We start from the raw sequence: 56658 nt of genomic DNA on the forward strand, positions 1-56658 counted from the left end.
GAATGACCAGCAACAGAATCAGTACCAGCGGCCCCAGCCCGATCAGGGCGTGCAAGTCCAGACGCGCCGCCAGCAGAATGAACAGCCCGGAAATCAGCAGCACGCTGAGGTTTTCCTTGAAGTGCAGAATGTGCCGCACATCCACGCCCTTCATGTTGGCCAGCCACATGCCCATCAGCGTCACCGCCAGCAGGCCGGACTCGTGCATCACCTCGTTGGCAGCAATGAAAATCCCCAGCACCGCTGCCAGCGAGGCGAGGTTGTGCAGGTATTCCGGCAGCCATTGCCGACGTATCACCGTGCCAAGCAGCCAGCCACCGACAATGCCGAACAGCGCGCCGCACAGAATCACGCCGCCGAACGTAAACAGACTCTGCTTGAGTCCATGGCCTTCGGCGCTGGCGATAATGAAGCTGTAAACCACAACGGCGAGCAGAGCGCCGATCGGGTCAATGACGATGCCCTCCCAGCGCAAAATGTTGGCGATCGAAGCTTTTGGCCGCACCACGCGCAGCATTGGCACGATCACTGTCGGGCCGGTCACCAGCGTCAGGCTGCCGAAAAGAATGGCCAGCATCCAGTCGAAACCCAGTAGAAAGTGAGTCGCCACCGCGATGACAACCCAGGTCGAAATCGCACCGAGGGTCACCAAGCGATGGACGACGCTACCAATCTCCTTCCATTCAGACAGATGCAGGGTCAGGCTGCCCTCGAACAGAATCAACGCCACCGCCAGCGACACCAACGGCATCAGCAGCGGGCCGAACATTTCCTGCGGATCGAGCCAGCCCAGCACCGGGCCGGCGAGAATCCCGGTCAGCAGCAGAAATAGAATCGCCGGCAGCTTCAAACGCCACGCCAGCCATTGGCAACCCAGCGCAGCGACGCCAATCCCGCCAAATGCCAATAGAATTTGCTGCTCGTTCATTGATGCTCCCTGTTCCTTGAAATTGCGGGCTATGAAAGACTAGCGTCCATTCCTACAGTTCACTCTACATTTGCGCGCAGTCCCTGAGGCTGCGTGTCTTGAGCGCCCATGCCTGCCATCGACCATCCGCTGATTGATCAATTCCTCGACGCCCTGTGGCTGGAAAAAGGCCTGTCCGACAACACCCGCGGTGCCTACCGCAGCGACTTGGCGCTGTTCAACGGCTGGCTGCAGGAAAACAACCTGGAGCTGATCAATGCCGGTCGCGAGTTGATCCTCGATCATCTGGCCTGGCGCCTGGAGCAGAACTACAAGCCACGTTCCACCGCCCGATTTCTCTCCGGTGTGCGTGGCTTCTATCGTTATCTGCTGCGGGAAAAAATGATCAGTGTCGACCCGACGTTGCGCGTCGACATGCCGCAACTGGGGCGGCCGCTGCCCAAGTCTCTTTCGGAGGCCGACGTCGAGGCGCTGCTCAAGGCGCCGGACCTGAGCGAAGCCATCGGCCAGCGCGATCGCGCCATGCTTGAAGTTTTGTACGCCTGTGGCCTGCGGGTGACCGAACTGGTGAGCCTGACCCTGGAGCAGGTCAACCTGCGTCAGGGCGTGCTGCGGGTGATGGGCAAGGGCAGCAAGGAGCGGCTGGTGCCGATGGGCGAGGAAGCGATTGTCTGGGTCGAGCGCTACATGCGCGATGGCCGCAGCGAGCTGCTCGGTGGGCGTCCGAGCGATGTGCTGTTTCCCAGTCAGCGCGGCGAACAGATGACCCGCCAGACCTTCTGGCACCGCATCAAGCATCAGGCCAAGGTGGCCGGGATCGGCAAGTCGCTGTCGCCGCACACCCTGCGCCATGCGTTTGCCACGCACCTGCTCAACCATGGCGCCGACCTGCGCGTGGTGCAAATGCTGCTGGGGCACAGTGACCTCTCGACCACGCAGATCTACACCCACGTCGCCCGCGCCCGCCTGCAAGAGCTGCACGCCAGACACCACCCCAGAGGCTGATGAAAAACCTGTGGGAGCGGGCTTGCTCGCGAAGAGGCCCTCACAGGCGAAGCATTTGTTGCCTGCCAGGACGCCTCCGCGAGCAAGCCCGTTCCCACAAGGGTTGTATCGCCCACGATCTCTGGCGACAGGCGCATTCGGCCCTGCGGGCCTTATGTGTTAGGCTTTGCCGGTTTGCACGATGGACGGTTATGACCCGGTGTTCCGGCACGGGCGTTCTGACCGTTTCATTTGTCCGCCTTCAGGAGTTCTCATGCGTCTGACCCAGATTTTCGCCGCCGCAGCCATTGCGTTGGTCAGCACCTTTGCCGTCGCCGATGACGCGGCCGACAAAGCCATTCGTCAAAGCCTGGAAAAACTCGAACTCGAGGTTCCGGTAGAAAGCATCAGCGCCAGCCCGTTGCCGGGCATGTATGAAGTCAAGCTCAAGGGCAGCCGCGTGCTGTACGCCAGCGCCGACGGCCAGTACATCGTTCAGGGCTACCTGTTCCAGCTCAAGGACGGTAAACCGGTCAACCTGACCGAGAAGACCGAACGCCTGGGCATTTCCAAACTGATCAACGCCATTCCGGTGGCCGAAACCGTGGTGTACCCGGCCGTGGGCGAGACCAAATCGCACATCACCGTGTTCACCGACACCACCTGCCCGTACTGCCACAAGCTGCACGCCGAAGTGCCTGAGCTGAACAAGCGCGGCATCGAAGTACGTTATGTTGCGTTCCCGCGCCAGGGCCTGGGCTCGCCGGGTGACGAGCAACTGCAAGCCGTGTGGTGCTCGACCGACAAGAAAGCCGCCATGGACAAGATGGTCGATGGCAAGGAAATCAAGGCCGCCAAGTGCGCGAATCCGGTTTCCAAGCAGTTCGCCCTTGGTCAGTCGATCGGCGTGAATGGCACACCGGCCATCGTTTTGGCCGACGGACAAGTCATTCCGGGCTACCAGCCGGCGCCACAAGTCGCCAAACTGGCGCTGGGCGCCAAGTAATTCGCATCGTCACGGTCAGCCTTGACGATCATGGTCCGACGGTAACTCCGCCGGGCCATTAATAGAGAGCCGCGAGCACGCGGTTGTTTTCCGGCCGACCTTGCGTCGGCCGTTTCATGGGGAGTTCACAGTGAATCCGGTCAAAGTAGGCATCTGTGGGTTAGGGACCGTCGGTGGCGGTACCTTCAACGTACTTCAGCGCAACGCCGAGGAAATTGCTCGTCGTGCCGGGCGTGGGATCGAAGTGGCACAAATTGCCATGCGCACGCCAAAGCCTCAGTTCCAGACGACCGGTATTGCGATTACCAACGATGTCTTCGAAGTGGCCACGAACCCTGAGATCGACATCGTCATAGAGCTGATGGGCGGCTACACCGTTGCCCGAGAGCTGGTACTCAAGGCCATCGAGAATGGCAAGCATGTGGTCACCGCGAACAAGGCACTGATCGCCGTTCACGGTAATGAGATTTTCGCCAAGGCACGCGAGAAAGGCGTGATCGTGGCATTCGAAGCGGCTGTGGCCGGTGGCATCCCGGTGATCAAGGCGATCCGTGAAGGCCTGTCCGCCAACCGCATCAACTGGGTCGCCGGGATCATCAACGGTACCGGTAACTTCATCCTCACCGAAATGCGCGAGAAGGGTCGTACCTTCGAAGACGTGCTGGCTGAAGCGCAAGCGCTGGGCTACGCCGAAGCCGATCCGACCTTCGACGTCGAAGGCATCGACGCGGCGCACAAGCTGACGATCCTGGCTTCGATCGCGTTCGGCATTCCGCTGCAATTCGACAAGGCTTACACCGAAGGCATCACCAAGCTGACCACCGCTGACGTGAACTACGCCGAAGCGCTGGGCTATCGCATCAAGCATCTTGGTGTGGCTCGCAGCACCGCTGCCGGTATCGAGCTGCGCGTACACCCGACGCTGATCCCGGCTGATCGTCTGATCGCCAACGTCAACGGCGTGATGAACGCCGTGATGGTCAACGGTGACGCTGCCGGTTCGACCCTGTTCTACGGCGCCGGCGCCGGCATGGAGCCGACCGCTTCGTCGGTGATCGCCGACCTAGTGGACGTGGTTCGCGCGATGACGTCCGATCCGGAAAACCGCGTGCCGCACCTGGCCTTCCAGCCAGACTCGCTGTCGGCGCATCCGATCCTGCCGATCGAAGCCTGCGAAAGCGCCTACTACCTGCGCATTCAGGCCAAGGACCATCCTGGCGTACTGGCTCAGGTGGCGAGCATCCTCTCGGAGCGCGGCATCAACATCGAGTCGATCATGCAGAAGGAAGTCGAAGAGCACGACGGTCTGGTGCCGATGATCCTGCTGACCCATCGCGTGCTGGAACAGCACATGAACGATGCGATTGCCGCCCTGGAAGCGTTGGCCGGCGTCAACGGTCCGGTTGTGCGGATCCGCGTCGAACACCTTAACTAAGCAGCGGCAAGCTACGAGCGGCAAGCGGCAAGCTAGAGGCCAGTGACACTCAGCTTGCAGCTTGAAGCTTGAAGCTCGCAGCTCAAACCGAAGGTTTGAAAACATGCGTTATATCAGTACCCGCGGCCAGGCACCGGCCCTGAATTTCGAAGACGTCCTGCTGGCTGGTCTTGCGACCGACGGCGGTCTGTACGTCCCGGAAAACCTGCCACGTTTCACCCAGGAAGAAATCGCTTCCTGGGCCGGCCTGCCGTATCACGAGCTGGCTTTCCGCGTCATGCGCCCGTTTGTCACCGGCAGCATTCCTGACGCCGATTTCAAAAAGATCCTCGAAGAAACCTACGGTGTGTTCTCGCACAGCGCCGTTGCCCCGTTGCGTCAGCTCAACGGCAACGAATGGGTCATGGAGCTGTTCCACGGCCCGACCCTGGCGTTCAAGGACTTCGCGCTGCAACTGCTCGGTCGTCTGCTCGATTACGTGCTGGAAAAGCGCGGCGAGCGCGTGGTCATCGTCGGTGCCACCTCCGGTGACACCGGTTCGGCTGCCATCGAAGGCTGCAAGCACTGCGAAAACGTCGACATCTTCATCCTGCACCCACACAACCGTGTGTCCGAGGTGCAGCGTCGCCAAATGACCACGATTTTGGGTGAGAACATCCACAACATCGCCATCGAAGGTAACTTCGATGACTGCCAGGAAATGGTCAAGGCAAGCTTCGCTGATCAGAGCTTCCTCAAGGGCACGCGTCTGGTGGCGGTGAACTCGATCAACTGGGCGCGGATCATGGCCCAGATCGTCTACTACTTCCACGCAGCCCTGCAGTTGGGTGGGCCGGCGCGTTCGGTATCGTTCTCGGTGCCAACCGGCAACTTCGGCGACATCTTCGCCGGTTACCTGGCGCGCAACATGGGCCTGCCGATCAACCAGTTGATCGTCGCCACCAACCGCAACGACATCCTGCACCGCTTCATGAGCGGCAACCAGTACGTCAAGGAAACCCTGCACGCCACGCTGTCGCCGTCGATGGACATCATGGTCTCGTCGAACTTCGAACGCCTGCTGTTCGACCTGCACGGGCGCAACGGTGCGGCGATTGCCGGGCTGATGGACTCGTTCAAGCAGGGCGGTGGTTTCAGTGTCGAGCAAGAGCGCTGGACCGAAGCACGCAAACTGTTCGACTCGCTGGCCGTCGACGACGCGCAAACCTGCGAAACCATTGCCGAAGTCTACGAGCAGTGCGGCGAAGTGCTCGACCCGCACACCGCCATCGGTGTGCGCGCTGCCCGCGAATGCCGTCGCAGCCTGGACATCCCGATGGTGATCCTGGGCACGGCGCATCCGGTGAAATTCCCGGATGCCGTGGAGAAAGCCGGTGTAGGAAAAGCTCTCGAACTACCTGCACATCTTTCTGATTTGTTTGAGCGAAACGAGCGCTGCACCGTTCTGCCAAACGAGCTGAAAGCCGTACAGGCCTTTGTCAGCCAGCATGGCAACCGCGGCAAGCCGTTGTAAGCCGAAAAAGCTGTCACATTTTGAAGCCCGTCTCCTGACGGGCTTTTTTGTTTCTGCTGCCACACTGCTCGGGTTTTCGCCCATGAAGGACGGGTGAGTCGATCACGAAGGAAGTGGCAATGCTGTATGAACGCGCAATAAAACCGGCCCTGGGTTGGCTACTGTTGTTGTGCCTGAGTGGATTCGTCCGCGGCGGGATGGCGGCGCAAATGGTGCTGCACGAACAGGTGCAGGCACAGAAGATCGAGCAGATTGAGCTGGACGATCGGGAGCGGCGCTGGATACGTGACAACCCCCGCGTGACGGTCGCTTCGGTGCAGTACCCCTTGTACCTGTTTCAGGACGAACACGGGCACTGGGCTGGCTTGAACATCGATGTGCTCAAGCGCATCAGTGCCATGACCGGTTTGCAGTTTGTGCACGAGGAATCGTTTTCCACTGATCAGATGCTGGAGCGCCTGCAAACCGGGGTGGCGGATCTGAGTACCACCCTGGCCATGAACGATGAGCGCAAAACCTTCCTCGACTTCAGTCACGCCTTTGGCGGTGCAGGCTGGGTGTTCGTCGGTCGCAAGGACGAACCGGCCATCCAGTCGCTCGAACAACTGGTGAAGCGGGTGCTGGTATTGCCCGCCAGGCATGCGCTGGAGGAGGCTGTGCGGCGCCAATATCCGTCAATCGAGATTCTTTCGGTCAAGACGTATGCCGAAGCGCGGGCGCTGGTCGAAAGCGGTGAGGCCTACGCCACCATCGAAAATGAAATCGGTGCGCAGTTGTACCCTTCCGGGCTGCTCAAGGTCGGCGGGTTGGTGGACGGGCGCTGGGAGGCCGATCACCTGGCCATCCGCAAGGGCTTGCCCGAACTGGAGAGTATCCTCAACAAGGCGTTGGGCGCCTTTCCCGCCACAGAGTTGCGCGCCATCCGGGTGAAGTGGCTGGGCGGTGTATCGCCGCCGGCGCCGCTTACGCTGTGGGACGAGATTGTCGACTGGTGCTGCTGGGGCATGGGTGGGTTAGGGGGCTTCGGGCTGCTGTCATTGGTGTGGAATCGGCGGCTGGCGGCGGTCATCCGGCAACGCTGCGAAGCGGAAAAACACTTGGGTGACCAATTGGCCTTTCAGCATGCGTTGATCGATGCGATGCCCGATCCGGTCTTCGTTCGCGACCTGCAAGGCCGGCTGGTGATGTGCAATCGCAGCTATGAGGAGGCGCTTTCAATCCGGCTCGAGCAAGTGCAGGGCCGAATGCTGTTCGAAGTCGATGCGCTGCCCGACGCCACTGCCCGGATGCTGCACGACGAGTTCATGGTGCAGATGCACACGCGCAAGGCCCGTTTCAGCAAACGCCAATTGGCGTTCAAGAGTGGTCCCAAGGCGATTTATCAATGGACCGTGCCGTTTTACTGCGCCGACGGCCAATTGCGTGGCCTGCTCGGTGGCTGGACCGACATCAGCCAGCGCCGTACGGAATGCGGTTGCCGATGTCCGCACTGAAGATGGGAAATGTCCTATAGGACGCGGCGCCTTTTCCGATGGGATGCCGAGGACGGCTCCCCTAGAGTGAACGGACCCTGCGGCAAGAGTCCGCCACTGCTGTTTCCGAGGTCGCCGATGCGCTCGCTAAAAGTCCTGATTCTTGAACCCAATCCGTTCCAGCTGATGGCATTGCATCAGATGCTCAACGCCATCGGCATCTACGACGTGCTGACCGCGCCGACGCTGTCTTCAGCGTTGGTTTCCCTGGGCCATCGCGGCACCGTGGATATTGCGATCTGCGATCCGCAGCTCAAGGGCGGCGACGGCATGGCACTGATCCACCATCTGTCGGCACAACGTGAGGCACGTGGGTTGATTCTATTGGGACCGGTGGCGGCGGGTCTGCTCGCCGATCTCGAACGCCTGTTGCAGGCACGCGAGCCCATGCTGCTGGGGCGCCTGCATACGCCGGTCTCGGCGGTCCTGATGAGAGGCCAGCTGGACGCCTATCTGGCTGCCACACGTGCGCCGGTCAGCGCCTGAACAGCGCCGATATTTTTCTGTCATCTTCAGCGTGCATGCTCTGAAAGACCGGTAAACGCTCAGGGAGGAGCCCGGTATTCAGAACTTTCTTCTCGGGCCGGTGGTCATTTATTGTGAACACGCCCCAGGCACAATGTTTTCGGACTATTGAGTGGAGATCGAGATGGAAAGTATCAGTCTATTGCTCGGTGAGGCTCTGAGCCCGTATCAGGTGACGTTGACCCCTCGTGGTGCCCACGGCGAATGCCTGGTGACCTTGAGGAACAGCAACGGCGCCCTCGTGGTGGAGCGCGAATTCAATCAGGCACAGTTGACCGACAAACGCCTGCTGACAGATGTGGTCGACGGTTTGCATCGCGACGTCCTGATCGCCGAAGGGCGACTGGAACCCTGTGTCATCGCGGCCTTGCGCAATGCAGCGCTGGATAAGCGCGCGGCCCTGTAAAGATGAAATATTTTTTGTGGGAACCTTCCTGCATCCCCGTCAGTCAGACCCCATAACAGCAGGATCAAGCATTGTGCTCCGGTGCTTGTCGCTTGCTGCTACGGGTCTTTATGTAGACCACGTTTAACCCCGAGTCGTCTCCCCACTTCTCGGGGTTTCTTTTTGCCCGCAGGTTTTTACTGCGCGGTCTGTTGCTCGAAAAACATACGCGCCTGTTCGAGATAATCGCTGCGCATGCCCGGATCCAGCCAGTCGGCGTAGAGCTCGTTCAGGTGCTCGTGGGGCAGTGTGCGCAGCAGTTGATTGATTTCGGTGATGGCCTGCCGGCCCTGGGGCGTATCGGAGCAGCCGACATATCCCGAGAGGTATTTGCCCGTGCCCTGGATCGGATAGAACACCAGTTCATCCTCGGCAATTTGCGCCTGATGGGCCTGGTAGCGGATCTCCGGCCAATAACCCAATACCACTTGAAGGCGGCCCAGGCGCTGCATCGATAGCAGGCTGCCGAGTGCATCGTTGCCGTAATGGGGGGTTAGCGCACCGTCGGGTGCTTGTTTCAACAGAGCATCGAGAAACTCACCGTAACTGCGCTCGGCCACGACCCCGACCTTTTGTTCGGCTTTGGCCAAAAACGCCGCCAGATCGACTTCACCGTCGACCACATAAGGTTCCAGCACTTCCCGATCTTTCTGACGGACCACCAGGCCATTGCTGACGGCGCGAAATGCCGGAATGGAGAAAGCGATCCATTGGGTACGCTCCTTGCTCCAGATCAGCGACGGATCACAGGTGAAAGACGGCTCGTGCAGCATCTGCATGCCGCGGGCGCGGTTGACCCGCATCAGTGTGTGTTCGTATTGCGGCATGCCGGCGATCAGCATCGGCAGCAATTGATCGATCACGCCCTGACCCTTTTTCGGGCCTTCGAAGATGGTCAGGGGCGGCAGATCGCGCATTAACCAGATCAGTGTCGGTTTGGCCTGGGCCCAGGCGGGGAGGGCCAGCAGAAACAACAGGCCGAACAGCCGCCACGTCCACCAGTGGTGGGCGCGGTTGGCGTTCGATGTCTGCCGATGGTTCAGCTTAAATGGCTCCGTCTGCGCGCAAGCGGGCGATCTGCTGTTCGTCATAGCCAAGATCGTGGAGTACCTGCGCATTGTGTTCACCGAGCTGAGGCCCGACCCATTCGGAACTGCCCGGTGTCTCAGAGAGTTTCGGCACGATGCCCGGCATCTTGAAAGGCTTGCCGTCTGGCAGTTTGGCCTGCAGGAACATCTCGCGCGCCAGGTATTGCGGATCGCTGAACATGTCCTCGGCGCTGAAGATCCGGCTGGCCGGCACCTCTGCCTGATTGAGCAGGTCGAGCACGCTTTGCAGCGGCAGCGAATTGACCCAGCGGTCGATCACCCCATACAACTCGTCACGCCGGGTATCACGCCCGTCGTTGCTCGCCAGCGTCGGGTCATTGGCCAGATCCTCGCGGCCGATGATCAGCATGAAGCGCTTGAAGATCGCGTCGCCATTGGCACCGATCTGCACATGCTTGCCATCGGCGCTGGTGTGGATTGATGACGGCGTGATGCCCGGCATGATATTGCCGGTGCGCTCACGGATGAAACCGAACACGTCGAACTCCGGGACCATGCTTTCCATCATGGCGAAAATCGCCTCGTACAGCGCCACATCGACGACTTGGCCGACCCCGCCATTGACTTCGCGATGACGCAGCGCCATCAGCGCACCGATCACGCCCCACAGCGCCGCAATCGAGTCACCGATGGAAATCCCGGTGCGCACCGGTGGTCGGTCTTCGAAACCGGTGATGTAGCGCAAACCGCCCATGGATTCGCCGACCGCGCCGAAGCCCGGTTGATCCTTCATCGGCCCGGTCTGGCCGAAGCCCGAGAGGCGCACCATTACCAGTTTCGGATTCAGCGCGTGCAGGGTTTCCCAGCTCAGCCCGAGTTTCTCCAGCACCCCGGGGCGAAAGTTCTCGATCAGGATGTCGGCTTCACCAAGCAGTTTTTTCAGGATTGCCAGGCCTTCGGGGTGTTTGAGGTTCAGTGTCAGCGATTTTTTGTTGCGCGCCTGAACGAACCACCACAACGAGGTGCCTTCATATAACTTGCGCCACTTGCGCAGTGGGTCGCCGCCGTCCGGCGATTCGATCTTGATCACTTCGGCGCCGAACTCGCCGCAAATGCGCGAGGCAAACGGCCCGGCAATCAACGTACCCAATTCAATGACTTTCACACCGCTGAGCGGTTTGTTGGCGAACGGCATACTGAATCCTGTAGGACAAGGCTGAGCGGATACAGCGTTTTAACATAGCCGGCCGTCAGACGCCGCAGGTTGATCGCCATCAATTCGATGATTGCCTACCGCATCGGTTAGACTTGCCGACTTTCCTCGTATCAAGAAGCCCGTTCATGGCCCAGCCGTCTACCACCTACAAATTCGAACTGAACCTCACTGACCTCGACCGCAACGTCTACGAGAGCGTCAAGCAGACCATCGCCCGTCACCCTTCGGAAACCGAAGAGCGCATGACCGTGCGGCTGCTGGCCTACGCCCTCTGGTACAACGAGTTGCTGTCGTTTGGCCGTGGTCTGTCGGACGTGGATGAACCTGCGCTGTGGGAAAAGAGCCTGGATGACCGTGTCCTGCACTGGATCGAAGTCGGCCAGCCGGACGCCGATCGTCTGACCTGGTGCTCGCGTCGCACCGAGCGCACCAGCCTGCTGGCCTACGGCAGCCTGCGTGTGTGGGAAGGCAAAGTCGTACCGGTGGCCAAGAACCTGAAAAACGTCAACATCGCCGCCGTGCCGCAAGAAGTGCTGGAAACCCTGGCCAAGGACATGCCACGCGTCATCAAGTGGGACGTGATGATCAGCGAAGGCACGATCTTCGTCACCGACGACCGTGGTCAGCACGAAGTCCAACTGGAATGGCTGGCAGGCGAGCGCGGCTGATCCGGCGTCGCTACTGATTAATCCCACGTATTCAAGAGAAGTTTCCGTTACCCCATGCGTATTGATCCTCGACCGTTGCCTGCCACTCTGCCGTTTCTCGGTGACCTGCCACCTCTGCTGACCCGTTTGTACGCGGCACGGGGTGTGCAGTCCGAGGCGGAGCTGGATAAAAGTCTGGCGCGGCTGATTCCGTTCCAGCAGCTCAAGGGCATCGATGCGGCAGTGGAGCTGTTGGTGACGGCGCTGGAGCAGCGCCAACGCATTCTGATCGTCGGCGACTTCGACGCCGACGGTGCGACGGCCAGTACCGTCGGCGTGCTCGGCTTGCGTCTGCTGGGCGCGGCGCATGTGGATTATCTGGTGCCGAACCGCTTCGAATACGGCTATGGCCTGACGCCGGAAATCGTCGAAGTCGCGCTGACCCGTGAGCCTCAGTTGCTGATCACCGTCGACAACGGCATCTCCAGCGTCGAAGGTGTGGCAGCGGCGAAAAAGGCTGGGCTCAAGGTATTGATCACCGACCACCACTTGCCCGGTGATGAACTGCCGCTGGCCGATGCGCTGGTCAACCCGAACCAGCCTGGCTGCGAGTTTCCGAGCAAGGCACTGGCCGGGGTCGGGGTGATTTTCTACGTGTTGATGGCCTTGCGCGCGCGCCTGCGCAGCCTCGGCTGGTACGAGAGCAAGCCGCAGCCGAACATCGGCGAACTGCTTGATCTGGTGGCGCTGGGCAGCGTCGCCGACGTGGTGCCGCTGGACGCCAACAACCGGATTCTGGTGCATCAGGGCCTCGAGCGGATTCGCGCCGGGCGCGCACGGCCGGGGATCAAGGCGATTCTCGACGTCGCCAAGCGTGACGCAGCGCGCATCACGTCCACCGACTTGGGATTCATCGTCGGCCCGCGCCTGAACGCGGCGGGACGCCTCGACGACATGAGCCTGGGGATCGAATGCCTGCTGACCGCCGACGCCAACCTGGCGCGGGAAATGGCCGCGCAACTGGACGGCATGAACCAGGACCGCAAATCCATCGAGCAGGGCATGCAGCGTGAAGCGCTGGCCCAGCTCAAGGACTTGCCGGTGGAATCGATGCCGTTCGGCCTGTGCCTGTTCGATCCCGAGTGGCATCAGGGCGTCATCGGCATTCTCGCCTCGCGGATGAAAGAGCGTTATTTTCGCCCGACCATTGCCTTCGCTGACGCCGGTGACGGCCTGCTCAAGGGCTCGGGGCGTTCGGTGCAGGGCTTCCACATTCGCGATGCCCTGAGCGTGGTGGCCGCGCAGCATCCGAACCTGATCGCCAAATACGGGGGGCACGCGATGGCCGCCGGCCTGACCTTGCCGCAGGAGAATTTTGCGCTGTTCGCCGAGGCATTCGACGCCGAGGTGCGCCGGCAACTTCGCGAAGAAGACCTGACCGGGCGCATGCTGTCGGATGGCACGCTGGCGGTGGAGGAATTCCACCTCGAACTGGCCCGCGCCCTGCGTCACGCCGGACCTTGGGGCCAGCACTTTCCGGAGCCGCTGTTCCATGGTGTGTTTCAGTTGGTCGAGCAGCGGGTGGTCGGCGAGCGGCACCTGAAAGTGGTGCTGAAAAGCGAGTGCGGTTCGGTGAAGCTGGATGGCATTGCGTTTGGTATTGACCGTGATGTCTGGCCGAACCCGACGATTCAATGGGTCGAGCTGGCCTACAAGCTCGACGTCAACGAATTTCGTGGCAACGAGACGGTGCAATTGATGATTGCCCACATCGAACCGCGTTGACCCCATTCGCGAGCATGTTCGCTCCCTCCGGTACGGTGTTGCCCTTGTGGGAGCGAGCCTGCTCGCGAAGGCGGTCTTTCACACACAGAATCACTCTGAACCCTGCCTCATCCCCAGTTGTCGACTAGGCTCTAAGCACTGCTTGATTGGCCTTGTGACGTCTTGTCGAATGTTTTGCCCGCGGGGGCGGGTGCTGCACCTTTTCCTGTCACTCGTCGACTTTTCAAACAGAACCCTGGAGCCTGCCCACTGATTTGAGAGGTGCCCCATGAGTCTGCTGCTCGAACCCTTTACCCTTCGCCAACTGACCCTGCCCAACCGCATCGCCGTGTCGCCGATGTGCCAGTATTCCAGCGTCGACGGTCTGGCCAACGACTGGCATCTGGTGCACCTGGGTAGCCGCGCGGTGGGCGGCGCCGGCCTGGTCTTCACCGAGGCCACGGCGGTCACCGCCGACGGGCGGATCACTGCCGAAGACCTCGGTTTGTGGAACGATGAACAGATTGAACCGCTGCAACGCATCACCCGTTTCATCACCGCCCAAGGCGCAGTCGCCGGCATTCAACTGGCCCACGCCGGGCGCAAGGCCAGCACCCATCGGCCGTGGCTCGGCAAGCATGGCAGCGTCAAACTGGACGATGGCGGCTGGACCCCGGTCGGGCCATCGCCCATCGCCTTCGACCCGCAACACACACAACCGAAACAACTCGATGAAGCGCAGATCGGCGAGGTCATTCAAGCCTTCGTCGCCTCTGCCAAGCGCGCGCTGACTGCAGGTTTCAGTGTGGTCGAGGTGCATGCCGCCCACGGTTATCTGCTGCATCAGTTTCTTTCGCCGCTGAGCAATCAGCGCCGCGATCAATACGGTGGTTCGTTCGAAAACCGCATTCGGCTGGTGCTGCAAGTCACCGAGGCCGTTCGCGAGGTATGGCCGGAAGAGTTGCCGGTGTTCGTGCGCGTATCGGCCACCGACTGGGTTGAGGACGGCTGGAACCCGGATGAAACCGTGGAACTGGCACGCCGTCTCAAGGCGCTGGGGGTGGATCTGATTGACGTCTCGTCCGGTGGCACCGCCGCCAACGCCGAAATACCGGTCGGGCCGGGTTATCAAACGCGCTTCGCCGAACGGGTGCGCAAGGAGTCAGGCATCGCCACTGGCACCGTGGGCATGATTACCGAACCGGCGCAGGCCGAGCACATTCTGCGCACCTGCCAGGCCGACATCATCTTCCTCGCCCGCGAGCTGCTGCGTGACCCGTACTGGCCGTTGCACGCCGACGATGATCTGGGTGGGCGCAAAGCGGTGTGGCCGGCGCAATACCAGCGTGCGACCCATCGTGATCAGCCGATTCACGAATCCGATCTGCGTGATTGATTCCAGGCCTGAGTAACGTTTATAAAAACCCGCCATTGAACCGGCGGGTTTTTTCTGGCCTGCCATTTGCCAAGGAAGTCGAGCATGTTGATCGAACGGGAACTGACCGAACACGACTTGCCGTTGCTGGCGCAGATCGACCGCAGCGAGCTGGTGGAGCACTGCTATCGCCTGGAAAACGGCGTGCTGGTGCTTTACCCGGCGCATTTCGACATGCGCGGCTGGCCCGAGGGCGAAGCCGAAGAAAACGCACGGACGCTGGAGGAGTGCTTGCGGCGAGGTGGTTGGTTGTATGGGGCTTTCGATGGGCAGGCGCTGGTCGCGGCGGTGGTTGTGGACAGCCGGGTTATCCACAATCAGAGACTGAGCATGCGGCAGTTGAAATTCCTGCACATCAGCCGCGACTGCCGTGGGCAGGGTCTGGGGGCGAAGTTGTTTGCGCTGGCCTGTGAGCAGGGGCGGCGATTCGGTGCCGAGGCGTTGTATGTCTCAGCCACCGAGTCGCGCAATACTGTGGAGTTCTATCAGCGCCAGGGCTGCCGGTTGGTTGATCAGGCGGATCCCGAGTTGTTTGATCAGGAGCCCAAAGACATTCATCTGTATTGCCCGCTGAACTGACGCAGTACCTTCAATTTCCGAGGGTGAATGTGCTGGCGCTTTCGCGAGCAAGCCCGCTCCCACTGTGGCTCTGTACCGGTCACAAACTGTGTGATCGACCCAGATCCACAGTGGGAGCGGGCTTACTCGCGAAGAGGCCCGCGCAGGCGCCTCAAATCATCAAGGATACTTGCGCTTGTCCGGCGCCGGCGGGAAGTACTGGTACAACCAGGTCTCGCTCAACGTGCGGTCATTGGTGCGGATGAACAACCGCAGTTCGACCGGCTCAACACTGTCATTGGTCGGATACCAGTCGAACAGGATCCGGTACCCCTTGATGTCATCCAGCACCAGCACGCTGAAATCCTGCACCTTGCCGTTGGAGCACGTCACCACGGGCTCGATCCCGGTGCCTTGCGGCAGGCGATCCAGGCCGCCACCGGTGAAGTCCACGGCGAAACGACGGGCCCAGACCGGCGGGTAATGCTCGCCCGGTGCCCAGCCTTCGACGAATCCACCCATGCCAGAGCGTGTCGCATGCACCCGCGCCAGCGGCGTGCCGACTGGCGGCAGGGCGCTCCAGTAGAGCTTGTAGCCGTAATTCAGCGAATCACCGGCCGCCACCGGTTTCTTCGGCGTCCAGAACGCAACGATGTTGTCGAGAGTCTCGCCGGTGGTAGGGATTTCCAGCAGATCGATAGAGCCTTCACCCCACGCGGTGGTCGGTTCGACCCACAGGCTCGGGCGCTTGCTGTACCAGTCGACGGTGTCCTGATAGTTGGCGAATTCGTGGTCGGTCTGCACCAGACCGAAGCCTTTCGGATCGGTATCGGCAAACGCGTTGAATTGCAGGGTCGCCGGGTTGTTCAACGGTCGGCAGATCCACTCGCCGTTGCCGCGCCACATCGCCAGGCGATCGGAGTCGTGGATCTGCGGGTGAATGGTGTCGCACATGCGGCGTTCGTGGGTGCCGCAGCTGAACATGCTGGTCATCGGTGCGATGCCCAGTTGTTCAATGGCGGTACGTGCGTTGATGTGGGCGTCGATCTCCATTACCACGCGCTCGGCCTGGCAATCGATGTCGAAGCGATACGCACCAGTGGCGCTCGGCGAATCGAGTAGGGCGTAGACCACAAAACGCGTGGCGTTCTGCTCCGGGGTTTCGAACCAGAACTTGGTGAAGTCAGGGAATTCTTCGCGCTTCTTCGCGTAGGTGTCGACGGCCAGGCCACGGGCCGAGAGGCCATATTGGCCAGTGGCGTCCACCGCGCGGAAATAACTGGCGCCGAGGAACGACACCACGTCATGGCGATCCAGCTCCGGGGCCTTGAACAGTTTGAAACCGGCAAAGCCCAGGTCGCCCTTGAGCTGCTGGGTGTCGACCGAGGTGTTCTCGTAGTTGAACAGCGTCGGGCGAAAATGCACTTCGCGGGCGGTACGGGTCTTGGGATCGACGCTGTACATGCGCACCGGCTGACGGAAACCCATGCCGACGTGGAAGAACTGCACGTCCAGCTGACCCTTGTTCTCTTTCCACAACGAATGATCGGCGTCGTAGCGGATCGCGTTGAAGTTCTGCGGGGTCATGGTCGCCAGTGTTGGCGGCAGCACCTGTTTAGTGTCCTGATAGGCCGAGCCGGCCAATTGCTTGGCCTGGCGCTTGAGCGCTTCGAAGTCGAAAGCCTGGGCCTCGCCATCGGCGGCACCGCCGTTGGCCGCCCAGGCACGGGCGGCCAGCAGGCCGGAAGCCGAGAGACCGGTATAAGCCGCAATGGCCATCGACGCTTTGAGCAAATTCCTGCGGTGCATAAATACAACCTGTCGTGAGCAATCCCGCGCCTTTCCTGGCACGTGCTGGATCAGAAATAACGGTTCGGACAAGCCTTCGGCCAAACGCAACGGACTATAAACAGATGCCCGCTAGCTTAAACGGTTCGCTCGCGTTGCAAAATTCGTTGATTCACCGCGCCAGTGTGTCAATGAAACAAGACATGTCGGTTAAATATCTGACAAGCCTTTCTGATTTACAGGGCATATCTGCTTTTCTCGACTAATTACTCTAAAAACAGCTTTTCAGCACCGATTAACTTCCTGTTCTATGGGCATGGCCGGCCCGACCGGCAGGGCACACGGCGCTGCTGTAAGGGGCAGGGCGATGTGGTGATCAAGCAGTTCTTTGACGTATTAGAGAAGGACATCGTCCATGGCAAAAGTACAAGACATCACCGAAATGCTCGGCATCTTTCCCTGCCTGAGCATCGGACGCAGAAGGCGTCGATTGAGCTCCGAGGAATTGAAACTGGTAGAGCGCTATCGCGAGTTGTCGGAGAGCGACCGGATTGCGATGCGCTATCTGGTGGATGCGATGCGCAGTGTTTCGCGGTTCTAGCGCTGGCGGAGGTACGGTGAAAACCCCATGGCTTTTACGGTGGCCAGATCAATCAAATTGCCTGCGTCGGCATCGGCGATGGGGATTTTGAAGTGGTGGTGGGTGATGCAGGTGGCGCCGATACTTCCATTCACGAGTACCTGTTGAGCCTCGAACGATCCAGAACCACGGTGTTCTGCAGCGGTTCAACGCCGCGGAATAACCTTGGGCAGTGGCCCGCCAGAACAGTCGACTCCACGTCAACAAGGAAAAGGAATTCAAAGTGGTCGGAGACGTCAATCAGCTCGAAGAGTTGATTACTTTCATGTCCGATCACGCCAAGCAAAAAGCCAACGAAAAAATCAAACTGTTCGACCGTATTTCCTTGTTGAAGCACGATCAGGCAGAGCTTTCTTTTTGATGTTTTGTTCTCGCTTTCCTGAACCCCGGCACCTGGTCAGTGCCGGGATCAAAAACTCTTAGCGACTTACCTTCCACGCATCCCCAGCCGGCGCCTTCCCATGGTCGTACGGCTTGCCAATCCACATGTATACCAGCCCCAGGCCAATCACGATGGCCGTGCTCAGCACCATCGCATAGTTGATGTACCACGCCGCATCCGGCGTACGCGGCCAGGCCATGTTGATGATTGCGCCGACGCCGTACACCAGCGCGCCGAGGTTCACCGGCCAGCCCCATGCGCCGAGGGTGAATTTGCCGCTGGGTTTCCAGCCTTTGCTGCGGGCGTACAGCGCGGCCAGCACGATCATCTGGAACGCGAGGTAGATGCCGATGGCGGCGAAGCTGACGATGGTTGCCACCGCGTCTTGCAGGAAGAAGCCAAGGGCGATGATCAGCGCGGGCAGGACGCCGGACACGAACAATGCGGCAACCGGCACTTGGGTCGCAGGAGAAATCTTTTTCAGCAGTCGGCTGCCGATGACCATTTCATCGCGGGCGTAGGAGTACAGCAGACGGCTCGCCGCCGCTTGCAGGCTGATGACGCAGGAGATGAAGGAAATCATCACCACGCCCATCACCACTTTCGAGCCGATCGGACCGAAGGCGTTGTTGAGGATGGTGGTGACCGGGTCCTTGTCGGTGCCGTTGATCACCGCTTGCATGTCCGGCACGGCGAGGATCAGCGCCAGGCAGGCGAACATCGCCGCGATGCCGCCGATGTAGATGGTCATGCGCATGGCCACCGGGATTTTTGCGCTCGGGTTCGGGGTTTCTTCGGCGACGTCGCCGCAGGCCTCGAAGCCGTAATAGAGGAACATCCCCGCCAAAGACGCGGTGAGGAAGGCCGGCAGGTACGAGCCGTCAACACTGATGTCGAAGGTATTGAACAGCACGCTCAGCGGTTGGTGACGTTCGAAGACCAGCAGGTAGACGCCAACGATCACTGCGCCGACCAGTTCACAGAGGAAGCCGAACATGGCGATGCGTGCCAGCACTTTGGTGCCGCTCAGATTGACCAGCGTGGCGAACAAGGTCAGCACCAGAGCGATGACGATGTTGGTGTTGTTGCTCGGCTCAAAGCCCATCATGGCGGCCAGATACGGGCCGGCTCCGACGGCAACGGCGGCGATGGTCACGCACAGGGCGATGGAGTAGATCCAGCCCACCATCCACGCCCATTTCTTGCCCACCAGACGTCGCGCCCACGGGTACACACCGCCGGAAATCGGAAACTGCGAGACCACTTCGCCGAAGATCAGGCACACCAGCAACTGGCCGCAACCGACCAGCAAATAGGCCCAGAACATCGGTGGGCCACCGGCGGCCAGGCACAGGCCGAACAGGGTATAAACCCCTACGACCGGTGACAGATAAGTGAAGCCTAGAGCGAAGTTTTCCCACAGGCTCATGCTGCGGTTGAAGTTCGAGGTGTAGCCCAGTTTGCGCAGTTGTTCGGCATCGCTGTCGGCAACGGCGGCGGAGAGATCGGGTGAGGCACTCATGTGTGTTTGCTCCGTGAAATCGGCAGATTTCGGATGGCCGAGGCCGTGGCGGGGCCTTGGGAGCGCCGCCCGGGTCGGTAGTTATTGTCAGGTGTTGAATCCTGGTGGTGCGCAGAGCCGGTTTCCTTCCTGAAACCGGGGTGACGCCTTCGCGATCAGGCTTGCTCCCAAGGGGGAACGTGTTTCAAATGTGGGAGCGGGCTTGCTCGCGAAGCTTTTGACGTTTAGTGCTTGAACATCACATGCCGAACCGTGGTGTAGTCCTCCAGCCCATACATGGACATGTCCTTGCCGTAACCGGACAATTTCTGACCGCCATGCGGCATTTCGCTGACAAGCATGAAGTGCGTGTTCACCCAGGTGCAGCCGTACTGCAAACGTGCCGACAGGCGATGCGCGCGTCCTACATCCGCCGTCCACACCGAGGAGGCGAGGCCGTAGTCCGAATCGTTGGCCCATTCCAGCGCCTGCGCTTCATCGGTGAATTTGGTCACTGACACCACCGGCCCGAACACTTCGCGACGGACGATTTCGTCGTCCTGCTGCGCATCGGCCAGCACCGTCGGTTCGAAGAAGAAACCATTGCCCTCGACAGCCTTGCCACCGGTAATCAAACGAATGTGCGATTGCGCCACCGCACGCTCGACAAACCCGGCGACGCGGTCGCGATGCTGCGCGGTGATCAGCGGCCCCAGCTCGGTCGACGGATCATCCTGCAAGCCGTACTTGATGCTGCTGACTGCCGCGCCGAGTTTCTCGACGAACTTGTCGTAGATGCCTTGTTGCGCGTAGATGCGGCAAGCAGCGGTGCAATCCTGCCCGGCGTTGTAGAAACCAAAGGTGCGAATACCTTCGACTGCGGCATCGATATCGGCATCGTCGAAGATGATCACCGGCGCCTTGCCGCCCAATTCCATGTGCATGCGCTTAACGCTGTCGGCGGTGCTGGAGATGATGTTGGCGCCCGTGGCGATGGAGCCGGTCAACGAGACCATGCGCACTTTCGGGTGCGTGACCAGCGGGCTGCCAACGGTAGGCCCACGCCCGAACACCAGATTGAGTACGCCAGCCGGGAAGATTTCCGACGCCAGTTCGGCCAGGCGCAGCGCGGTCAGCGGGGTTTGTTCCGACGGCTTGAGTACCACGGTATTACCGGCAGCCAGCGCCGGGGCGATTTTCCAGGCGACCATCATCAGCGGGTAATTCCACGGTGCGATGGAGGCGATCACGCCCACCGGGTCGCGGCGGATCATCGAGGTGTGGCCGGGCAGGTATTCGCCACCGGCCGAACCGCTCATGCAACGGCTGGCGCCGGCGAAGAAACGAAACACGTCGGCAATCGCCGGAATCTCGTCATTCAGCGCGGCGCTGTAGGGTTTGCCACAGTTGTCGGACTCGAGTTTGGCCAGTTCTGCGCCATGGGCTTCGATGGCGTCGGCGAGTTTGAGCAGCAGCAACGAGCGGTCTTTCGGCGTGGTTTGCGACCACTCGGCAAACGCGTTGTCGGCGGCGCGCACGGCGGCATCGACCTGGGCTTCGCTGGCTTCGTTGATGTCCACCAACACCTCGCCGCGCGAAGGATTGAGCACCGGTTGCGCCGGGCCTTCGCCGTTGACCAGGTGGCCGTTGATCAAGAGTTTGGTTTGCATGGGGTAGTCCTCTTCGAATCTATTATTTTTCTGCCGTTACCGGATTCAAACTGTGGGAGCGAGCCTGCTCGCGAAAGCGGTGTGTCAGTCGACATCAATGCCGGAGGTGACGGCCTCTTCGCGAGCAGGCTCGCTCCCACTGGGGGGGCTGTTATGGATTCATTTGCCGCCGCTGCCCGCGACGCTCTCGCCACCGCGCGTCAGGTAATACGCGCCCAGAATCGGCAGCATGGTCACCATCATCACCAGCATCGCGACGACGTTGGTCACCGGCACATCCCGTGGGCGGCTCAGTTGATTGAGCAACCACAGCGGCAATGTGCGCTCATGGCCTGCGGTAAACGTGGTGACGATGATTTCGTCGAACGACAGCGCAAACGCCAGCATGCCGCCGGCCAGCAATGCCGAGCCCAGGTTTGGCAGGATGATGTAGCGGAAGGTCTGCCAGCCGTCGGCGCCGAGGTCCATCGAGGCCTCGATCAAACTGTGCGAAGTACGCCGCAGGCGGGCGATGACGTTGTTGTAGACGATCACCACGCAGAAGGTCGCGTGGCCGACAATGATGGTGAACATCCCCGGTTCGATCCCCAGTGTCTTGAACGTCGCCAGCAAGGCGATGCCGGTGATGATCCCCGGCAACGCAATCGGCAGGATCAGCATCAGCGAAATACCTTGTTTGCCGAAGAAATCGCGGCGGTACAACGCTGCCGAAGCCAGTGTGCCGAGCACCATCGCAATCAATGTGGCGATGGCAGCGATTTGCAAAGACAGCTTGATCGCTTCCAGCACGTCCGGCCGCGAAAACGCCACGCTGAACCAGTGCAACGTGAAGCCTTGCGGCGGGAAGCTGAACGCGGCTTCCTCGGTATTGAAGGCGTAGAGGAAGATGATCAGGATCGGGAAGTGCAGAAACACCAACCCGCCCCAGGCTGCGATTTTCAGCCCTATGGATGCTTTGTCAGAGTGCATCGAAGGCCCCCAGTCGTTTGACGATGGACAGGTAGATGGCGATCAGCACGATCGGTACCAGCGTGAACGCCGCGGCCATTGGCATATTGCCGATCGCACCTTGCTGCGCATAAACCATGCTGCCGACGAAGTAACCCGGCGGCCCCACCAGTTGCGGCACGATGAAGTCACCCAACGTCAGCGAGAACGTGAAGATCGAGCCCGCCGCAATCCCGGGAATCGACAGCGGCACAATCACCTGCATAAAGGTCTGTCGCGGCTTCGCGCCAAGGTCGGCGGAGGCTTGCAACAGCGACGGCGGCAGGCGTTCCAGCGAAGCCTGAATCGGCAGGATCATGAACGGCAGCCAGATGTACACAAACACCATGAACCGCCCCAGGTGCGAGGTCGACAAGGTGCTGCCACCCACACCGGGAATCCCCAGAATGAACTGCAACACCGGCTCCAGCCCCAAATGCTGCACGAACCACTGCGCCACACCGCCCTTGGCCAGCAGCAATGTCCAGGCGTAGGCCTTGACGATGTAACTGGCCCACATCGGCATCATCACCGCGATGTAGAAAAACGCCTTGGTCTTGCCGGTGGTGTAGCGCGCCATGTAGTAGGCAATCGGGAAGGCGACGATGGCGCTGGCGATCGACACCACGATGGCCATGCTCAGCGTGCGCAGGATGATGTCGAAGTTCGACGGCTGAAACAGCGCGGCAAAGTTCGCCAGGGTCAGGTCAGGGGTGACCGCCATGGTGAAGTCGTCGAAGGTGTAGAAACCCTGCCACAACAGCACCAGCAACGAGCCCAGATAGATCGCCCCGAACCACAGCAGCGGCGGCACCAGCAGTAGCGACAAATACAGGTTCGGCTTGCGATAGAGCAGGTTGGAAAACCGCCGAAAGGGCGGCGATTGAGTCATCGCGAGCGTGCTCATGTCACACCCCGCCGGCAACGGTGTCGTGCAACGGAATCATCGCTTCCCGCGCCCAACGCGCGTTCAGGCGCTGGCCGGTCTGGTGTTGCGCGCTGCTGTCGATCCACTGATTGTTGGCGTGGCTGATGCTCAGGGTCTGGCCGTTTTCCAGCGTCAGTTCATAGCGTGTGGCGCTGCCCTGATATTGAATGTCGTGGAGCAGGCCGCTGACTTCTATTTCATGGCTGGCGAGCGGGCCCTCGGCGAAACGCACGTGTTCCGGGCGGATCGAAAACGGCTGCGGATGGCCGCTGAGCTGGCGCGCCAGATCGCCGCGAATCACGTTCGAAGTGCCGACGAATTCGGCGACGAACGTGGTAGTCGGTTTCATGTACAGATTGCGCGGGGTGTCGACCTGTTCGATACGACCCTTGTTGAACACCGCCACGCGATCGGACATCGACAGCGCTTCGGTCTGATCGTGGGTGACGAAAATGAAGGTGATGCCGAGCTGACGTTGCAGCTTCTTCAGTTCGCTTTGCATCTGTTCGCGCAGTTTCAGGTCGAGTGCACCCAGCGGTTCGTCGAGCAGCAGCACGCGCGGGCGATTGACCAAGGCGCGGGCGAGGGCCACACGCTGGCGCTGACCGCCGGACAACTGCACCGGTTTACGGGCGCCGTAACCGCCGAGGGCGACCATGTCCAACGCCTCTTCGGCGCGCTTGTGGCGCTCGGTTTTGCTCACGCCTTTGACTTTCAAACCGTAGGCGACGTTGTCGAGGACGTTCATGTGCGGGAACAGCGCGTAATCCTGAAACACCGTGTTTACATCGCGCTGATACGGCGGCAGGCCGGCCGCTTCAGCGCCGTGGATGCGAATCGAACCGGCGCTCGGTTGTTCGAACCCGGCGATCAGGCGCAGGCACGTGGTTTTGCCTGAGCCGGAAGGGCCAAGCATGGAAAAGAACTCGCCGTCCTTGATGTCGATGGAAACCCGGTCAACGGCCTTAACCTCGCCGAATTGCCGGGAGACGTTGGTGAACTGGACTGCAAGCGTCATGGTGCGGTACTCCAAAAAGGCACGGGCCGTCGCAGCGGCCCTGCCTGGACTTCTGAAAAATCAGTCTTTCGAATTTCAGTTTTGCTTTTGATAAAGGTCGACGGGGCAAAGTCGACGCGCAGTAGCTACCGGAATGACTGTTAGCGGCCGCCCATGATCGCGATATAGTCCTGAGTCCAGCGGCTGTATGGCACGAACTTGCCACCTTCAGCCTGCGGGGTTTTCCAGAAGGCGATCTTGTCGAACTGGTCGAAACCGTTGGTCTTGCAGCCCTCGGCGCCGAGCAGTTCGCTCTCCTTGCACGCCGCGGGAACGGCCGGCAACGAACCAAACCACGCCGCCACGTCACCCTGGACTTTCGGTTTCAGCGACCAATCCATCCACTTGTACGCGCAGTTCGGGTGCTTGGCCTCGGCGTGCAGCATGGTGGTGTCGGCCCAGCCGGTGGCGCCCTCTTTCGGAATGGTCGAGGCAATCGGCTGCTTCTCGTTGATCAAGCCGTTGACCTGATACGGCCAGGCGCTGGAGGCGACCACGCCTTCGTTCTTGAAGTCGCTCATCTGCACCGTGGTGTCGTGCCAGTAGCGGTGGATCAGCGGCTGCTGCGCACGCAACAGATCGAGCACGGCTTTGTACTGGGCTTCGGTGAGTTGGTATGGGTCCTTGATCCCCAGTTCAGGCTTGGCAGTCTTCAGGTACAGCGCCGCGTCGGCGATGTAGATCGGCCCGTCATACGCCTGCACGCGGCCCTTGTTCGGCTTGCCGTCGGGGAAGTTCTGCGCATCGAACAGCACGTTCCAGCTGGTCGGCGGCGTCTTGAACACGTTGGTGTTGTACATCAACACGTTCGGGCCCCACTGGTACGGGGTGCCGTAGGTCTGCTTGTTGACCACGTACCACGGCGCATCCTTGAGACGCGGGTCGAGGGTGTTCCAATTCGGGATCAACGCGGTGTTGATCGGTTGCACACGTTTGCCGACGATCAACCGCAACGACGCATCGCCCGACGCGGTGACCAGGTCGTAACCACCCTTGGCCATCAGGCTGACCATTTCGTCGGAAGTGGCGGCGGTTTTCACGTTGACCTTGCAGCCGGTTTCCTGCTCGAAACCGGTCACCCAGTCATAGGCCTTGTCGCTCTCGCCACGTTCGATGTAACCCGGCCAGGCCACGATATCCAGCTGACCTTCGCCGGCGCTGACGGCCTTCAACGGCTCGGCCGCTTGCAGGCTGGCGCTGGCCAGCAAGGCCGTGGTGATTGCACTGAGCAGTGCGGTCTTGTGCACGAACATGGTTGAACCCTCTTCTTTAAATTATGGTCGGGGCAGTTTTGAACGCGGTGAAGCATGCCGTTTTAGGCTTGTTATTAGCGTAGTCAGAGATGCTGGCCGTGGCGGGCCATGATGTGCCGCACCACGCTGTAGTCCTGCAGCGAATCACTGGATAAGTCTTTGCCGTATCCGGAGCGTTTCAGCCCGCCGTGGGGCATTTCGCTGACCAGCATGAAATGGCTGTTGATCCACGTGCAGCCGTACTGCAAGCGCGCGGCGACCTGCATTGCCTTGTCCAGATTCTGTGTCCACACCGACGAAGCCAGGCCGTATTCGGAATCATTGGCCCAGTCGACGGCCTGCGAGAGTTCGTCGAAACGGGTCACGGTGACCACCGGGCCGAACACTTCGCGCTGGACGATTTCATCACTCTGTTTGCAACCGGCGAGCAAGGTCGGCTGATAGTAGAAACCGGCACCGGAATGCACCGCCGCACCGGTCACGCGTTCGATGTGCGGCTGACCGAGGGCGCGCTCGACGAAACTGGCAACGCGGTCGCGCTGGCGGGTGCTGATCAGCGGGCCGATTTCGTTGTCGGCGTCACGTTTGCCGGCGAAGCGCAGGCTGCTGACCGCAGCGCCGAGTTCGGCGACCAGTTGATCGTGTATTCCGGCCTGCGCGTAAATGCGGCAGGCGGCGGTGCAGTCCTGACCGGCGTTGTAGTAGCCGTAGGTGCGCACGCCTTCGACCACCGCTTGAAGGTCAGCGTCGTTGCAGACGATCACCGGGGCCTTGCCGCCGAGTTCCAGATGCGTGCGTTTGAGGGTTTTTGCCGCGGCCTGGAGGATCTTCTGGCCGGTGACGATATCGCCGGTCAGCGAGACCATGCGCACCTTGGCGTGGCCGACCAGGTGGCTGCCGACCCCTTCGCCGCCACCGCAGATGATGTTGATGACCCCGCGCGGGAGGATTTCGGCCAGTGCCGGCGCCAGTGCGAGGATCGACAGCGGCGTGTGTTCGGACGGCTTGAACACCAGGGTGTTGCCGGCGGCGAGGGCCGGGGCGATTTTCCACGCGGCCATCATGATCGGGTAGTTCCACGGCGCAATCGAGGCCACCACGCCAATTGGGTCACGACGCACCATGCTGGTGTAACCCGGCAGGTATTCGCCGCTGAGCTGGCCCGTCTGGCAACGCACGGCACCGGCGAAGAAACGGAACACATCGACAGTCGCGGTCAAATCGTCCTGACGCGCCAGGTGCAGCGGCTTGCCGCAGTTCAGCGATTCGAGGCGGGCGAGGTGGTCGGCATGTTTTTCGACGGCGTTGGCGATGTCGAGCAGCAGGTTGGAACGTTGCTGCGGCGTGGTGCGCGACCATTCGGCAAAGGCTCGGTGAGCGGCAAGGATGGCGGCTTCGACCTGCTCGGTGCTGGCCTCGGCGATGTGCGTGAGGATTTCTCCGGTGGCCGGGTTGAGGATCGGTTCGACAAAACCCTGCCCGGCGACCAGTTCGCCGTCGATCAACAACGCGGTACACATCGGGGTCTGCACGCCAGCCATTTTGCGCGATCTCTTTTCTTGTGTGGTCATTGTTGCTCCCGTGCCCGGGAGCCGACCGTCTTATAGATGCAGCAAGACTAGTGCGCGGCTCCGAGGTCGACAAATTCTAAATACTGAAGGTGGCATTCGATTAAATAGATGGCTTGCGTCCGCCGTTAGGCTGCTCGCGCGCTACGGTCAGGAACGGATCGACCAGCGCCGGGCGCGCGGTGCCACGGCGCCAGGCCAGGCCGACGTCCAGAGTCTGGTTAAGGTCGGCAATCGGCCGCGCCTCGATGATGTCGCCCTCCAGTGACCACGGGCGATAGGTCATGTCCGGCTGGATCGACACCCCCAGCCCCGCCGCGACCAGGCTACGTACCGCTTCGGTCGAGGCTGTGCGCAAAGTGATCTTCGGTTGCAGCCCGGCGCCGCGCCACAGGCGTTGGGCGTTGCGATCCATCTCGTCGACGTTCAATTGAATCAGCGGTTCGCGAGCGACATCGGCGAGGTTGATGCTGTCGTGTTCCAGCAGCGGATGCTGGGCCGGCAGCCACAAACGATGTGGCGAGTGGGTCAGCACTTCGGTCTGCAAGGCGTGACGGTCTTCGAGGTTGGACAGGATCAGCACGCCGACATCAATCTCGCCGCTGACCAACAGGTGCTCGATGTAGGGCCGTTCGTCTTCCATCACCCGGATTTCCACGTTGGGATAGGCGCGCTGGAATCGGGTGAGCAGATCGGCGAGGTAATAACCGGCCACCAGACTGGTCACCCCGACGATCAACTGCCCGGCGACCTGATCGGTGCTTTGTTGCAGGCTGCGCTTGGCGTTATCCACGGTGGCCAGAATCAAGTGCGCCTGGCGCAGGAATTGATGCCCTTGGTGCGTCAGGGTCATGCCCTTGGCGTGGCGGCTGAACAGGCTGACGCCGATCTCCTCTTCCAGTTGCTGGATAGCGAGGGTCAGGGTCGATTGGGAAATGAACGCGGTTTGCGCGGCGGCGGAAATCGAGCCGGTTTCGGCCACCGCGATGAAGTGACGGATCTGTCGCAGGGTCATCATGAGAAGGCTACCCGGTGGGCGGTTTTTATCGATTGGCCTGAGTGTATATCTATTTTTTAGATGCACAGCGATTCGCACGGGGGCGATTAGCCACAGGGGCATCAAGCAACATCTGGAAGCACTCTGGCGGGCAGTATCAGGGCACTTTCGAACTAGGCTGAGGGCCTTATAGAGCCGAATAACCCCTGTTTGGAGGCGGAACATGAACACCCGTGGATTGCTCGATCAACTACTCAAATCCGGCCAGGACCTGTTGCAGAACAAGGCCGGCGGGGCGCAGAACAAATCGGCGGCTGGTGGGCTGGGTGGTTTGCTTGGCGGGTCTTCAGGCTCCGGTGCGCTGGGCGGCCTGCTCTCGGGGGCGGGCGGTGGAGCTCTGGCCGCCGGGGCCATGGGCCTGCTGCTCGGCAGCAAAAAGGCGCGCAAGGTCGGCGGCAAGGTCGCCGTTTACGGCGGCCTCGCCGCTCTCGGTGTGCTGGCCTATAAGGCCTACGGCAACTGGAACGCCCAGAAAGGCACGGCACCGCAAACCGAACCGCAGACGCTGGATCGACTGCCGCCCGCGCAAGCCGAGCAACACAGTCAGGCGATTCTCAAGGCGCTGGTCGCTGCCGCCAAGGCTGATGGCCATATCGATGACCGCGAGCGTCAGTTGATCGAGGGCGAGTTCACCCGGCTCGACAACGACCAGGAACTGCAGCACTGGTTGCACGCCGAACTGAACAAGCCCCTCGACCCTGGCGACGTCGCCCGGGCCGCCAGTACCCCGGAAATGGCCGCCGAGATGTACATCGCCAGTGTGATGCTGGTGGACGAAGAGAGCTTTATGGAGAAGGCCTATCTGGATGAATTGGCGAAGCAACTGAAGCTGGAGCGGGGGTTGAAGGTAGAACTGGAGAAACAGGTGCGGTTGGCAACGCGGTAAACCCGGCGGGCCCCTGCGCGAACAGGCTCACTCCTGCAAGGGAGCACATTCCAGGTGCAGGAGTGAGCCTGCTCGCGATTGCGTTTTTAGCCTCGCGGCACCCGTAATGACCGATCCATCGCCCCTTTTTGCCATTTCAGCACTGGCACGCAGCCCCCTGATTGTCGGACAGTCCCACCCCAGAGCCTCCCGGCCATCCACGCTCGGCAGGCCTGAGGGTTAAAAAGCGTCTTATAAATGAGACACCGCCCTCGGCTATACTCCCCGCATTTCGACTTAGGCACGAGGACTCACTGTGAAGAACTGGACGTTGCGCCAACGCATTTTGGCGAGCTTTGCGGTGATTATCGCCATCATGTTGCTGATGGTCGTCGTTTCCTATTCCCGGCTGCTGAAAATCGAGACCAGTGAAAGCAGCGTGCGTGACGATGCGGTTCCCGGCGTCTATTACAGCTCGATGATCCGCGGTGCGTGGGTCGACAGCTACCTGCAGACCCAGGAGCTGCTGGGTCTCAAGGAAGGGCAGGGCATCAGCAGTGAAGATGCGGCGGACTACAAGGCGTTCGAGAACCGTCTGCAAGAGCAGATGGCCAACTACCGCAACACCGTGACCACCGACGAAGACCGTGTCGAATTCGCCGCGTTCGAGAAAGACCACGACACCTACATGCAGATTCAGGATCAGGTACTCGATCTGCACAAGCGCAATCTGGAAGCCGAGGCGGTCAAGCTGTTCAGCGAGAAGCTGACCCCGGCCTGGTACACCGGCCGCATGAAACTCAACGATATCATCGGCGAGAACAAGAAAGTCGCTGATCAGGCCATGGCCAACATTGACGAAGCCGTGGCGGCGGCCAAGGTCAGCATGTTCGTCTCGCTGTTGGTGGCCGTGCTGGCTGCCGGTGCCTGCGGCCTGCTGCTGATGCGCGCGATCATGGCGCCGATGAACCGCATCGTGAAAATCCTCGAAATCATGCGCACCGGCGACCTGAGCAGCCGTCTGAATCTGGACCGCAAGGACGAGTTCGGCGCGGTGGAAACCGGCTTCAACGACATGATGACCGAACTGACCTCGCTGGTGTCCCAGGCCCAGCGTTCGTCGGTGCAGGTGACCACCTCGGTGACCGAGATTGCCGCCACCTCCAAACAGCAACAGGCCACCGCCACCGAAACCGCCGCCACCACCACCGAAATCGGCGCGACCTCGCGTGAAATCGCTGCCACCTCGCGGGATCTGGTGCGCACCATGACTGAGGTGTCCACCGCAGCCGATCAGGCTTCGGTGCTCGCCGGTTCCGGTCAGCAAGGTCTGGCGCGCATGGAAGACACCATGCACTCGGTGATGGGCGCGGCCGATCTGGTCAATGCCAAACTGGCGATCCTCAACGAGAAGGCCGGCAACATCAATCAGGTGGTGGTGACCATCGTCAAGGTTGCCGACCAGACCAACCTGCTGTCGCTCAATGCCGCCATCGAGGCCGAGAAGGCTGGTGAGTACGGCCGCGGTTTTGCCGTGGTCGCCACCGAAGTGCGGCGTCTGGCGGACCAGACCGCCGTCGCCACTTACGACATCGAACAGATGGTCCGCGAAATCCAGTCGGCGGTGTCCGCCGGCGTGATGGGCATGGACAAGTTCTCCGAAGAGGTGCGCCGGGGCATGGCCGAGGTGCAGCAGGTCGGCGAGCAGCTGTCGCAGATCATTCATCAGGTGCAAGCGCTGGCGCCGCGGGTGTTGATGGTCAACGAAGGCATGCAGGCCCAGGCCACCGGTGCCGAACAGATCAACCATGCGCTGGTGCAGTTGGGCGACGCCAGCAGCCAGACCGTCGAGTCGCTGCGTCAGGCCAGTTTCGCCATTGACGAACTGAGCCAGGTGGCCGTCGGGCTGCGCAGCGGCGTTTCGCGATTCAAAGTCTGATGAGCGAAATCACCGCCAAACGCAGCGCCGCAGAGGTGGCGAAGCAGGCGTTGTTCCTGCTGTTTCGCATCGGCAACGAGCGTTACGCCTTGCGCGCCACCGAAGTGGCCGAAGTCCTGCCGCGCCTGCCGTTGAAGCCGATTGCCCAGGCGCCGACATGGGTGGCCGGGGTGTTCGCCTATCGCGGCGCGGTGGTGCCGGCGATCGACCTCAGTGCCTTGACCTTCGGCCAGCCCGCCGAGGCGCGCACCAGCACCCGGCTGGTGCTGGTGCATTACCGCCCGGACGAACTGCAGCCGCCGCGCTGGCTTGGGCTGATCCTTGAGCAGGCGACCGACACCTTGCGCTGCAATCCCGAAGACTTTCAGCCGTATGGCCTGGACAACCGCCAGGCGCCGTACCTCGGCCCGGTGCGCGAAGATGCCCAGGGGCTGGTGCAGTGGGTGCGGGTCAACGATCTGCTGGATGACGCCGTGCGCAGCCTGCTGTTTCCGGCGCCGCTTGAGGCGCAGTCATGAGCAGCGACCAACGCTTTTTCGATTTCCTCAAGGAACGCATCGGTCTGGATGTCACTTCGGTGGGACCGGCGATCATCGAGCGCGCAGTGCGCCAGCGCACGACGCTGTCGCAAGCAGCGCACAGCGATGAATACTGGCAACTGCTGCAAGGCTCGCGGGACGAACAGCAAGCACTGATCGAAGCGGTGATCGTGCCCGAAACCTGGTTTTTCCGTTACCCGGAATCCTTCGCCACGCTGGGCAAGCTGGCGCGCAAACGGCTGGACGAATTGAACAACATGCGCGCACTGCGCATCCTCAGCCTGCCGTGTTCCACCGGCGAGGAGCCGTATTCGATTGCCATGGCCTTGCTCGACGCCGGGCTCAAACCGCATCAGTTCAAGGTCGACGGTATGGACGTCAGCCCGCTGTCGGTGGACAAGGCGCGGCGGGCGTTGTACGGCAAGAACTCGTTTCGGGGCCAGGATCTGGACTTTCGCGAGCGGCATTTCAGCGTTGAACAGGACGGCCATCGCGTCAACGAAACGGTGCGCGAGCAGGTGCGCCTGCAGGCCGGCAACGTGCTGGATCCGACGCTGTTGGCCAGCGAGCCGCCGTTCGATTTCGTCTTCTGCCGCAATCTGTTGATCTATTTCGATCAGCCGACCCAGCAGCAGGTTTTCGAAGTGCTCAAGCGTCTGACCCATGTCGACGGCGTGCTGTTCATCGGCCCGGCCGAGGGCAGTCTGCTCGGGCGTCTGGGGATGCGCTCGATCGGCATCCCGCAGTCGTTCGCGTTCAGCCGACACACTGAGCCGCTGCCCGAACCCGTGGCGCTGCCAACGACCACGCCGTTGCCGGTGCGCCAACCGTTGCGCAGCCCGCCGCCAGCCCCGGTGCGCCAGCGCCCGTTTGCCGGCGTTGCGCCGCTACCGGTCAGCAGCAAAAGCGCCAACCCGGACGCTGCGACCTTGCTGGCGAACATCGCCGCGCTGGCCAATGAAGGCAAAAGCGCCGAAGCGCGTGCGGCCTGCGAGCAGTACCTGCGCAGCCACGAACCGGTGGCTCAGGTGTTCTACTGGCTCGGCCTGCTCAGCGACGTGGCCGGTTCCGCGCTCCAGGCCCAGAGTTATTACCGCAAGGCCTTGTACCTTGAACCGCAACACCCCGAAGCGTTGATGCACCTGGCTGCCTTGCTGCAGGCCCAGGGCGACAGCGCCGGTGCCAGACGATTGCAGGAACGCGCCGCGCGCAGCGGCCGCACCGCCGACAGTGAGCGTAAACGATGATCGCGTCCGACACCTTGAACGTCACCCACGAAGACGCCCGGGCCATCGATGATTGCTGGAACCGCATCGGCATTCATGGCGATAAGTCGTGTCCGTTGCTCGCCGAGCATATTCATTGCCGCAACTGCGCGGTGTATTCCGCCGCTGCCACGCGCCTGCTCGACCGTTATGCGTTGCAGCAGGACGAGCGCGATCCGGTCGCTGTGGCCGTTGAAAACGACGTTAAAACCCGTTCGCTGCTGATGTTCCGCCTCGGCGAAGAATGGCTGGGGCTGGCGACCCGCAGTCTGGTGGAAGTCGCGCCGATGCAGGCCATTCATTCGCTGCCGCATCAGCGCTCACGTGCCTTGCTCGGTGTGGCGAACGTACGCGGGGCGCTGGTGGCCTGCCTGTCGCTGGTCGAATTGCTCGATCTGGATGGCAACGCCGCCCCGGCCACTGGTGTGCGGATCATGCCGCGCATGCTGATCATCGCCGCCCACGGTGGGCCGGTGGTGGTGCCGGTGGACGAGGTCGATGGTATCCACGCCATCGATGAACGAATTCTCGACGCTGCGTCGCGTGCCGGTGGTGAACACAGCAGCACGGCCAGCGCCAAATACACCCGTGGTGTCCTGCAATTCCGGGGGCGCAGCCTGCGTTGGCTGGATGAAGAACAGTTGTTGTCCGCCGTGACCCGGAGCCTTACATGACCCCCGAGCAAATGCGCGACGCTTCGCTGCTGGAGCTGTTCAGCCTCGAAGCCGAAGCCCAGACCCAGGTTCTCAGCAGCGGGCTGCTGGCGCTGGAGCGCAACCCGACCCAGGCCGATCATCTGGAGTCGTGCATGCGCGCGGCGCACTCGCTCAAGGGCGCGGCGCGGATTGTCGGCATCGACAGCGGTGTGAGCGTCGCCCACGTGATGGAAGATTGTCTGGTCAGTGCCCAGGAAGGGCGACTGTTGCTGCGCCCCGAACACATTGATGCGTTGTTGCAGGGCACGGATCTGTTGATGCGTATCGCCACGCCGGCCAATGCCCCGCAAGCGGCGGACATCGAGGCGTATGTGGCGTTGATGGGCCGCCTGCTCGACCCGTCGGCGCCACCGGCGGTGGCCGCGCCGCCCATGGCCGAATTGCAGTTGCAGGCACCGACGCCTGCGCCTGCGCCGGTTGCACCCGCACCGCCCGTGTCTGTGATCGACACTCCCATGGAAATGGCCGACTCGGCCCCGCGCAAAAACAAGCGCACCACCGAGGGTGGCGAGCGCGTGCTGCGGGTTACGGCCGAACGCTTGAACAGCCTGCTCGATCTGTCGAGCAAATCGCTGGTCGAAACCCAGCGTCTCAAGCCGCATCTGGCAACCATGCAGCGCCTCAAGCGCATGCAGAACAATGGCCTGCGGGCGCTGGAAAGTCTCAATGTGCACCTCAAGGAACACGCACTGAGCCTCGAAGCCCAGGAAGCCCTTGAGGATGCGCGACGCCTGCTGGCCGAATCCCAGCAATTGCTTGCGGAAAAGAACGCCGAACTGGACGAATTCGCCTGGCAAGCCAGCCAGCGCGCGCAAGTGCTCTACGACACCGCGCTGGCCTGCCGCATGCGTCCGTTCGCCGACGTGCTCACCGGTCAGGTGCGCATGGTCCGAGACCTGGGGCGCAGCCTCGGCAAGCAGGTGCGGCTGGAAATCGAAGGCGAGAAAACCCAGGTCGATCGCGACGTGCTGGAAAAACTCGAGGCGCCGCTGACCCATCTGTTGCGCAATGCGGTCGACCATGGCATCGAAACCCCGGAGCAACGCGTGCTCAAGGGCAAGTCCGAAGAGGGCCTGATCCGTCTGCGCGCCTCGCACCAGGCCGGTTTGCTGGTGCTCGAATTGAGCGATGACGGCAATGGCGTCGATCTGGAAAAAGTCCGCCGCAGCATCGTCGAGCGCCAGCTGTCGCCAGCCGAAACGGCGGCGCAATTGAGCGAAGAGGAACTGCTGACGTTCCTGTTTCTGCCGGGTTTCAGCCTGCGCGATACGGTGACCGAAGTGTCCGGGCGTGGCGTCGGTCTCGACGCGGTGCAGCACATGGTGCGGCAATTGCGCGGCGCAGTGGTGCTGGAGCAGACGGCAGGCGAGGGCAGCCGTTTTCATCTTGAGGTGCCGCTGACCCTGTCGGTGGTGCGCAGCCTGGTGGTGAAAGTCGGAGACGAGGCCTACGCGTTTCCGCTGGCGCACATCGAGCGCATGTGCGATCTGGAGCCGCAGGACATCGTACAGGTCGAAGGGCGCCAGCATTTCTGGCATGAAGGCCGGCACGTCGGGCTGGTCGCCGCCAGTCAACTGCTCAATCGCCCACTGAGCCAGAGCAGCGACGAGACCCTCAAGGTCGTGGTGATTCGCGAGCGCGACGCGATCTACGGTGTGGCGGTCGAGCGGTTTGTTGGCGAGCGCACGCTGGTGGTGCTGCCGCTGGATGAGCGGCTGGGCAAGGTTCAGGACATTTCCGCCGGGGCGTTGCTCGACGACGGTTCGGTGGTGTTGATCGTCGATGTCGAAGACATGCTGCGCTCGGTGGACAAACTGCTCAATACCGGGCGCCTGGAACGCATCGCCCGTCACGGAAATCAGGCCGCTGAAGTGGCGCGCAAACGGATTCTGGTGGTCGACGATTCACTGACCGTGCGCGAACTGCAACGCAAGCTGCTGCTCAATCGCGGCTATGACGTGGCGGTCGCGGTGGACGGCATGGACGGTTGGAACGCATTGCGTTCGGAGGACTTCGATTTGCTGATCACCGACATCGACATGCCGCGCATGGACGGCATCGAGCTGGTTACGCTGCTGCGCCGCGATAACCGCCTGCAATCGCTGCCGGTGATGGTGGTTTCGTACAAGGATCGTGAAGAGGATCGCCGTCGTGGACTGGACGCCGGCGCGGACTATTATTTAGCCAAGGCCAGTTTTCATGACGACGCCCTGCTTGATGCAGTGGTTGAGCTCATTGGAGGAGCGCGGGCATGAAAATCGCAATCGTCAACGACATGCCCCTGGCGGTGGAGGCGCTGCGCCGAGCGCTGGCCTTCGAGCCGGCGCATCAGGTGATCTGGGTCGCCAGAAATGGCGCCGAGGCGGTGCAACTGTGCGCCGAAAATACCCCGGATCTGATTCTGATGGACCTGATCATGCCCGTGATGGACGGCGTCGAGGCGACCCGGCGCATCATGGCCGAAACCCCGTGCGCCATCGTCATTGTCACGGTCGACCGTCAGCAAAACGTACACCGGGTCTTCGAAGCCATGGGCCACGGCGCGCTGGACGTGGTGGATACCCCGGCGCTCGGTGCCGGCAATGCGCAGGAAGCGGCGGCGCCGTTGCTGCGCAAGATCCTCAACATTGGCTGGCTGATCGGCGAGAAGACCAACCGTACCCGTCCGGCGCCGGTCCCGCCGCGCAGCTCCGGCTCGTGCAAGCGGCTGGTGGCGATCGGCTCGTCTGCCGGCGGGCCCGCGGCGCTGGAAGTGCTGCTAAAGGGCCTGCCGCGCAATTTTTCGGCAGCCATCGTGCTGGTGCAGCACGTGGATCAGGTGTTCGCCGCCGGCATGGCCGAATGGCTGGCCAGCGCCAGTGGCCTGGACGTGCGCCTGGCCCGTGAAGGCGAGCCGCCGCAAGCCGGCGCCGTGCTGCTGGCGGGCACCAATCACCATATTCGCTTATTGAAAAACGGCACGCTGGCCTACACCGCCGAGCCGGTCAACGAGATCTACCGACCTTCGATCGACGTGTTTTTCGAAAGCGTCGCCAACTATTGGAACGGCGATGCCGTCGGGGTTTTATTGACCGGTATGGGACGCGACGGGGCGCAAGGGCTTAAGCTCATGCGCCAGCAGGGATATCTGACCATCGCGCAGGACCAGCAAAGCAGTGCGGTGTACGGCATGCCCAAGGCCGCAGCAGCCATCGATGCAGCTGTCGAAATCCGTCCACTGGAAAAGATAGCGCCACGATTGCTGGAGGTATTCCCCAAATGAACCGTTTCTTCCGCAATCCTGGCTCCCGCAGTATTCAGGTGACCGCCCATGAATGATTTACAGATCGACGACATTAAAACCGACGAAAACGCCGCCATGGTGTTGTTGGTGGACGATCAGGCGATGATCGGCGAAGCCGTGCGCCGTGGGCTGTCGAACGAAGAGAATATCGACTTCCACTTCTGCTCCGACCCGCACCAGGCCATCGCCCAGGCGGTACGGATCAAGCCGACGGTGATTTTGCAGGATCTGGTGATGCCCGGCCTCGATGGCCTGAGCCTGGTGCGCGAATACCGCAATCACCCGGCCACCAAGGACATCCCGATCATCGTGCTGTCGACCAAGGAAGACCCGCTGATCAAGAGTGCGGCGTTCTCTGCCGGGGCCAACGATTATCTGGTGAAACTGCCGGACACCATCGAACTGGTGGCGCGCATCCGTTATCACTCGCGCTCCTACATGACCCTGCTGCAACGGGATGCGGCGTACCGGGCGTTGCGCGTGAGCCAGCAGCAGTTGCTCGACACCAACCTGGTGCTGCAACGCCTGATGAACTCCGATGGCCTGACCGGGCTGTCCAACCGCCGGCACTTCGACGAGTACCTGGAGCTGGAATGGCGCCGCTCGCTGCGCGATCAGAGCCAGTTGTCACTGTTGATGATCGACGTCGATTACTTCAAGTCCTACAACGACAGCTTTGGCCATGTCGAAGGCGACGAAGCGCTGCGCAAGGTCGCCACGGCGATCCGCGACGCCAGCGCCCGACCGTCGGACCTGCCGGCGCGCTACGGCGGCGAAGAGTTCGCTCTGGTGTTGCCGAACACCTCGCCGGGCGGCGCGCGGCTTGTGGCGGAGAAACTGCGCCAGACCGTGGCGGCCCTGAAGATTCCGCACAATACCCCGGGTGACGGGGCGAGCCTGACCATCAGCATCGGCCTGGCGACCATGGTGCCGCAGGCGGGCAGCGATTGCCGGCTGCTGATCTCGGCGGCGGATCGCGGGTTGTACCTGGCGAAAAACAATGGGCGCAACCAGGTGGGTATTGAATAGACACACAACCCCCGGTGGGAGCGGGCTTGCTCGCGAAAGCAGCTTGGCACTCGACGTAGAGGTTGCCTGACACGCCGCCTTCGCGAGCAAGCCCGCTCCCACAGCGGTTCTGCGTCAGGCCATGTCAAGTGATTCGCCCCGACAGCCGCCAGACGGGCTGCCGTGACAGCGTGATTACGTTATACTCGCCGGCTTTCAAAAGTTCGCCAACGAGTGCTGCCCGTCATGGAAATCAACCCGATCCTGAACACCATCAAGGACCTGTCCGAGCGCTCCGAAACTATTCGGGGGTATCTTTGACTACGATCAAAAGCATGAGCGTCTGACCGAGGTCAATCGCGAGCTTGAAGATCCGAGTGTCTGGAACAAACCTGAATACGCCCAGGAACTGGGCCGCGAGCGCTCTGCGCTGGCGCAGATCGTCGACACTCTCGACGAACTGAACGCCGGTCTGGCCGATTGCCGCGACCTGCTGGACATGGCCGTCGAAGAAAACGACGAAGGCGCAGTGGGCGATGTCGTCGCCGAGCTGGCCCGTCTCGAAGAAAGCCTGGCCAAGCTTGAATTCCGCCGCATGTTCAGCCATGAAATGGACCCGAACAACGCCTACCTGGACATCCAGGCCGGCTCCGGTGGCACCGAAGCCCAGGACTGGGCCAACATCCTGCTGCGCATGTACCTGCGCTGGGCGGACAAACGCGGTTTCGACGCGACGATCATGGAGCTGTCGGCCGGTGAAGTCGCCGGTATCAAAGGTGCGACCGTGCACATCAAGGGCGAATACGCCTTTGGCTGGCTGCGCACCGAGATCGGCGTGCACCGTCTGGTGCGCAAGAGCCCGTTCGACTCCGGCAACCGTCGTCACACCTCGTTCTCCGCGGTGTTCGTCTCGCCAGAGATCGACGACAAGGTGGAAATCGAAATCAACCCGGCAGACCTGCGGATCGACACCTATCGTTCCTCCGGTGCCGGTGGTCAGCACGTAAACACCACCGACTCGGCCGTACGTATCACTCACGTACCGACCAACACCGTGGTCAGCTGCCAGAACGAACGTTCCCAGCACGCCAACAAGGACACCGCCATGAAAATGCTGCGGGCCAAGTTGTACGAGCAGGAAATGCAGAAACGCAACGCCGCGTCGCAAGCGCTGGAAGACACCAAGTCCGACATCGGCTGGGGTCACCAGATTCGCTCTTACGTGCTCGATGCGTCGCGGATCAAGGATCTGCGCACCAACATCGAACGCAGCGACTGCGACAAGGTGCTCGACGGCGACATCGACGAGTACCTGGAAGCCAGCCTGAAATCGGGGCTGTAAGAAATAAGCTGCAGGATCGCTGATTCAACACGATCCCTGCAGGAGTGGGCCTGCCCGCGATCCCCAGCCGCTGGCTGGGGGCAACGAACCTGTGATGGAAAATTTAAAGACATGAGCGACCAACAACTCGACCCGCAAGCCCTGCAACAGGAAGAAAACTCCCTGATCGCCCTGCGCAAGGAAAAGCTTGCTGCCGAGCGCGCCAAGGGCAATGCCTTCCCGAACGACTTCCGCCGCGAAAACTACTGCGAAGATCTGCAGAAGAAATACGCGGACAAGACCAAGGAAGAGCTGGCCGAGGCTGCAATTCCGGTCAAGGTTGCCGGTCGCATCATGCTCAACCGTGGCTCGTTCATGGTGATCCAGGACATGACCGGTCGCATCCAGGTCTACGTCAACCGCAAGACCCTGTCCGAAGACACCCTGGCCGCCGTCAAGACCTGGGACATGGGCGACATCATTGCCGCTGAAGGCACCCTGGCCCGTTCCGGCAAGGGCGACCTGTACGTGGAAATGACCAGCGTGCGTCTGCTGACCAAGTCGCTGCGTCCGCTGCCGGACAAGCACCACGGCCTGACCGACACCGAACAGCGCTACCGTCAGCGCTACGTTGACCTGATCGTCAACGAAGAAGTGCGTCAGACCTTCCGCGTGCGTTCGCAAGTGATCGCGCACATCCGCAGCTTCCTGATGAAGCGCGACTTCCTCGAAGTCGAAACGCCGATGCTGCAGACCATTCCTGGCGGCGCTGCGGCCAAGCCGTTCGAAACCCACCACAACGCGCTGGACATGGAAATGTTCCTGCGTATCGCGCCTGAGCTGTATCTGAAGCGTCTGGTGGTCGGCGGTTTCGAGAAAGTGTTCGAGATCAACCGCAACTTCCGTAACGAAGGCGTTTCGACGCGTCACAACCCAGAATTCACCATGTTGGAGTTCTACCAGGCTTACGCCGACTACGAAGACAACATGGACCTGACCGAAGAACTGTTCCGTGAACTGGCGCAGTTGGTGCTGGGCAGCACCGACGTGCCGTACGGCGACAAGGTGTTCCACTTCGGCGAGCCGTTCGTGCGCCTGTCGGTGTTCGACTCGATCCTCAAGTACAACCCTGAGCTGACCGCCGATGACCTGAACGACATCGACAAGGCTCGCGCCATCGCCAAGAAGGCCGGTGCCAAGGTGCTGGGCTTCGAAGGCCTGGGCAAGCTGCAGGTGATGATTTTCGAAGAGCTGGTCGAGCACAAGCTGGAGCAGCCGCACTTCATCACTCAGTACCCGTTCGAAGTGTCGCCGCTGGCGCGTCGTAACGACGACAACCCGAACGTCACCGACCGTTTCGAGCTGTTCATCGGTGGCCGTGAAATCGCCAACGCCTATTCCGAGTTGAACGACGCGGAAGACCAGGCCGAGCGCTTCATGGCGCAGGTGGCCGACAAGGACGCCGGCGACGACGAAGCCATGCACTACGACGCCGACTTCGTTCGCGCGCTGGAGTACGGCATGCCGCCAACGGCCGGTGAAGGCATCGGCATCGACCGACTGGTGATGTTGCTGACCAACTCGCCGTCGATCCGCGATGTGATCCTGTTCCCGCACATGCGACCGCAAGCGTAAACGTTTCAGTTGAAAAGCCGCCTAAAACAGGCGGCTTTTTATTGCCTGTCTGGTACAAATGTATCAATTGGTTACTTTTGAAATAGCAGAGGAAGTCCAGTCGTGATGGTTGCAATCGCTCAAGAAGGTGCAGCGGGTATCGCCACTGCGGTCGCTGAAAGTGTTCAGTACCAGGGCCGCAAGGCCAGCCGACAGGGCAGCGAGCAGCGTCGTCAGGACATTCTCGACGCGGCGATGCGCATTGTCGTGCGTGACGGCGTTCGCGCCGTGCGCCACCGGGCGGTGGCGGCCGAGGCCGGAGTGCCGCTGTCAGCCACCACCTATTACTTCAAGGACATCGATGACCTGCTCACCGATACCTTCGCCCAGTACGTCGAACGCAGCGCGGCTTACATGGCCAAGCTGTGGATCAACAACGAAGGCCTGCTGCGCGAGATGGTTGTCAGTGGCGACGGCAGCCCCGAGTCGCGCTCGCAACTGGCGGACGATATCGCGCGGCTGATGGCCGACTACGTACACCGGCAACTGGTCAACCGTCGCGAGCATCTGATGGCCGAGCAGGCGTTCCGCCAGGAAGCACTGCTCAACCCGCGCCTGGCAATTCTGGTGCGCTCGCATCAGCAGATTCTGCTACAGGGCACCTGCCAGTTGTTCCAGGTACTGGGCTCGCGCGAACCGCAGCAGGATGCCAAGGTGTTGACGGCGATTATCGGACGGATGGAATATCAGGGCCTGCTCAACGACGCCGAGCCTTTGGCCGAAGAGGACATGCTCGGGATTCTGACGCGGTATATGCATCTGGTGCTGGCGTCGGTCTGATAGCCGATGGAGGTCCCCTGTGGGAGCGGGCTTGCTCGCGAATGCGGTGGGTCAGTCAACTGAAGTGTTGAATGTGAAACCGCTTTCGCGAGCAAGCCCGCTCCCACATGGGAAGGTGTTTCAGGTTCTAGGGAGTGTTGAATGAAAGCCTGGCGTGGCGCGCTGATCGCGCTGTCGTTCCTGCTGCTCAGCGGTTGTCTGGTGACCTTCAAGGAGCCGCTGTCCGCCAGTGAGCCGGCCCCCAAGGGCCTGCTCGGCCAATGGTCGAGCACCAACGCCTGGGGCGAACCGATGAATCTGGAACTGACGCGTCTGGGCAACGATCGCTATCAGGCGGTCGCGTACTTCAAGGCCAGACCCCGCGAACGCGAAGCCTATCCGTTCACCGTGTCGCGCCACGGAAGCCGCTGGTATCTGTCGGCGAAGGTGCCGGCGCAGTACGGCGGGCACTTCACCATTGCCGGATTCGAGATTACCGATAAGCACGAACTGGTGATCTACAACCTAGATGTTGAACAGATCAACCAGGCCATCGCGCAGAAAAGCCTCGACGGCCAAGGCTTCCAGACCGACGATGGCGACGGCCTGCTGGTCGACAGCAGCCTCGACAAGGTCTTTGCTTACCTCGACGACCCGGCCAATTCCGATGTATTCGTCGAGGCCGCGCGCTATCAGCGTCAGGCCCGCGCCAAATAATTCAGTTTTCTACAGGAGTTTCGGGTGGACGATTACCAGCAGACGATACGCACGCTGTCCGATCGCATTGTGCTGGCGCAGACGCCGATTCGCGTCCTCGACGCGGTGAAGTGGGACGAGAACATCCGCAAGGGCTTTCTCAAGGCCAAGGGCAAGGAAATGCCGGCGGTGGATCGCGACTACTACCTCAACCGCCCACTGAGTTTCGATTCGAGCAAGGTCAAACTGGAATTCCAGAACATCGAGCGCGACATCACCCGTCAGCTCGGCCAGTTCAACCCGGTCGGGCAGATCATGCGCCGCATGTGCAAGGAATACCGGATGGTGGTGCGCATGCTCGAAGCGCGCGGCACCGAGGATTTCGGCCTGATCTCGCAGGAACTGTACGGCGCCGCCTCCGATGCGTTCCACGCCGGTGACCCGACCCTGGCCGACCTCGGCCTGATGATGTCCGACTACCTGAACAACATCGATGGCCGTGGCGACCTGAAGGACGAACCGAAAATCCTCACCGCCAAGGACGCCGTGCACTTGCTGCAAACGCGTTTGAACAAGGTGTTCGGCGAGGCCGAGGAAACCATCCGCGTGTTCGAGTCCGACGGTATCGTGGCCGACGCGGCGGCGGGGGCCGACTACATCAAGATCCGCACCGACGCGATGTTCAACGACCGCGATGTACGCGCGCTGGAAGTCCACGAAGGCCTGGTGCACGTGGGCACCACGCTCAATGGCTTGAACCAGCCGATCTGCACCTTCCTGTCCAAAGGCCCACCCTCCTCGACGGTGACTCAGGAAGGCCTGGCGATCCTGATGGAAATCATCACATTCGCCTCCTACCCGAGTCGCCTGCGCAAACTGACCAACCGCACCCGCGCCATTCACATGGTCGAGGAGGGCGCGGACTTCCTGCAGGTGTTCGAGTTCTTCCGCGAGCAGGGTTTTGAAATGGCCGAAAGCTATGGCAACGCCAGCCGGGTGTTCCGTGGTTCGACGCCGACTGGCCTGCCATTCACCAAAGACTTGTCCTACCTCAAGGGCTTTATCATGGTTTACAACTACATTCAGTTGGCCGTGCGTAAAGGCAAGCTTGAGCAGGTGCCGCTGCTGTTCTGCGGCAAGACTACGCTTGAGGACATGCGCACCTTGCGTCAGTTGGTCGATGAAGGCCTGGTGGTGCCGCCGAAGTACCTGCCGGAACAGTTTCGCGACATGAATGCGCTGTCGGCGTGGATGTGCTTCTCCAACTTCCTCAATCACTTGAGCCTGGACCGGATCGAGGCGGATTACTCCAACATCCTTTGAGCAACCTATATCCCCTGTGGGAGCGAGCCTGCTCGCGAATGCGATTTCACATTCAACATCAATGATGGCTGATACACCGCGTTCGCGAGCAGGCTCGCTCCCACAGTTTTGATTTGTGTTTAGCCCACGATTTCTGCGAGGTTTCACCGGATGAGAATCCTCGGCATCTTCTGCCTGCTCCTGACCCTCGGCGGTTGCAGTTCGCTGTTGTTCTACCCCGAGCCTGGCCAGATCTTCACCCCGGAAAAAGCCAGGCTCGAGTACCGCACAGTCACCCTGACCACCGCTGACGGCCTCAAGCTGAACGCCTGGTGGCTGCCGGCCAAACCCGGCGTTGAAGTCAAAGGTACGGTGCTGCACCTGCACGGCAACGGCGGCAATCTGCCGATGCACCTGGGCGGCAGCTGGTGGTTGCCGAAAAGCGGCTATCAAGTGCTGCTGGTGGACTATCGCGGTTACGGCTTGTCGGAGGGCAAACCGAGCCTGCCGGACATCTATCAGGATATCGATGCGGCATTCGCCTGGCTGGATCAGGCGCCGGAGGTCAAAGGCAAGCCGCTGATCCTGCTCGGCCAAAGCCTCGGTGGTTCGATGGCCGTGCATTGGCTGGTGCAGCACCCGGAGCGGCAGAAGCAACTCAAGGCCCTTGTGCTCGACGGTGTGCCCGCCAGTTACCGCAGCGTCGGCCAGTACGCCCTCAGCACGTCATGGCTGACCTGGCCGTTTCAGGTGCCGCTGTCGTGGCTGGTGCCGGACGGCGACAGCGCCATCAACGCGATGCCGCAACTCAAGGGCGTGTCCAAGCTGATCTTTCACAGCATCGACGACCCGTTGGTGCCGCTTTCCAATGGCATCCGTCTGTATCAAGCTGCGCCGCCCCCGCGGGTGTTGCAGTTGACCCGTGGCGGCCATGTGCAGACCTTCGGTGACCCGGTCTGGCGCAAAGTGATGCTGCGCTATCTGGAGGACCCCGAACATTTCAACGGCCTGCGCCGCTTGGGCGAAATCCCGAATTACCCGCAACCTCCGAATTCTGAAGATGAGAGTCCGCAATGAGTGAAGAACGTAACGCCATCCCGCTGATCATCACCGGTATCTGCAGCATCCTCGGCACCGTCGGGGCGCTGTGGTACTACGGCTACCTGCACTTCGCCAAACCCGAGGATGCGCTGCTGCTCAACGAATTCACCATGCTCAAGACCGTGCCGGGCGAAGACTACAAAGCCTCGCTGGACCCGGCGCCGCAAGTGGCGCAATGCATCGATGGCGTGCTGGTGTTATTCGACACCGAGCAGAAAGGCCTGACCGGTGTGCTGATCAATGCACAGAAGAAAGCCGTGCGCTGCATGGGACAGGAAACGCCGCAACAGCTCGAACAGTAACCCGCTCCCACAAGGGCATTGTGTGTGGCCAAAAAAAGCCCCGCCTGATCACTCAGGCGGGGCTTTTGCGTTACCGCGTAATGCTTAGTTCGAGCTTACTGCCGAACGTGGCATCACTGGCTGGTTGTCGTTGGAAATGGTCACTTCCACACGACGGTTCATCGCACGACCGGAAACGCTGCCGTTATCGGCAACCGGGTATTCCTTGCCGTAACCCTGAACCACGATGCGCGAAGGATCCACGCCCATCTTGATCAGTGCCACTTGCACAGAAGTCGCACGACGCTCGGACAGCGACTGGTTGTAGTTCGCCGCGCCGGTGCTGTCGGTGTAACCCTCGACGATCACCTTGCGATCAGGGTTTTCCTGAAGGAATTGCGCCAGTTTGTTGATGTTTACCAGACCGCTGGATTTCAGGTCAGCCTTGTTGGTGGCGAACAGCACGTCACCGAAGGTCACCAGCGTACCGCGATCAGTCTGCTTGGCGTTCAGGCTGTTCTGCAGCTGTTTGATCTGTTGATCGCGAGCGTCCAGACGGGCCTGGGCACGTTGCGCGGCAGCGTTCTTCAGGTTGTTTTCAGCGGTGCGCAGGGCAATGGTCTGCTTGGCCACTTCCACGCGCTGGTTGGTCAGGTAGGCCAGTTGGTCAACCTTGGCGGCGTTTTCCTTGTCCAGATAAGCCTTGTCGGCCTTGTCCAGGTAATCGCTGGCGTCTTTGGTTTCCAGGGCTGCGACTTTGCTCGCCTGCGGGTTGGCCTGCAGACCGGCGTAGTTGGTGCGCGCCTGTTCCAGGTTCGGGTTAGGCGGGGTGGAGCAGGCAGCCAGGGCAACGCTTGCGGCCAGGAGAGCGGGGATCATCAGTTGCTTACGCATAATTTGTCGTCCTTTCTATCGATAAGAGTTTCAGCTTTGCGGTCGGGATGCGCGCTTACTGCACGGTGCGCTGACTTTCCTGACGCAGTTCCTGAACACCTTTCTGCGAATCCTTCAAAGCCTGTTCGGCCTTGGCTGCCTGAGCCTTGCGTTCCGCTACACGAGCGTCCCATTCGGCTTGCTCGGACAGGGTGCGCGCTTCGTCATACTTCTTGTCGTGCATGGCGATTTCGGCTTGTTTGAGCTTGTCTTGAGCCTGCTTCATTTCCACCGCAGCGAACTCGGTACCGCCAGCGCTCACAGCGCTGTTGACCGCCGATTGAGTCACGGCGTATTGCTCGGTCGGTGGGTTCCCGGCGCAACCGGCCAGAACGAAGCTGGTGCCGATGGCCAGGGCGGCCAGTTTCAGACCGCGCAGGTGAGAGAACGAGGTTTGGGTCTTCATGGTCTTCAACTCCATTGTTTAACTCCTGATAAAACCGAAAATCCATCCTGGTCGAGGAGCCGCAAGCGTCGTGTGAAAGCGCGTTTTTGAAACGCTCGTTCCAGGCGTGGTTACTGGTTCCGACCGGAGGCGTTTTTTAAAAGTTCAGAAAAGATGGCCCATCGCCCCAAATTTTTTTGACCAAACGGACAAGGCTCTAAACCGGGAACTTTGGCGGGGCAGAGTGGTACGCGCGGGTGTTTCTAATACCGAAAAAACGTCGATCTGGAGGCAGAAATACAGTCAATGTGGGAGCGAGCCTGCTCGCGAAAGCGGTGTGCCAGTCACCGTCAAAGTAGACTGATATATTGCTTTCGCGAGCAGGCTCGCTCCCACAGTTTTGATCTGTGGAGTGTCAGTGTTTCTGTTTACCGGCGGCCGCCGACAAATCCTGCAGATGCCGCCTCGACAACGCCAGGAAGCGCGGCGTCGGGCCGACGTCTTCGTACAGCGGATCACCTTCTTCATCGGTGGCGACCACAGTCGAACCCTTCACATACGGCAGGCTCGCCTCGAACTCTTCAAGCGCGGCACCGATCAGCTCGCCGAGCAGTTCTTCGGGGTGGCGTTTGGGGTACATCTCGGCAATCGCGGCCAGCCGCGCGGCGGCCTCGACGTCCAGATGAATCGTGTAGCCGGTGTCGGTCAGGCGACCTTTGGCGTTTTCTTCCCAATGCTGGGCGAGTTCACGGATTTTCATGATGACCTCATTCGTGCCTGCTCGTGGCAGGCCTGGGTGAGTGTCCGGCAGGGCCGGCGGCAAGCCGTTGTACGGCTTACTGTTGAGACTAGCTTCAAGCCCCAAGGTTTAAAGTCCCTTCGTCGTCTGCTTGTAAGAAGCGCCGTAGAGCGGCACTCTCTGGGCAAAGCATTCGTTTCTGAGCCGTCCCGATCACCGCTGGAGAACTGCTGATGACCGATATTGATGCACGCTTGCGCGAGGACGTTCACCTGCTGGGTGAGCTGTTGGGCAACACCATCCGAGACCAGTACGGCGAGGAATTTCTCGACAAGATCGAGCAGATTCGCAAGGGCGCCAAGGCTGACCGGCGCGGCTCGATGGACGCCGAACTCAGCGCCAGCCTCAATCAGTTGAGCGAAGACGAATTGCTCCCGGTGGCGCGGGCGTTCAACCAGTTTCTCAATCTGGCGAACATCGCCGAGCAGTACCAGTTGATTCATCGCCGCGAAGAGTCGCAGCCGGCGCCGTTCGAGGCCCGCGTGCTCCCGGAGCTGCTCGCCCGCCTGCGCAATGAAGGCCACAGTGCCGAATCGCTGGCCCGGCAACTGGCGCGCCTGGAAATCGAGCTGGTACTGACCGCGCACCCGACCGAAGTGGCGCGGCGCACGCTGATCCAGAAGTACGACGCGATCGCCGCGCAACTCGCCGCGCAGGATCATCGCGACCTGACCAGCGCCGAACGTGAACAGATCCAGAACACCCTGCAACGACTGATCGCCGAAGCCTGGCACACCGAAGAAATCCGCCGCACCCGGCCGACTCCGGTCGATGAAGCCAAGTGGGGTTTTGCGGTGATCGAACACTCGCTCTGGCAGGCGATTCCCAACCACATGCGCAAGGCCGATCAGGCGTTGTTTGCCGCCACCGGCCTGCGCTTGCCACTGGAGGCGGCGCCGATTCGCTTTGCCTCGTGGATGGGCGGCGACCGCGACGGCAACCCCAACGTCACCGCTGCGGTGACCCGCGAAGTGCTGTTGCTGGCGCGCTGGATGGCCGCCGACCTGTACCTGCGCGATGTCGATCACCTGGCCGCCGAGCTGTCGATGCAGCAGGCCAGCGACGCGCTCAAGGCCAAGGCCGGTGACAGCGCCGAACCTTACCGTGCGGTGCTCAAGCAATTGCGCGAACGCCTGCGGGCCACGCGCAACTGGGCGCACGCCTCGCTGAGCGCCAGCACGCCGGCACCGGCCGACGTGTTGCACAACAACCGCGATCTGCTCGATCCGCTGGAGCTGTGCTTCAACTCGCTGCACGAGTGTGGCATGGGCGTGATCGCCGACGGGCCGTTGCTCGATTGCCTGCGCCGGGCGGTGACCTTCGGCCTGTTCCTGGTGCGCCTCGACGTGCGCCAGGATTCGACGCGGCACAGCTCGGCGATGACCGAAATCACCGATTACCTCGGCCTCGGTCGCTATGAAGACTGGGACGAAGAACAACGCATCGGCTTCCTGACCCGCGAACTGAACAATCGCCGGCCACTGCTCCCGGCGCATTTCAAACCGTCCGCCGACACCGCCGAAGTGCTCGCCACTTGCAAGGAAATCGCTGCCGCACCGGGCGCCTCGCTGGGCTCTTATGTAATCTCGATGGCGGGCGCCGCCTCCGACGTGCTGGCCGTGCAACTGCTGCTCAAAGAGTCCGGCGTGCTGCGGCCGATGCGTGTGGTACCGCTGTTCGAAACCCTCGCCGACCTCGACAACGCCGGGCCGGTCATGGAGCGTCTGTTGCTGCTGCCGGGGTATCGCGCCAGGTTGCAGGGCCCGCAGGAAGTGATGATTGGCTATTCCGACTCGGCCAAGGACGCCGGCACTACTGCAGCGGCGTGGGCGCAGTACCGGGCGCAGGAACGTCTGGTGGAAATCTGTCGCGAACAGCAAGTCGAACTGCTGTTGTTCCACGGTCGCGGCGGCACCGTGGGCCGTGGCGGCGGCCCGGCGCACGCGGCGATCCTGTCGCAGCCGCCGGGGTCGGTGGCAGGGCGGTTCCGCACCACCGAACAGGGCGAAATGATTCGATTCAAATTCGGTCTGCCGGACATCGCCGAGCAGAACCTCAATCTGTATCTGGCCGCCGTGCTCGAAGCGACGCTGTTGCCGCCACCGCCACCGACGCCCGAGTGGCGGCATCTGATGGACGAATTGGCCGCTGACGGTGTTGCTGCGTATCGCGCAGTGGTGCGGGAGAATCCGCAGTTCGTCGAGTACTTCCGCCAGTCCACGCCGGAGCAGGAGTTGGGGCGCTTGCCTCTGGGCAGCCGACCGGCCAAGCGCCGCGCCGGCGGGATCGAAAGCCTGCGGGCGATTCCATGGATCTTCGGCTGGACCCAGACACGTTTGATGCTGCCCGCCTGGCTGGGCTGGGAAACCGCGTTGAGCAAGGCACTGGAGCGCGGCGAAGGCGAATTGCTGGGACAGATGCGCGAGCAGTGGCCGTTCTTCCGTACGCGCATCGACATGCTGGAAATGGTCCTGGCCAAGGCCGACGCCGACATTGCGCTGTCTTACGATCAGCGTCTGGTCGAGCCGGACTTGCTGCCGTTGGGCGCGCAGTTACGCGACCTATTGTCGCAGGCGTGCGCGGTGGTGCTCGGCCTGACTGGTCAGTCGCAACTGCTGGCACATAGCCCCGACACCTTGGAATTCATCCGTCTGCGCAACACCTATCTTGATCCGCTGCATCTATTGCAGGCCGAACTGTTGGCCCGTTCGCGGCAGCAGAATGTCGAGCAGGGCAGCCCGGTGGAGCAGGCGCTGCTGGTGTCTGTGGCGGGGATTGCCGCCGGTTTGCGCAATACCGGCTAGGGTTTTTGTGCTGGTGTCAGGCACCCGGTGCACAGGCCGGGTGTCGCTTTGTACACAGGTGGAAAGTGCGGGCAGGCGACAGTTAATGATGGGGTTGCGACTTGGCTTACCGGGTCGCAAGGTCGCGGCGGGCGCCGGTTTCTCCGACTTTTGGCGTCTTGTGTGGGCGCAGCCTGCTGTGTATCTTGATCAGCCTTTGGCCGTTTGTGCGGCCACGACCCGTTTTTTTGAGATTGGCCCCAAGAGGCGAATCCCGTTGTTTTCTATATAAAAAATTGAGGAGCACATCGATGCGCGTCATTCTGCTGGGAGCTCCCGGGGCCGGTAAAGGTACTCAGGCTAAGTTCATCACCGAGAAATTCGGCATTCCGCAAATCTCCACCGGCGACATGCTGCGTGCTGCGGTCAAGGCTGGCACTCCACTGGGCGTTCAAGCCAAGAGCATCATGGATGCCGGCGGCCTGGTGTCGGATGACCTGATCATCGCGCTGGTGCAGGATCGCATCGCTCAACCAGACTGCGTCAATGGCTTCCTGTTCGACGGCTTCCCGCGCACCATTCCGCAGGCCGAAGCGCTGGTGACTGCCGGTGTCGAGTTGGACGCAGTGGTTGAAATCGCTGTTGAAGACGAAGAAATCGTGCAGCGTATCGCCGGTCGCCGCGTTCACGAGGCCAGCGGCCGCGTGTACCACATCGTCTACAACCCGCCGAAAGTGGCCGGCAAAGACGACGTTACCGGCGACGATCTGGTGCAGCGCAAGGACGACACCGAAGAAACCGTGCGTCATCGCCTGTCGGTCTACCATTCTCAGACCAAGCCGCTGGTGGACTTCTACCAGAAGCTTTCCGCTGCCAACGGCAAACCGAAGTACAGCCACATCCCGGGTGTTGGTTCGGTCGAAGCGATCACCGCCAAGGTGCTCGAAGCGCTCAGCTGAAAAAGCTGATTCGCTGGATCATCCACGGCCCGCTTGCGGGCCGTAGTTGTTTATACTGACGCACTTTTTCTCCCACCTGTTTTGGATACATCGATGAGCACCTTGCTGGCCCTGGACACCGCGACCGAAGCTTGCTCCGTTGCCTTGCTGCATGACGGCAAGGTCACGAGCCATTACGAGGTGATCCCGCGTCTGCACGCGCAGAAGCTGCTGCCGATGATCCAGCAACTGCTGGCCGACGCCGGCACCACGTTGCAGGCGGTGGATGCGATTGCATTCGGTCGTGGTCCGGGCGCGTTTACCGGTGTGCGGATCGCCATCGGTGTGGTGCAAGGCCTGGCGTTTGCGCTGGATCGTCCGGTGCTGCCGGTGTCGAACCTGGCGGTGCTGGCGCAGCGTGCGTATCGCGAGCACGGCGTCAGCCAGGTCGCGGCGGCCATCGACGCGCGGATGGATGAAGTGTATTGGGGCTGCTACCGCGAGACCGCCGGCGAGATGCGCCTGGTCGGCGCCGAAGCGGTGCTGCCGCCGGAAGTCGCGGGGCTGCCGGCCGATGCCAGCGGAGCATGGTTCGGTGCGGGTACCGGTTGGGGCTATGGCGAGCGGATCGCGGTCAATCCGAGCGGTCAGGACGCCGCTATGTTGCCCCACGCTGAAGACCTGCTGACGCTGGCGCGGTTTGCCTGGGAACGCGGTGAGTCGATCCCGGCCGATGATGCGCAGCCGGTTTATCTGCGCGATAAGGTCGCCACTCCCAAGGCTCGCTGAGGCCGGATTTCTATTGTGGGCAGCTTCTGTGGTGAGGGGATAAATCCCCTCACCACAAAGCCCTCCACAATCCCCGGGCTTATTCCAAATTCTGCCAATCGTCAGTTTCCAACCCCGCGCTTTAAACCTTTTGCGCTTTATGTGTTCTAGTTATCACTCGGCGATTTGCTAAGTCGGTCAGGTGCCGCTAAATTGCCATCATCGATACCGAGCATGAATTTATGCGTATAGACGGCCTTTCCTCTCAGTCCTACCCGGTCAAGCGCAAGCCTCGCAAAGGCAACGTGGCGCTGGATGAGTCCGTCGACGATATCGACGGCGAGCTGGAATTCCCGACCGAAGAGCAACTGGCCGCCCGCGCTGCCAAAGCCTCCGCACAACGCCTGGCCAATCTGCCTGCCCGTCAGCAAGACATGATTTATCACCGCGCGATGAGCAAAAGCGTAGCGATGGCCCTGGCCAGCTACCTGAGCACCGCCGGTTTTGTCGATTGGGATGCGGATGTGCTGGGCCTCGACTTGTACATCTGATGGCGTTGCCTTACTACCTCGGTTGCCCGTCCTGGAGCGAAAACGCCTGGCGCGAGTATCTGTACCCCGAAGACGCCAAGACCTCCGACTTCCTCAGTCTCTACGCCCAAGTGTTCAACGCCGTGGAAGGCAATACGACCTTCTACGCCAGTCCCTCGCCAGCCACCGTGCAGCGTTGGGCCGAGACCATGCCCGAACACTTTCGCTTCACTGCCAAGTTCCCCGGCGACATCAGCCACAGCGGGGACCTGCGCGAGCAACTGACCGCCGCCGAAACCTTCGTCAGACTCCTCGAACCGCTCGGTGAGCGTGTATCGCCGCTGTGGCTGCAATTGTCGAAAAGCTTCACCCCGCATCGACTGCCGGAACTGACCGCGTTCATCGACGCGCTGGACCGGCCACTGGCGGTGGAAGTACGTCACGAACAGTTCTTCGCCAAGGGCGAGAGCGAGCGTCTGCTCAATCGCCTGCTGCTGGACCGTGGGGTGGAGCGCATCTGCCTTGATCCGCGAGCGCTGTTCAGCTGCCTGTCGACCGAGTCTTCGGTGATCCACGCGCAATCGAAAAAGCCCCGGGTGCCGACCCGTCCAGCGGCGTTCACGCAGTTCCCGCAGGTGCGTTTCATCGGCCATCCCGAGCTTGAGGCCAACGACCCGTTCCTGGTGCCGTGGGTGGCAAAAATCGCCGAGTGGATCGAAGAGGGCCGCACGCCGTATATCTTCCTGCACACCGCCGACAACATCCTGGCGGCGAAGCTGGCGCAACGTTTTCACGCACAACTGATGCAACGTTTGCCTGGCCTGCCATCCCTGCCTGAGCTATACAGAGAACCCGCCGCCGAGCAACTTGGCCTGCTCTGAGGCGGATTTTCATTCTTGCCCAGGAGCCTGCCGATGGACGCCCAAGCCGATCACGAACAAGCCCGCAAAGCCCATGCCTTCAAGGCCCTGCATGAGCGTCCGGGGATTTTCGTCATTCCCAATCCGTGGGACGCAGGGGCCGCGAAGATGCTCGCCAGCCTGGGCTATCAGGCGCTCGCGACCACCAGTGCCGGTTACGCGTTTTCCCAAGGCAAGGCCGACGGCGCCTTGAGTCTCGATGAGACTCTGGCCAATGTCCGGGCGATTGTCGCGGCCACCGATCTGCCGGTGGCAGTGGATCTGGAAAACGGTTTCGCCGATGACCCAGCCGAATGCGCCAAAAGCCTGTTGCGCGCCGCTGAGGCGGGGGCGGTGGGCGGTTCGATCGAGGACGCCACGGGCCGCGCCGACGCGCCGATTTATTGCTTCGAACACGCCGTGGCGCGCATCGAAGCCGCCGTCGCTGCCGTGCGCACGCTGCCATTTCCATTCACCCTGACCGCCCGAGCGGAAAACTACCTGCACGGTAATCCCGATATCCACGACACCATCCGCCGCTTGCAGGCCTTCGCCGAAGCCGGTGCCGACGTGTTGTACGCGCCGGGTTTGCGCAATGCCGAAGAAGTGCTGGCAGTGGTGCGCGCGGTGGCGCCGAAACCGGTCAACGTATTGATGTCCGGCGGTTTGAAACTGACCGCGCAGGAGCTGGAGGAAATGGGCGTGCGGCGCATCAGTACCGGTTCAGCATTGGCGCTGGCGGCGTTTGGCGAGTTTTTCCGCGCGGCTGAAGAAATCCAGCGCAGCGGCACCTTTGGCTTCACTGCGCAATCGATGCCGTACGCCAAGGCCAATCAGTTTTTCAAAGGCTGAGTGTGGGGTGCAGGGCAAGATACTGCTGAGGTATCAGGCGGCCAGGCGCAGGTTCTGCAGAACGATCGGGCGAGCCCAACCGTTATCGAAGTCCAGAGCCTTCTGTTGCTCGACGATTTCTTCCGGTGGGAACGGCGGGTAAGGTTTTTGCAGCAGGTCGAGGTCGAATTCGGCAATCGGCAGGTACAGCGGCTTCTTCTGCGGTGCCGGGCCAGGCTCTGGCACGGGCTGACCATTGTTGATCACGATCGGGCGGACCCAACTGCTGTCGAAGTCCTGTTGCCCTTGCTGAGCCTTGAGTTCTTCTGGCGGGAACGGCGGGAACGGCTTGTCCAGCAGATCGGTTTCGAATTCGGCGATTGGCAGGAACAGCGGTTCTGGCGGACGCACTTCAGTGTCGACCACGTCGCACTGACGCTGCTCGACGATGTGCGCGTGCAGTTCGCTGCCCAGGGTCGGTTCTTCAGGGCTGTTCAGGTCAACCGGAGGAAACGTGCCACAGGCCGGCACCACATCACTCGTCTGCTCAGCCAGCGCCTGGGCAAAGAAATCCTGCCACAGGTGACTGACGCCGCTCAGTGCTTGAGTGTTATGACGGCTAAAGTCGCCATGGGGCGAGATGTAGCCAATCGATGTGGGAAGAATGCCTGACATTTTTTTCGGTTGACGCTCAGCTCTGGCAAAATGCGCGTTGATTGGTTTATCGGCCACCTTTTGCCGATCCTTAACTTTTTTGAGCGCGTTTTCATGATTGAGCAACCCGCGGCCTGCCGCATCCATGTCCAGGCCCTCGGCCCGACGTTTGAGGCGCAAGCCGAGCAGTGGGCCGAGCGTCTGGGCCTGCCGATGCAGGTGGCCGACGGCGAGTTCGCCTTGCAACTGGGCGAGCAGGGCTTGCAGTTGCAGCAGCTTGGTCCGGATGCACCGGGGCCGGTGCGGGTGGATTTCGTCGAGGGTGGCGCGGCGCATCGGCGTCTGTACGGTGGCGGCAGCGGGCAGATGATCGCCAAGGCGGTCGGCATTGCCCAAGGCGTGCGCCCGCGGGTGCTGGATGCTACGGCGGGGCTGGGCAAGGACGCGTTCGTGCTGGCGAGTCTGGGCTGCGAGATGAGCCTGATCGAGCGCCAGCCGCTGATCGGAGCACTGCTTGAGGACGGCCTGGCGCGGGCGGCGGAAGATTTCGACGTGGCGCCGATTGTCGCGCGGATGAAGCTCCTCAAGGGCAACTCCATCGAGGTCATGCGCAATTGGGAAGGCGAGCCGCCGCAGGTGATCTACCTTGACCCGATGTTCCCGCACCGCGAGAAGACTGCACTGGTGAAGAAAGAGATGCGCCTGTTCCGGCCGCTGGTCGGTGATGATCCGGATGCACCAGCGCTGCTCGAAGCGGCGCTGGCATTGGCGACCCACCGCGTGGTGGTCAAGCGCCCGCGCAAGGCACCATGCATCGAAGGGCCGAAACCGAGCCATGCGCTGGATGGCAAGTCGAGCCGGTATGACATCTACCCGAAGAAAGCGCTCAAACCTTAAAACCGAGTCGCCCCCTTCGCGAGCAAGCCCGCTCCCACACTGGAATGCATTTCAAATGTGGGAGCGAGCCTGCTCGCGAAGGGGCCAGCCGTTACTGCGCAACATTCAGGGCCGATACGCCCGCATGAACAACCCCACCACTTCCTGCACATGACTCTCCCACATCTGATCTGTGTCGTTCACAAATCCAGTGTGGGAGCGGGCTTGCTCGCGAAGGGGCCAGCCGTTACTGCGCAAAATTCAGGGCCGATACGCCCGCATGAACAACTCCACCACTTCCTGCACATGACTCTCTGAAGCTGCTTCGCTCAGCGGCTCACCGCAGCAATACAGCAAGCGAAAATTCCCCGCGCCCTTGATCAGGCAGAAGAAATGCTCGGCCGCGTTGCGCGGCTGGTCGATGCTCAGGGCGCCGGTTTCGTGGATGCGTTTCAGCAGCCGTTCCATCCCTTGCACCATGCGCTCGGGGCCGGCTTCGAAGAAGATCTGCGACAGCTTCGGATCCTGCGTGCCCAGCGCCATCATCAAACGGTGCAAATTCACCGATTCATCGCTGTTGATCAGCTGATGAAAGCCCCGGGCAATGTTCAGCAACACATTTTCCACGGCGATGCCGGCGGGCAACTCGAAGAACAGCGGCGGTAACTGCTCCTCGCATTTGGCCATCACGGCGGAGGAGAACAGCGTTTCCTTGTCGTTGAAGTGGCTGTAAACCGTCAACTTCGACACGCCGGCCTCGGCGGCGACCGCGTCCATGCTGGTGTTGGCGTAGCCGTGACTCAGGAACAGGGTTTTCGCCGCATCGAGGATCGCCCGGCGCTTGGCCGGATCCTTCGGACGGCCCGGGCCGTTTGGAGCTGAAAGATTGTTCGACATTTTTCGCTTTTAATACTGGACTGGTGAGTTTGCTATTAATACCATACCGGCCAGTATAAATATTCCAAGCACCATTAGCGAAAGGTCCGTCACCATGTTCCGTCATGCACTGCACTTCATGTGGCCATTTGCATTGCCAGTCAGCCTGGCTTTTTTGTTGGCAGCATGCGGTCAGGAAGAGGCGGCGCAAGTCAGCATTCGACCGGCCATGGTGGTGCAGCCAGAGCCTTCGGCGCAGGCGATGGAAAGTTATCCGGGCGAGGTTCGCGCCCGTTACGAACCTGATCTGGCGTTCCGTATCGGCGGCAAAGTCAGCCGACGACTGGTCGAAGAAGGTCAGCGCGTCAAGGCTGATCAGCCCCTCGCCGAACTTGATCCGCAGGACGTGCGCCTGCAACTCGAAGCCACCCGCGCGCAAGTCGCTGCTGCCGAGGCCAATCTGAACCTGGTGCGCGCCGAGCGTGACCGCTACAAGACCTTGATGGAGCGGCAGATGGTCAGCCGTTCCGCCTACGACAACGCGGAAAACCTCTACCGCTCCGGCGAAGCCCGCCTCAAGCAGATCAAAGCCGAATTCAACGTCTCGACCAACCAGGCCAGTTACGCCGTGCTGCGCGCGCCGCAGGACGGTGTGGTGGCCAAGCGTTCGGTGGAAGTCGGGCAGGTGGTCGCTGCCGGGCAAACCGTGTTTACCCTCGCCACCGATGGCGAGCGCGAAGTGTCGATCAGCCTGCCGGAGCAGAGCTTC

General features: G+C 61.3%; 53 protein-coding genes (2 of these 53 cut by a window edge). 36 read left to right on the forward strand and 17 right to left on the reverse strand.

All coding sequences use genetic code 11. The features are described 5' to 3' along the window. Positions 1-928: the 5' portion of a cation:proton antiporter gene (locus tag AC1UK9_RS05625; RefSeq protein WP_473014566.1), read on the reverse strand. 881 nt of this gene lie to the left of the window's left edge; the window shows 928 of its 1809 coding nt (coding positions 1-928); the start codon lies at positions 926-928; its stop codon lies beyond the left edge, outside the window. Positions 929-1036: 108 nt separating this feature from the next. Here AC1UK9_RS05625 and xerD point away from each other — a divergent pair, with 108 nt between their 5' ends. The 7 genes from xerD to AC1UK9_RS05660 all read left to right on the forward strand — a co-directional run bounded on the left by xerD (position 1037) and on the right by AC1UK9_RS05660 (position 8329). Continuing rightward, on the forward strand, positions 1037-1933 hold the full coding sequence (xerD, locus tag AC1UK9_RS05630; RefSeq protein WP_025112192.1) for a site-specific tyrosine recombinase XerD: 897 nt from the start codon (positions 1037-1039) through the stop codon (positions 1931-1933). Positions 1934-2186: 253 nt separating this feature from the next. Beyond that, positions 2187-2918 carry a bifunctional protein-disulfide isomerase/oxidoreductase DsbC gene (gene dsbC / locus AC1UK9_RS05635; protein ID WP_007967782.1) on the forward strand — a complete coding sequence of 244 codons (732 nt, stop codon included), beginning with the start codon at positions 2187-2189 and terminating at the stop codon, positions 2916-2918. Positions 2919-3048: 130 nt separating this feature from the next. After that, entirely contained in the window at positions 3049-4353 is a 1305-nt protein-coding gene (locus AC1UK9_RS05640; RefSeq protein ID WP_102357600.1) for a homoserine dehydrogenase, read from the forward strand. A 103-nt stretch (positions 4354-4456) separates the two neighbouring features. Beyond that, on the forward strand, positions 4457-5866 hold the full coding sequence (gene thrC / locus AC1UK9_RS05645; RefSeq protein ID WP_482579671.1) for a threonine synthase: 1410 nt from the start codon (positions 4457-4459) through the stop codon (positions 5864-5866). 119 nt (positions 5867-5985) lie between these two features. After that, complete coding sequence (locus AC1UK9_RS05650; protein WP_473014569.1) at positions 5986-7359, forward strand: transporter substrate-binding domain-containing protein; 1374 nt, start codon at positions 5986-5988, stop codon at positions 7357-7359. Positions 7360-7476: 117 nt separating this feature from the next. Further along, on the forward strand, positions 7477-7884 hold the full coding sequence (locus AC1UK9_RS05655) for a response regulator (protein WP_025112196.1): 408 nt from the start codon (positions 7477-7479) through the stop codon (positions 7882-7884). 163 nt (positions 7885-8047) lie between these two features. Further along, complete coding sequence (locus AC1UK9_RS05660; RefSeq protein WP_473014570.1) at positions 8048-8329, forward strand: DUF3509 domain-containing protein; 282 nt, start codon at positions 8048-8050, stop codon at positions 8327-8329. Between the two features lie 176 nt (positions 8330-8505). On the opposite strand, the gene AC1UK9_RS05665 is transcribed toward AC1UK9_RS05660, so the two are convergent. Together AC1UK9_RS05665 and AC1UK9_RS05670 are read right to left on the reverse strand one after the other, a co-directional pair. Beyond that, positions 8506-9459, reverse strand: a complete 954-nt coding sequence (locus AC1UK9_RS05665) for a TIGR02285 family protein (protein ID WP_473014571.1) — start codon at positions 9457-9459, stop codon at positions 8506-8508. Further along, on the reverse strand, positions 9413-10612 hold the full coding sequence (locus AC1UK9_RS05670) for a CaiB/BaiF CoA transferase family protein (RefSeq protein ID WP_025112199.1): 1200 nt from the start codon (positions 10610-10612) through the stop codon (positions 9413-9415). The genes AC1UK9_RS05665 and AC1UK9_RS05670 overlap by 47 nt, the downstream gene beginning before the upstream one ends. A 146-nt stretch (positions 10613-10758) precedes the next feature. On the opposite strand from AC1UK9_RS05670, the gene AC1UK9_RS05675 reads away from it, so the two are divergent. From AC1UK9_RS05675 to AC1UK9_RS05690, 4 genes are all read left to right on the forward strand, one after another. Next, positions 10759-11301, forward strand: a complete 543-nt coding sequence (locus AC1UK9_RS05675) for a YaeQ family protein (protein ID WP_025112200.1) — start codon at positions 10759-10761, stop codon at positions 11299-11301. 54 nt (positions 11302-11355) lie between these two features. After that, positions 11356-13065 (forward strand): single-stranded-DNA-specific exonuclease RecJ, encoded by a 1710-nt coding sequence (recJ, locus tag AC1UK9_RS05680; protein ID WP_025112201.1) that lies wholly within the window; start codon positions 11356-11358, stop codon positions 13063-13065. Positions 13066-13333: 268 nt separating this feature from the next. Continuing rightward, on the forward strand, positions 13334-14440 hold the full coding sequence (locus AC1UK9_RS05685; protein ID WP_482579672.1) for an NADH:flavin oxidoreductase/NADH oxidase: 1107 nt from the start codon (positions 13334-13336) through the stop codon (positions 14438-14440). 84 nt (positions 14441-14524) lie between these two features. Continuing rightward, entirely contained in the window at positions 14525-15058 is a 534-nt protein-coding gene (locus tag AC1UK9_RS05690; RefSeq protein ID WP_482579673.1) for a GNAT family N-acetyltransferase, read from the forward strand. A 159-nt stretch (positions 15059-15217) separates the two neighbouring features. Here AC1UK9_RS05690 and AC1UK9_RS05695 read toward each other — a convergent pair whose 3' ends face one another. Further along, positions 15218-16846 carry a glucan biosynthesis protein D gene (locus AC1UK9_RS05695; RefSeq protein WP_025112204.1) on the reverse strand — a complete coding sequence of 543 codons (1629 nt, stop codon included), beginning with the start codon at positions 16844-16846 and terminating at the stop codon, positions 15218-15220. Positions 16847-17240: 394 nt separating this feature from the next. Here AC1UK9_RS05695 and AC1UK9_RS05700 point away from each other — a divergent pair, with 394 nt between their 5' ends. Next, positions 17241-17426, forward strand: coding sequence for a hypothetical protein (locus AC1UK9_RS05700; protein WP_025112205.1), 186 nt, complete (start codon positions 17241-17243; stop codon positions 17424-17426). Positions 17427-17637: 211 nt separating this feature from the next. Continuing rightward, the gene (locus AC1UK9_RS05705; RefSeq protein WP_482579674.1) at positions 17638-17826 is read left to right on the forward strand and encodes a hypothetical protein; all 189 of its coding nucleotides are present in this window, start codon (positions 17638-17640) and stop codon (positions 17824-17826) included. Between the two features lie 58 nt (positions 17827-17884). Here the strand turns inward: AC1UK9_RS05705 and AC1UK9_RS05710 are convergent, their stop codons facing one another. From AC1UK9_RS05710 to AC1UK9_RS05745, 8 genes are all read right to left on the reverse strand, one after another. Beyond that, positions 17885-19369, reverse strand: a complete 1485-nt coding sequence (locus AC1UK9_RS05710) for an APC family permease (RefSeq protein WP_482579675.1) — start codon at positions 19367-19369, stop codon at positions 17885-17887. A gap of 224 nt (positions 19370-19593) precedes the next feature. After that, positions 19594-21018 (reverse strand): gamma-aminobutyraldehyde dehydrogenase, encoded by a 1425-nt coding sequence (locus tag AC1UK9_RS05715; RefSeq protein WP_482579676.1) that lies wholly within the window; start codon positions 21016-21018, stop codon positions 19594-19596. A gap of 159 nt (positions 21019-21177) precedes the next feature. Then, positions 21178-21987, reverse strand: coding sequence for an ABC transporter permease (locus AC1UK9_RS05720; RefSeq protein WP_025112209.1), 810 nt, complete (start codon positions 21985-21987; stop codon positions 21178-21180). Next, a complete protein-coding gene (locus AC1UK9_RS05725) occupies positions 21977-22912 on the reverse strand; it encodes an ABC transporter permease (protein ID WP_025112210.1) in 936 nt (311 codons plus the stop codon). Before AC1UK9_RS05725 ends, AC1UK9_RS05720 begins: the two co-directional genes overlap by 11 nt. 1 nt (position 22913) lies before the next feature. Further along, complete coding sequence (locus tag AC1UK9_RS05730; RefSeq protein WP_473014580.1) at positions 22914-23951, reverse strand: ABC transporter ATP-binding protein; 1038 nt, start codon at positions 23949-23951, stop codon at positions 22914-22916. A gap of 140 nt (positions 23952-24091) precedes the next feature. Next, entirely contained in the window at positions 24092-25243 is a 1152-nt protein-coding gene (ydcS, locus tag AC1UK9_RS05735; RefSeq protein WP_482579677.1) for a putative ABC transporter substrate-binding protein YdcS, read from the reverse strand. Positions 25244-25326: 83 nt separating this feature from the next. Continuing rightward, positions 25327-26784, reverse strand: a complete 1458-nt coding sequence (locus AC1UK9_RS05740) for a gamma-aminobutyraldehyde dehydrogenase (RefSeq protein WP_482580454.1) — start codon at positions 26782-26784, stop codon at positions 25327-25329. Positions 26785-26914: 130 nt separating this feature from the next. Continuing rightward, positions 26915-27829 (reverse strand): LysR family transcriptional regulator, encoded by a 915-nt coding sequence (locus tag AC1UK9_RS05745; RefSeq protein WP_482579678.1) that lies wholly within the window; start codon positions 27827-27829, stop codon positions 26915-26917. Between the two features lie 202 nt (positions 27830-28031). Here AC1UK9_RS05745 and AC1UK9_RS05750 point away from each other — a divergent pair, with 202 nt between their 5' ends. The 15 genes from AC1UK9_RS05750 to AC1UK9_RS05820 all read left to right on the forward strand — a co-directional run bounded on the left by AC1UK9_RS05750 (position 28032) and on the right by AC1UK9_RS05820 (position 44638). Next, the gene (locus AC1UK9_RS05750) at positions 28032-28754 is read left to right on the forward strand and encodes a tellurite resistance TerB family protein (protein WP_482579679.1); all 723 of its coding nucleotides are present in this window, start codon (positions 28032-28034) and stop codon (positions 28752-28754) included. Positions 28755-29049: 295 nt separating this feature from the next. Then, positions 29050-30672, forward strand: coding sequence for a methyl-accepting chemotaxis protein (locus tag AC1UK9_RS05755; protein ID WP_025112215.1), 1623 nt, complete (start codon positions 29050-29052; stop codon positions 30670-30672). Further along, positions 30672-31190, forward strand: coding sequence for a chemotaxis protein CheW (locus AC1UK9_RS05760; RefSeq protein WP_473014581.1), 519 nt, complete (start codon positions 30672-30674; stop codon positions 31188-31190). The genes AC1UK9_RS05755 and AC1UK9_RS05760 overlap by 1 nt, the downstream gene beginning before the upstream one ends. Beyond that, positions 31187-32458, forward strand: a complete 1272-nt coding sequence (locus tag AC1UK9_RS05765) for a CheR family methyltransferase (protein WP_025112217.1) — start codon at positions 31187-31189, stop codon at positions 32456-32458. Before AC1UK9_RS05760 ends, AC1UK9_RS05765 begins: the two co-directional genes overlap by 4 nt. Next, complete coding sequence (locus tag AC1UK9_RS05770) at positions 32455-33150, forward strand: chemotaxis protein CheW (RefSeq protein WP_473014583.1); 696 nt, start codon at positions 32455-32457, stop codon at positions 33148-33150. The genes AC1UK9_RS05765 and AC1UK9_RS05770 overlap by 4 nt, the downstream gene beginning before the upstream one ends. Further along, entirely contained in the window at positions 33147-35447 is a 2301-nt protein-coding gene (locus tag AC1UK9_RS05775) for a hybrid sensor histidine kinase/response regulator (protein ID WP_025112219.1), read from the forward strand. The genes AC1UK9_RS05770 and AC1UK9_RS05775 overlap by 4 nt, the downstream gene beginning before the upstream one ends. Further along, on the forward strand, positions 35444-36454 hold the full coding sequence (gene cheB, locus AC1UK9_RS05780) for a chemotaxis response regulator protein-glutamate methylesterase (RefSeq protein WP_025112220.1): 1011 nt from the start codon (positions 35444-35446) through the stop codon (positions 36452-36454). The genes AC1UK9_RS05775 and cheB overlap by 4 nt, the downstream gene beginning before the upstream one ends. A gap of 48 nt (positions 36455-36502) precedes the next feature. Further along, on the forward strand, positions 36503-37504 hold the full coding sequence (locus AC1UK9_RS05785; protein WP_025112221.1) for a diguanylate cyclase domain-containing protein: 1002 nt from the start codon (positions 36503-36505) through the stop codon (positions 37502-37504). Positions 37505-37729: 225 nt separating this feature from the next. After that, positions 37730-38825 (forward strand): peptide chain release factor 2 gene (gene prfB / locus AC1UK9_RS05790; RefSeq protein ID WP_099093329.1). Its coding sequence is split into 2 segments (ribosomal slippage): positions 37730-37801 and positions 37803-38825, totalling 1095 coding nucleotides; the frame shifts between segments, so codons are not numbered across the junction. Positions 38826-38936: 111 nt separating this feature from the next. Next, positions 38937-40439, forward strand: a complete 1503-nt coding sequence (gene lysS, locus AC1UK9_RS05795; RefSeq protein WP_016983551.1) for a lysine--tRNA ligase — start codon at positions 38937-38939, stop codon at positions 40437-40439. Between the two features lie 105 nt (positions 40440-40544). After that, positions 40545-41258, forward strand: coding sequence for a TetR/AcrR family transcriptional regulator (locus tag AC1UK9_RS05800; RefSeq protein ID WP_029977755.1), 714 nt, complete (start codon positions 40545-40547; stop codon positions 41256-41258). Between the two features lie 141 nt (positions 41259-41399). Continuing rightward, positions 41400-41954 carry a hypothetical protein gene (locus tag AC1UK9_RS05805; protein ID WP_482579680.1) on the forward strand — a complete coding sequence of 185 codons (555 nt, stop codon included), beginning with the start codon at positions 41400-41402 and terminating at the stop codon, positions 41952-41954. Positions 41955-41978: 24 nt separating this feature from the next. Further along, positions 41979-43256, forward strand: coding sequence for a flavohemoglobin expression-modulating QEGLA motif protein (locus AC1UK9_RS05810; protein ID WP_025112225.1), 1278 nt, complete (start codon positions 41979-41981; stop codon positions 43254-43256). 150 nt (positions 43257-43406) lie between these two features. Then, positions 43407-44312: an alpha/beta hydrolase gene (locus AC1UK9_RS05815; RefSeq protein ID WP_482579681.1), complete on the forward strand. Its 906-nt coding sequence runs from the start codon at positions 43407-43409 to the stop codon at positions 44310-44312. Further along, complete coding sequence (locus AC1UK9_RS05820) at positions 44309-44638, forward strand: PA3694 family proteiin (RefSeq protein ID WP_482579682.1); 330 nt, start codon at positions 44309-44311, stop codon at positions 44636-44638. The genes AC1UK9_RS05815 and AC1UK9_RS05820 overlap by 4 nt, the downstream gene beginning before the upstream one ends. An 84-nt stretch (positions 44639-44722) precedes the next feature. Here AC1UK9_RS05820 and lptF read toward each other — a convergent pair whose 3' ends face one another. The 3 genes from lptF to AC1UK9_RS05835 form a co-directional block, all read right to left on the reverse strand. Beyond that, on the reverse strand, positions 44723-45511 hold the full coding sequence (gene lptF, locus AC1UK9_RS05825; RefSeq protein ID WP_025112228.1) for a lipotoxin F family OmpA-related lipoprotein LptF: 789 nt from the start codon (positions 45509-45511) through the stop codon (positions 44723-44725). Between the two features lie 55 nt (positions 45512-45566). Beyond that, complete coding sequence (locus AC1UK9_RS05830; RefSeq protein ID WP_025112229.1) at positions 45567-45971, reverse strand: DUF4398 domain-containing protein; 405 nt, start codon at positions 45969-45971, stop codon at positions 45567-45569. 379 nt (positions 45972-46350) lie between these two features. Continuing rightward, a complete protein-coding gene (locus AC1UK9_RS05835; protein WP_003222064.1) occupies positions 46351-46695 on the reverse strand; it encodes a hypothetical protein in 345 nt (114 codons plus the stop codon). Positions 46696-46907: 212 nt separating this feature from the next. Here AC1UK9_RS05835 and ppc point away from each other — a divergent pair, with 212 nt between their 5' ends. The 6 genes from ppc (at position 46908) to AC1UK9_RS05865 (ending at position 53504) form a co-directional block, all read left to right on the forward strand. Next, positions 46908-49538 (forward strand): phosphoenolpyruvate carboxylase, encoded by a 2631-nt coding sequence (gene ppc / locus AC1UK9_RS05840; protein ID WP_482579683.1) that lies wholly within the window; start codon positions 46908-46910, stop codon positions 49536-49538. A 290-nt stretch (positions 49539-49828) separates the two neighbouring features. After that, positions 49829-50476 (forward strand): adenylate kinase, encoded by a 648-nt coding sequence (gene adk / locus AC1UK9_RS05845; protein WP_025112233.1) that lies wholly within the window; start codon positions 49829-49831, stop codon positions 50474-50476. 93 nt (positions 50477-50569) lie between these two features. Next, on the forward strand, positions 50570-51244 hold the full coding sequence (gene tsaB / locus AC1UK9_RS05850; RefSeq protein ID WP_473014588.1) for a tRNA (adenosine(37)-N6)-threonylcarbamoyltransferase complex dimerization subunit type 1 TsaB: 675 nt from the start codon (positions 50570-50572) through the stop codon (positions 51242-51244). Positions 51245-51465: 221 nt separating this feature from the next. After that, positions 51466-51774 carry a hypothetical protein gene (locus AC1UK9_RS05855; protein ID WP_025112235.1) on the forward strand — a complete coding sequence of 103 codons (309 nt, stop codon included), beginning with the start codon at positions 51466-51468 and terminating at the stop codon, positions 51772-51774. Then, positions 51774-52634 (forward strand): DUF72 domain-containing protein, encoded by an 861-nt coding sequence (locus AC1UK9_RS05860; RefSeq protein ID WP_482579684.1) that lies wholly within the window; start codon positions 51774-51776, stop codon positions 52632-52634. Before AC1UK9_RS05855 ends, AC1UK9_RS05860 begins: the two co-directional genes overlap by 1 nt. A gap of 33 nt (positions 52635-52667) precedes the next feature. Further along, entirely contained in the window at positions 52668-53504 is an 837-nt protein-coding gene (locus AC1UK9_RS05865) for an isocitrate lyase/PEP mutase family protein (RefSeq protein ID WP_482579685.1), read from the forward strand. 33 nt (positions 53505-53537) lie between these two features. On the opposite strand, the gene AC1UK9_RS05870 is transcribed toward AC1UK9_RS05865, so the two are convergent. Then, a complete protein-coding gene (locus tag AC1UK9_RS05870) occupies positions 53538-54158 on the reverse strand; it encodes a hypothetical protein (protein ID WP_025112238.1) in 621 nt (206 codons plus the stop codon). A 93-nt stretch (positions 54159-54251) separates the two neighbouring features. Here AC1UK9_RS05870 and AC1UK9_RS05875 point away from each other — a divergent pair, with 93 nt between their 5' ends. Further along, entirely contained in the window at positions 54252-55034 is a 783-nt protein-coding gene (locus AC1UK9_RS05875) for a class I SAM-dependent methyltransferase (protein WP_025112239.1), read from the forward strand. 240 nt (positions 55035-55274) lie between these two features. Here the strand turns inward: AC1UK9_RS05875 and AC1UK9_RS05880 are convergent, their stop codons facing one another. Then, positions 55275-55910, reverse strand: a complete 636-nt coding sequence (locus AC1UK9_RS05880; RefSeq protein WP_473014592.1) for a TetR/AcrR family transcriptional regulator — start codon at positions 55908-55910, stop codon at positions 55275-55277. Positions 55911-56004: 94 nt separating this feature from the next. Here AC1UK9_RS05880 and AC1UK9_RS05885 point away from each other — a divergent pair, with 94 nt between their 5' ends. Further along, positions 56005-56658 carry the 5' portion of an efflux RND transporter periplasmic adaptor subunit gene (locus AC1UK9_RS05885; RefSeq protein WP_482579686.1) on the forward strand. Its footprint extends 459 nt past the window's final position, so only the first 654 of its 1113 coding nucleotides appear in the window; it begins with the start codon at positions 56005-56007; its stop codon lies off the right edge, out of view.

Source organism: Pseudomonas sp. AK-TSAG1-1 (assembly GCF_056821665.1).

Excerpts from the sequence above, each read along its gene's own strand:
- ppc (WP_482579683.1), top strand. The coding sequence starts at position 46,908 with ATGACCGATATTGATGCACGCTTGCGCGAGGACGTTCACCTGCTGGGT.
- tsaB (WP_473014588.1), top strand. The coding sequence starts at position 50,570 with ATGAGCACCTTGCTGGCCCTGGACACCGCGACCGAAGCTTGCTCCGTT.
- AC1UK9_RS05765 (WP_025112217.1), top strand. The coding sequence starts at position 31,187 with ATGAGCAGCGACCAACGCTTTTTCGATTTCCTCAAGGAACGCATCGGT.
- dsbC (WP_007967782.1), top strand. The coding sequence starts at position 2,187 with ATGCGTCTGACCCAGATTTTCGCCGCCGCAGCCATTGCGTTGGTCAGC.
- AC1UK9_RS05660 (WP_473014570.1), top strand. The coding sequence starts at position 8,048 with ATGGAAAGTATCAGTCTATTGCTCGGTGAGGCTCTGAGCCCGTATCAG.
- AC1UK9_RS05775 (WP_025112219.1), top strand. The coding sequence starts at position 33,147 with ATGACCCCCGAGCAAATGCGCGACGCTTCGCTGCTGGAGCTGTTCAGC.
- cheB (WP_025112220.1), top strand. The coding sequence starts at position 35,444 with ATGAAAATCGCAATCGTCAACGACATGCCCCTGGCGGTGGAGGCGCTG.
- AC1UK9_RS05690 (WP_482579673.1), top strand. The coding sequence starts at position 14,525 with ATGTTGATCGAACGGGAACTGACCGAACACGACTTGCCGTTGCTGGCG.
- recJ (WP_025112201.1), top strand. The coding sequence starts at position 11,356 with ATGCGTATTGATCCTCGACCGTTGCCTGCCACTCTGCCGTTTCTCGGT.
- AC1UK9_RS05715 (WP_482579676.1), bottom strand. The coding sequence starts at position 21,018 with ATGCAAACCAAACTCTTGATCAACGGCCACCTGGTCAACGGCGAAGGC.
- AC1UK9_RS05675 (WP_025112200.1), top strand. The coding sequence starts at position 10,759 with ATGGCCCAGCCGTCTACCACCTACAAATTCGAACTGAACCTCACTGAC.
- AC1UK9_RS05800 (WP_029977755.1), top strand. The coding sequence starts at position 40,545 with ATGGTTGCAATCGCTCAAGAAGGTGCAGCGGGTATCGCCACTGCGGTC.
- AC1UK9_RS05855 (WP_025112235.1), top strand. The coding sequence starts at position 51,466 with ATGCGTATAGACGGCCTTTCCTCTCAGTCCTACCCGGTCAAGCGCAAG.
- AC1UK9_RS05685 (WP_482579672.1), top strand. The coding sequence starts at position 13,334 with ATGAGTCTGCTGCTCGAACCCTTTACCCTTCGCCAACTGACCCTGCCC.
- AC1UK9_RS05760 (WP_473014581.1), top strand. The coding sequence starts at position 30,672 with ATGAGCGAAATCACCGCCAAACGCAGCGCCGCAGAGGTGGCGAAGCAG.
- AC1UK9_RS05725 (WP_025112210.1), bottom strand. The coding sequence starts at position 22,912 with ATGAGCACGCTCGCGATGACTCAATCGCCGCCCTTTCGGCGGTTTTCC.
- AC1UK9_RS05835 (WP_003222064.1), bottom strand. The coding sequence starts at position 46,695 with ATGAAAATCCGTGAACTCGCCCAGCATTGGGAAGAAAACGCCAAAGGT.
- AC1UK9_RS05670 (WP_025112199.1), bottom strand. The coding sequence starts at position 10,612 with ATGCCGTTCGCCAACAAACCGCTCAGCGGTGTGAAAGTCATTGAATTG.
- adk (WP_025112233.1), top strand. The coding sequence starts at position 49,829 with ATGCGCGTCATTCTGCTGGGAGCTCCCGGGGCCGGTAAAGGTACTCAG.
- xerD (WP_025112192.1), top strand. The coding sequence starts at position 1,037 with ATGCCTGCCATCGACCATCCGCTGATTGATCAATTCCTCGACGCCCTG.
- AC1UK9_RS05770 (WP_473014583.1), top strand. The coding sequence starts at position 32,455 with ATGATCGCGTCCGACACCTTGAACGTCACCCACGAAGACGCCCGGGCC.
- AC1UK9_RS05830 (WP_025112229.1), bottom strand. The coding sequence starts at position 45,971 with ATGGAGTTGAAGACCATGAAGACCCAAACCTCGTTCTCTCACCTGCGC.
- AC1UK9_RS05865 (WP_482579685.1), top strand. The coding sequence starts at position 52,668 with ATGGACGCCCAAGCCGATCACGAACAAGCCCGCAAAGCCCATGCCTTC.
- ydcS (WP_482579677.1), bottom strand. The coding sequence starts at position 25,243 with ATGTTCGTGCACAAGACCGCACTGCTCAGTGCAATCACCACGGCCTTG.
- AC1UK9_RS05785 (WP_025112221.1), top strand. The coding sequence starts at position 36,503 with ATGAATGATTTACAGATCGACGACATTAAAACCGACGAAAACGCCGCC.
- AC1UK9_RS05740 (WP_482580454.1), bottom strand. The coding sequence starts at position 26,784 with ATGGCTGGCGTGCAGACCCCGATGTGTACCGCGTTGTTGATCGACGGC.
- AC1UK9_RS05870 (WP_025112238.1), bottom strand. The coding sequence starts at position 54,158 with ATGTCAGGCATTCTTCCCACATCGATTGGCTACATCTCGCCCCATGGC.
- AC1UK9_RS05820 (WP_482579682.1), top strand. The coding sequence starts at position 44,309 with ATGAGTGAAGAACGTAACGCCATCCCGCTGATCATCACCGGTATCTGC.
- lysS (WP_016983551.1), top strand. The coding sequence starts at position 38,937 with ATGAGCGACCAACAACTCGACCCGCAAGCCCTGCAACAGGAAGAAAAC.
- AC1UK9_RS05815 (WP_482579681.1), top strand. The coding sequence starts at position 43,407 with ATGAGAATCCTCGGCATCTTCTGCCTGCTCCTGACCCTCGGCGGTTGC.
- AC1UK9_RS05710 (WP_482579675.1), bottom strand. The coding sequence starts at position 19,369 with ATGAGTGCCTCACCCGATCTCTCCGCCGCCGTTGCCGACAGCGATGCC.
- thrC (WP_482579671.1), top strand. The coding sequence starts at position 4,457 with ATGCGTTATATCAGTACCCGCGGCCAGGCACCGGCCCTGAATTTCGAA.
- AC1UK9_RS05720 (WP_025112209.1), bottom strand. The coding sequence starts at position 21,987 with ATGCACTCTGACAAAGCATCCATAGGGCTGAAAATCGCAGCCTGGGGC.
- AC1UK9_RS05655 (WP_025112196.1), top strand. The coding sequence starts at position 7,477 with ATGCGCTCGCTAAAAGTCCTGATTCTTGAACCCAATCCGTTCCAGCTG.
- AC1UK9_RS05665 (WP_473014571.1), bottom strand. The coding sequence starts at position 9,459 with ATGACGAACAGCAGATCGCCCGCTTGCGCGCAGACGGAGCCATTTAAG.
- AC1UK9_RS05700 (WP_025112205.1), top strand. The coding sequence starts at position 17,241 with ATGGCAAAAGTACAAGACATCACCGAAATGCTCGGCATCTTTCCCTGC.
- AC1UK9_RS05730 (WP_473014580.1), bottom strand. The coding sequence starts at position 23,951 with ATGACGCTTGCAGTCCAGTTCACCAACGTCTCCCGGCAATTCGGCGAG.
- AC1UK9_RS05860 (WP_482579684.1), top strand. The coding sequence starts at position 51,774 with ATGGCGTTGCCTTACTACCTCGGTTGCCCGTCCTGGAGCGAAAACGCC.
- lptF (WP_025112228.1), bottom strand. The coding sequence starts at position 45,511 with ATGCGTAAGCAACTGATGATCCCCGCTCTCCTGGCCGCAAGCGTTGCC.
- AC1UK9_RS05750 (WP_482579679.1), top strand. The coding sequence starts at position 28,032 with ATGAACACCCGTGGATTGCTCGATCAACTACTCAAATCCGGCCAGGAC.
- AC1UK9_RS05650 (WP_473014569.1), top strand. The coding sequence starts at position 5,986 with ATGCTGTATGAACGCGCAATAAAACCGGCCCTGGGTTGGCTACTGTTG.
- AC1UK9_RS05695 (WP_025112204.1), bottom strand. The coding sequence starts at position 16,846 with ATGCACCGCAGGAATTTGCTCAAAGCGTCGATGGCCATTGCGGCTTAT.
- AC1UK9_RS05875 (WP_025112239.1), top strand. The coding sequence starts at position 54,252 with ATGATTGAGCAACCCGCGGCCTGCCGCATCCATGTCCAGGCCCTCGGC.
- AC1UK9_RS05805 (WP_482579680.1), top strand. The coding sequence starts at position 41,400 with ATGAAAGCCTGGCGTGGCGCGCTGATCGCGCTGTCGTTCCTGCTGCTC.
- AC1UK9_RS05880 (WP_473014592.1), bottom strand. The coding sequence starts at position 55,910 with ATGTCGAACAATCTTTCAGCTCCAAACGGCCCGGGCCGTCCGAAGGAT.
- AC1UK9_RS05745 (WP_482579678.1), bottom strand. The coding sequence starts at position 27,829 with ATGATGACCCTGCGACAGATCCGTCACTTCATCGCGGTGGCCGAAACC.